At 47.1% G+C, this 57,671-nt stretch carries 57 protein-coding genes and 1 riboswitch (2 of these 58 only partly in view); of the genes, 39 read left to right on the top strand and 18 right to left on the bottom strand.

The genetic code is table 11. The annotated features are described in order from the left end of the window. Nucleotides 1-270: the 3' end of an MDR family MFS transporter gene (locus LRL21_RS04655; protein WP_240414662.1), read on the top strand. The gene continues 1,293 nt to the left of window position 1, outside the view; only the last 270 of its 1,563 coding nucleotides appear in the window; its start codon lies off the left edge, out of view; the stop codon is at nt 268-270. A 40-nt stretch (nt 271-310) separates the two neighbouring features. Continuing rightward, nucleotides 311-877, top strand: coding sequence for a PadR family transcriptional regulator (locus tag LRL21_RS04650; protein ID WP_240414590.1), 567 nt, complete (start codon nt 311-313; stop codon nt 875-877). Between the two features lie 128 nt (nt 878-1,005). Here LRL21_RS04650 and LRL21_RS04645 read toward each other — a convergent pair whose 3' ends face one another. Both LRL21_RS04645 and LRL21_RS04640 read right to left on the bottom strand, forming a co-directional pair. Then, complete coding sequence (locus LRL21_RS04645) at nt 1,006-1,638, bottom strand: histidine phosphatase family protein (protein WP_240414589.1); 633 nt, start codon at nt 1,636-1,638, stop codon at nt 1,006-1,008. Nucleotides 1,639-1,642: 4 nt separating this feature from the next. Next, entirely contained in the window at nt 1,643-2,440 is a 798-nt protein-coding gene (locus LRL21_RS04640) for an HAD-IIA family hydrolase (RefSeq protein WP_240414588.1), read from the bottom strand. Nucleotides 2,441-2,606: 166 nt separating this feature from the next. On the opposite strand from LRL21_RS04640, the gene LRL21_RS04635 reads away from it, so the two are divergent. Together LRL21_RS04635 and LRL21_RS04630 are read left to right on the top strand one after the other, a co-directional pair. Then, the gene (locus LRL21_RS04635) at nt 2,607-3,419 is read left to right on the top strand and encodes a Cof-type HAD-IIB family hydrolase (protein WP_240414587.1); all 813 of its coding nucleotides are present in this window, start codon (nt 2,607-2,609) and stop codon (nt 3,417-3,419) included. 252 nt (nt 3,420-3,671) lie between these two features. After that, nucleotides 3,672-4,133, top strand: a complete 462-nt coding sequence (locus LRL21_RS04630) for a zinc ribbon domain-containing protein (RefSeq protein WP_240414586.1) — start codon at nt 3,672-3,674, stop codon at nt 4,131-4,133. Nucleotides 4,134-4,166: 33 nt separating this feature from the next. Here the strand turns inward: LRL21_RS04630 and LRL21_RS04625 are convergent, their stop codons facing one another. Continuing rightward, complete coding sequence (locus LRL21_RS04625; RefSeq protein WP_240414585.1) at nt 4,167-4,886, bottom strand: hypothetical protein; 720 nt, start codon at nt 4,884-4,886, stop codon at nt 4,167-4,169. A gap of 268 nt (nt 4,887-5,154) precedes the next feature. Here LRL21_RS04625 and LRL21_RS04620 point away from each other — a divergent pair, with 268 nt between their 5' ends. The 8 genes from LRL21_RS04620 to rpmG all read left to right on the top strand — a co-directional run bounded on the left by LRL21_RS04620 (nt 5,155) and on the right by rpmG (nt 12,743). After that, entirely contained in the window at nt 5,155-6,282 is a 1,128-nt protein-coding gene (locus tag LRL21_RS04620) for an NAD(P)/FAD-dependent oxidoreductase (RefSeq protein WP_240414584.1), read from the top strand. Continuing rightward, on the top strand, nt 6,276-7,925 hold the full coding sequence (locus LRL21_RS04615; RefSeq protein WP_240414583.1) for a nucleoside recognition domain-containing protein: 1,650 nt from the start codon (nt 6,276-6,278) through the stop codon (nt 7,923-7,925). Before LRL21_RS04620 ends, LRL21_RS04615 begins: the two co-directional genes overlap by 7 nt. 242 nt (nt 7,926-8,167) lie before the next feature. Further along, entirely contained in the window at nt 8,168-8,629 is a 462-nt protein-coding gene (locus LRL21_RS04610; RefSeq protein ID WP_338044575.1) for a Fur family transcriptional regulator, read from the top strand. 16 nt (nt 8,630-8,645) lie between these two features. After that, complete coding sequence (locus tag LRL21_RS04605) at nt 8,646-9,362, top strand: metal ABC transporter ATP-binding protein (protein ID WP_240414660.1); 717 nt, start codon at nt 8,646-8,648, stop codon at nt 9,360-9,362. Next, nucleotides 9,299-10,225 carry a metal ABC transporter permease gene (locus LRL21_RS04600; protein ID WP_240414582.1) on the top strand — a complete coding sequence of 309 codons (927 nt, stop codon included), beginning with the start codon at nt 9,299-9,301 and terminating at the stop codon, nt 10,223-10,225. Before LRL21_RS04605 ends, LRL21_RS04600 begins: the two co-directional genes overlap by 64 nt. Then, nucleotides 10,209-11,183, top strand: coding sequence for a metal ABC transporter substrate-binding protein (locus tag LRL21_RS04595; RefSeq protein ID WP_240414581.1), 975 nt, complete (start codon nt 10,209-10,211; stop codon nt 11,181-11,183). Before LRL21_RS04600 ends, LRL21_RS04595 begins: the two co-directional genes overlap by 17 nt. Nucleotides 11,184-11,329: 146 nt before the next feature. Beyond that, nucleotides 11,330-12,544: a GTP-binding protein gene (locus LRL21_RS04590; protein WP_240414580.1), complete on the top strand. Its 1,215-nt coding sequence runs from the start codon at nt 11,330-11,332 to the stop codon at nt 12,542-12,544. 49 nt (nt 12,545-12,593) lie between these two features. After that, nucleotides 12,594-12,743 (top strand): 50S ribosomal protein L33, encoded by a 150-nt coding sequence (gene rpmG / locus LRL21_RS04585; RefSeq protein ID WP_076232161.1) that lies wholly within the window; start codon nt 12,594-12,596, stop codon nt 12,741-12,743. Between the two features lie 205 nt (nt 12,744-12,948). Here rpmG and LRL21_RS04580 read toward each other — a convergent pair whose 3' ends face one another. Together LRL21_RS04580 and LRL21_RS04575 are read right to left on the bottom strand one after the other, a co-directional pair. Continuing rightward, on the bottom strand, nt 12,949-13,338 hold the full coding sequence (locus LRL21_RS04580) for a hypothetical protein (protein WP_240414579.1): 390 nt from the start codon (nt 13,336-13,338) through the stop codon (nt 12,949-12,951). Between the two features lie 162 nt (nt 13,339-13,500). After that, nucleotides 13,501-13,731, bottom strand: a complete 231-nt coding sequence (locus tag LRL21_RS04575; RefSeq protein WP_240414578.1) for an eL33 family ribosomal protein — start codon at nt 13,729-13,731, stop codon at nt 13,501-13,503. A gap of 187 nt (nt 13,732-13,918) precedes the next feature. Here LRL21_RS04575 and LRL21_RS04570 point away from each other — a divergent pair, with 187 nt between their 5' ends. The 7 genes from LRL21_RS04570 (at nt 13,919) to LRL21_RS04540 (ending at nt 20,234) form a co-directional block, all read left to right on the top strand. Beyond that, nucleotides 13,919-14,485 carry a GNAT family N-acetyltransferase gene (locus tag LRL21_RS04570; RefSeq protein ID WP_240414577.1) on the top strand — a complete coding sequence of 189 codons (567 nt, stop codon included), beginning with the start codon at nt 13,919-13,921 and terminating at the stop codon, nt 14,483-14,485. Between the two features lie 242 nt (nt 14,486-14,727). Continuing rightward, entirely contained in the window at nt 14,728-15,720 is a 993-nt protein-coding gene (locus tag LRL21_RS04565) for an ABC transporter ATP-binding protein (RefSeq protein ID WP_240414576.1), read from the top strand. Nucleotides 15,721-15,735: 15 nt separating this feature from the next. Further along, on the top strand, nt 15,736-16,623 hold the full coding sequence (locus tag LRL21_RS04560) for an ABC transporter permease (protein WP_240414575.1): 888 nt from the start codon (nt 15,736-15,738) through the stop codon (nt 16,621-16,623). Nucleotides 16,624-16,667: 44 nt separating this feature from the next. Further along, entirely contained in the window at nt 16,668-17,498 is an 831-nt protein-coding gene (locus LRL21_RS04555) for an ABC transporter permease (RefSeq protein ID WP_240414659.1), read from the top strand. A 73-nt stretch (nt 17,499-17,571) separates the two neighbouring features. Beyond that, nucleotides 17,572-18,738 (top strand): PdaC/SigV domain-containing protein, encoded by a 1,167-nt coding sequence (locus LRL21_RS04550; RefSeq protein WP_240414574.1) that lies wholly within the window; start codon nt 17,572-17,574, stop codon nt 18,736-18,738. Between the two features lie 149 nt (nt 18,739-18,887). Then, on the top strand, nt 18,888-19,346 hold the full coding sequence (locus tag LRL21_RS04545) for a chemotaxis protein CheX (RefSeq protein ID WP_240414573.1): 459 nt from the start codon (nt 18,888-18,890) through the stop codon (nt 19,344-19,346). Between the two features lie 114 nt (nt 19,347-19,460). Continuing rightward, on the top strand, nt 19,461-20,234 hold the full coding sequence (locus LRL21_RS04540; RefSeq protein WP_240414572.1) for an SDR family NAD(P)-dependent oxidoreductase: 774 nt from the start codon (nt 19,461-19,463) through the stop codon (nt 20,232-20,234). A gap of 142 nt (nt 20,235-20,376) precedes the next feature. On the opposite strand, the gene LRL21_RS04535 is transcribed toward LRL21_RS04540, so the two are convergent. Next, nucleotides 20,377-20,643: a DUF2573 family protein gene (locus LRL21_RS04535; protein WP_240414571.1), complete on the bottom strand. Its 267-nt coding sequence runs from the start codon at nt 20,641-20,643 to the stop codon at nt 20,377-20,379. A gap of 88 nt (nt 20,644-20,731) precedes the next feature. On the opposite strand from LRL21_RS04535, the gene LRL21_RS04530 reads away from it, so the two are divergent. From LRL21_RS04530 to LRL21_RS04520, 3 genes are all read left to right on the top strand, one after another. Continuing rightward, complete coding sequence (locus LRL21_RS04530; protein ID WP_240414570.1) at nt 20,732-21,673, top strand: alpha/beta hydrolase family protein; 942 nt, start codon at nt 20,732-20,734, stop codon at nt 21,671-21,673. Between the two features lie 399 nt (nt 21,674-22,072). Continuing rightward, nucleotides 22,073-23,671, top strand: coding sequence for a DEAD/DEAH box helicase (locus LRL21_RS04525; protein WP_240414569.1), 1,599 nt, complete (start codon nt 22,073-22,075; stop codon nt 23,669-23,671). Nucleotides 23,672-23,715: 44 nt separating this feature from the next. Then, nucleotides 23,716-24,255, top strand: a complete 540-nt coding sequence (locus LRL21_RS04520; protein ID WP_240414568.1) for a hypothetical protein — start codon at nt 23,716-23,718, stop codon at nt 24,253-24,255. A 58-nt stretch (nt 24,256-24,313) separates the two neighbouring features. Here LRL21_RS04520 and rsgA read toward each other — a convergent pair whose 3' ends face one another. Beyond that, nucleotides 24,314-25,375, bottom strand: a complete 1,062-nt coding sequence (gene rsgA, locus LRL21_RS04515; RefSeq protein ID WP_240414567.1) for a ribosome small subunit-dependent GTPase A — start codon at nt 25,373-25,375, stop codon at nt 24,314-24,316. Nucleotides 25,376-25,802: 427 nt separating this feature from the next. Then, nucleotides 25,803-27,422 (bottom strand): FAD-dependent oxidoreductase, encoded by a 1,620-nt coding sequence (locus tag LRL21_RS04510; protein WP_240414566.1) that lies wholly within the window; start codon nt 27,420-27,422, stop codon nt 25,803-25,805. Nucleotides 27,423-27,658: 236 nt separating this feature from the next. Between LRL21_RS04510 and LRL21_RS04505 the strand changes: the two genes are divergently transcribed. The 6 genes from LRL21_RS04505 to LRL21_RS04480 all read left to right on the top strand — a co-directional run bounded on the left by LRL21_RS04505 (nt 27,659) and on the right by LRL21_RS04480 (nt 34,576). Then, entirely contained in the window at nt 27,659-29,383 is a 1,725-nt protein-coding gene (locus LRL21_RS04505; RefSeq protein ID WP_240414565.1) for an S-layer homology domain-containing protein, read from the top strand. Between the two features lie 198 nt (nt 29,384-29,581). Further along, nucleotides 29,582-29,962, top strand: coding sequence for a hypothetical protein (locus LRL21_RS04500; RefSeq protein ID WP_240414564.1), 381 nt, complete (start codon nt 29,582-29,584; stop codon nt 29,960-29,962). A gap of 137 nt (nt 29,963-30,099) precedes the next feature. Continuing rightward, nucleotides 30,100-31,353, top strand: a complete 1,254-nt coding sequence (gene ilvA, locus LRL21_RS04495; RefSeq protein WP_240414563.1) for a threonine ammonia-lyase IlvA — start codon at nt 30,100-30,102, stop codon at nt 31,351-31,353. Nucleotides 31,354-31,551: 198 nt separating this feature from the next. Continuing rightward, nucleotides 31,552-32,079 carry an NfeD family membrane protein gene (locus tag LRL21_RS04490; RefSeq protein WP_240414562.1) on the top strand — a complete coding sequence of 176 codons (528 nt, stop codon included), beginning with the start codon at nt 31,552-31,554 and terminating at the stop codon, nt 32,077-32,079. 31 nt (nt 32,080-32,110) lie between these two features. Continuing rightward, nucleotides 32,111-33,694, top strand: coding sequence for a flotillin family protein (locus LRL21_RS04485; protein WP_240414561.1), 1,584 nt, complete (start codon nt 32,111-32,113; stop codon nt 33,692-33,694). 303 nt (nt 33,695-33,997) lie between these two features. Further along, nucleotides 33,998-34,576: a hypothetical protein gene (locus tag LRL21_RS04480; RefSeq protein WP_240414560.1), complete on the top strand. Its 579-nt coding sequence runs from the start codon at nt 33,998-34,000 to the stop codon at nt 34,574-34,576. A gap of 89 nt (nt 34,577-34,665) precedes the next feature. Here LRL21_RS04480 and LRL21_RS04475 read toward each other — a convergent pair whose 3' ends face one another. From LRL21_RS04475 to LRL21_RS04440, 8 genes are all read right to left on the bottom strand, one after another. Next, nucleotides 34,666-35,439, bottom strand: a complete 774-nt coding sequence (locus LRL21_RS04475; protein WP_240414559.1) for a hypothetical protein — start codon at nt 35,437-35,439, stop codon at nt 34,666-34,668. Between the two features lie 132 nt (nt 35,440-35,571). After that, nucleotides 35,572-36,174, bottom strand: a complete 603-nt coding sequence (locus LRL21_RS04470; RefSeq protein ID WP_240414558.1) for a metalloprotease family protein — start codon at nt 36,172-36,174, stop codon at nt 35,572-35,574. 34 nt (nt 36,175-36,208) lie between these two features. Beyond that, complete coding sequence (locus LRL21_RS04465; protein WP_240414557.1) at nt 36,209-37,021, bottom strand: VanW family protein; 813 nt, start codon at nt 37,019-37,021, stop codon at nt 36,209-36,211. A gap of 201 nt (nt 37,022-37,222) precedes the next feature. Further along, on the bottom strand, nt 37,223-38,530 hold the full coding sequence (locus LRL21_RS04460) for an aminotransferase class I/II-fold pyridoxal phosphate-dependent enzyme (protein ID WP_240414556.1): 1,308 nt from the start codon (nt 38,528-38,530) through the stop codon (nt 37,223-37,225). A gap of 144 nt (nt 38,531-38,674) precedes the next feature. After that, nucleotides 38,675-40,048 (bottom strand): sulfatase family protein, encoded by a 1,374-nt coding sequence (locus LRL21_RS04455; protein WP_240414555.1) that lies wholly within the window; start codon nt 40,046-40,048, stop codon nt 38,675-38,677. Between the two features lie 53 nt (nt 40,049-40,101). Further along, the gene (locus tag LRL21_RS04450; RefSeq protein ID WP_076232106.1) at nt 40,102-40,935 is read right to left on the bottom strand and encodes a carbohydrate ABC transporter permease; all 834 of its coding nucleotides are present in this window, start codon (nt 40,933-40,935) and stop codon (nt 40,102-40,104) included. Then, nucleotides 40,932-41,822, bottom strand: a complete 891-nt coding sequence (locus tag LRL21_RS04445) for a carbohydrate ABC transporter permease (RefSeq protein ID WP_083689365.1) — start codon at nt 41,820-41,822, stop codon at nt 40,932-40,934. The genes LRL21_RS04450 and LRL21_RS04445 overlap by 4 nt, the downstream gene beginning before the upstream one ends. A gap of 120 nt (nt 41,823-41,942) precedes the next feature. After that, nucleotides 41,943-43,256: an ABC transporter substrate-binding protein gene (locus tag LRL21_RS04440; RefSeq protein WP_240414554.1), complete on the bottom strand. Its 1,314-nt coding sequence runs from the start codon at nt 43,254-43,256 to the stop codon at nt 41,943-41,945. 178 nt (nt 43,257-43,434) lie between these two features. Here LRL21_RS04440 and LRL21_RS04435 point away from each other — a divergent pair, with 178 nt between their 5' ends. The 3 genes from LRL21_RS04435 to kduI all read left to right on the top strand — a co-directional run bounded on the left by LRL21_RS04435 (nt 43,435) and on the right by kduI (nt 46,996). Continuing rightward, nucleotides 43,435-44,190, top strand: coding sequence for a response regulator transcription factor (locus LRL21_RS04435; RefSeq protein WP_240414553.1), 756 nt, complete (start codon nt 43,435-43,437; stop codon nt 44,188-44,190). A gap of 2 nt (nt 44,191-44,192) precedes the next feature. After that, nucleotides 44,193-45,956: a cache domain-containing sensor histidine kinase gene (locus tag LRL21_RS04430; RefSeq protein ID WP_240414552.1), complete on the top strand. Its 1,764-nt coding sequence runs from the start codon at nt 44,193-44,195 to the stop codon at nt 45,954-45,956. Between the two features lie 206 nt (nt 45,957-46,162). Beyond that, nucleotides 46,163-46,996: a 5-dehydro-4-deoxy-D-glucuronate isomerase gene (kduI, locus tag LRL21_RS04425; protein ID WP_240414551.1), complete on the top strand. Its 834-nt coding sequence runs from the start codon at nt 46,163-46,165 to the stop codon at nt 46,994-46,996. Nucleotides 46,997-47,101: 105 nt separating this feature from the next. Here the strand turns inward: kduI and LRL21_RS04420 are convergent, their stop codons facing one another. Beyond that, a complete protein-coding gene (locus LRL21_RS04420) occupies nt 47,102-47,725 on the bottom strand; it encodes a pyridoxamine 5'-phosphate oxidase family protein (protein ID WP_240414550.1) in 624 nt (207 codons plus the stop codon). Between the two features lie 320 nt (nt 47,726-48,045). Between LRL21_RS04420 and pdxR the strand changes: the two genes are divergently transcribed. After that, nucleotides 48,046-49,542 carry a MocR-like pyridoxine biosynthesis transcription factor PdxR gene (gene pdxR, locus LRL21_RS04415; protein WP_240414549.1) on the top strand — a complete coding sequence of 499 codons (1,497 nt, stop codon included), beginning with the start codon at nt 48,046-48,048 and terminating at the stop codon, nt 49,540-49,542. A gap of 51 nt (nt 49,543-49,593) precedes the next feature. On the opposite strand, the gene asd is transcribed toward pdxR, so the two are convergent. Then, nucleotides 49,594-50,385, bottom strand: a complete 792-nt coding sequence (gene asd / locus LRL21_RS04410; RefSeq protein ID WP_240414548.1) for an archaetidylserine decarboxylase — start codon at nt 50,383-50,385, stop codon at nt 49,594-49,596. 108 nt (nt 50,386-50,493) lie between these two features. Between asd and LRL21_RS04405 the strand changes: the two genes are divergently transcribed. The 7 genes from LRL21_RS04405 to LRL21_RS04375 form a co-directional block, all read left to right on the top strand. Continuing rightward, entirely contained in the window at nt 50,494-51,558 is a 1,065-nt protein-coding gene (locus LRL21_RS04405; RefSeq protein WP_240414547.1) for an acetylxylan esterase, read from the top strand. A 195-nt stretch (nt 51,559-51,753) separates the two neighbouring features. After that, nucleotides 51,754-52,512 (top strand): hypothetical protein, encoded by a 759-nt coding sequence (locus LRL21_RS04400; protein WP_240414546.1) that lies wholly within the window; start codon nt 51,754-51,756, stop codon nt 52,510-52,512. 120 nt (nt 52,513-52,632) lie between these two features. Further along, nucleotides 52,633-52,738: riboswitch (TPP riboswitch) on the top strand. Between the two features lie 107 nt (nt 52,739-52,845). Continuing rightward, nucleotides 52,846-53,433 carry an ECF transporter S component gene (locus LRL21_RS04395; RefSeq protein ID WP_240414545.1) on the top strand — a complete coding sequence of 196 codons (588 nt, stop codon included), beginning with the start codon at nt 52,846-52,848 and terminating at the stop codon, nt 53,431-53,433. After that, on the top strand, nt 53,433-54,983 hold the full coding sequence (locus LRL21_RS04390) for an ABC transporter ATP-binding protein (protein WP_240414658.1): 1,551 nt from the start codon (nt 53,433-53,435) through the stop codon (nt 54,981-54,983). The genes LRL21_RS04395 and LRL21_RS04390 overlap by 1 nt, the downstream gene beginning before the upstream one ends. Before the next feature lie 58 nt (nt 54,984-55,041). After that, entirely contained in the window at nt 55,042-55,851 is an 810-nt protein-coding gene (locus LRL21_RS04385) for an energy-coupling factor transporter transmembrane component T family protein (protein ID WP_240414544.1), read from the top strand. 43 nt (nt 55,852-55,894) lie between these two features. Then, nucleotides 55,895-56,566, top strand: a complete 672-nt coding sequence (tenA, locus tag LRL21_RS04380) for a thiaminase II (protein WP_240414543.1) — start codon at nt 55,895-55,897, stop codon at nt 56,564-56,566. Nucleotides 56,567-56,779: 213 nt separating this feature from the next. Then, nucleotides 56,780-57,671 carry the 5' portion of a spore germination protein gene (locus LRL21_RS04375; protein WP_240414542.1) on the top strand. The gene runs 710 nt beyond the window's last position, so the window shows 892 of its 1,602 coding nt (coding positions 1-892); its start codon is at nt 56,780-56,782; its stop codon lies off the right edge, out of view.

Raw genomic sequence — 57,671 nt, 5'->3', positions numbered from 1 at the left:
AGTGTGCAGACGGGTGCACTGACCTCGCGGCTGACAGAGCTGCTTCCAGGCTCCAATATGGCACAAATCGATCCACGTGCGCTATTGCAGCCTGATGTGAGAGCCAAGATTCCACCGCAAGTATTGGAAAAGCTGACGATTGGGCTGGCAGATTCGATTGCTATTGTTTTTCAGTGTACACTGATTATGGCGGTCGCCGCCTTGATCTGCATTTTGCTGATGGGTAAGGCGAGGATGGAAATCCCGTCGCATACGAAGCAAAAGGCGTAATGTCAGTACTCGAAATCCTCAGAAATAAGGTGAGTGCTCCATGTCCATGAAGCTGGTTATTCTCGGGCTTTTAATGGAAAAAGAAAGCCATCCCTATGAAATCAAGCAGACGATGATGGAACGTGATATGCATCATTATATCAAAATGCGTGACGGTTCCTTGTACTATGCGATCGAGCAGTTGAAAAAAAATGACTATATCGAGACCGTTGAAACCGTCAAGGACAGCAGCAGGCCGGATCGGACCATATACCGGATTTCACCATCCGGCAAGCTGTTGTTTCAAGAGCTGCTGCTGCAGCAATTTCAGGAAAAATCCCCTGTCTATTATCCGATGGTAACAGCATTAATGTTCTCGGGTTATGGGGATCAAGAGAAGATTTATGAGATTATTGTAAAGAAAATCGAAGAGCAGAAGCTGAAAAATCGCAAAATGAAGGATTTATATGAGGAGCATATTCCGATCGTGCCTCGCGGTGTGCTGCATATGATGTACTGCTCCTATGAGCATGGCCTCACCCAGCTTCGCTGGCTGGAGCGTCTGGCGAAGGATACCAAGGAAGGGCGCCTGAGCGAGGAAGGCCTTCCACTGGATGAGCAGGCGTAGTCTCCATATTTGAAAAAGAAGGAAGCCTCCGGATCGCTGCAAAGCGGGAATGGAGGCTTCCTTCTTCATATATTCATATGCCTGGCATCGAACCCGTCTGTCTAGGAATCCAGCTGGCACGAGGTACATCAAGCTCCTGATACAACACTGTGAGGCTCAAGATGGGCGTGGTCGTTAAATTGCAGCAGCGACCACTGCTGGTCTTCGAGCTTAAAGCGGCTGATGGACGTATTTGCTGCCTGGAATGACTGCATATGATGGGCTGGAAGTCCAACTGCGTGACGCAGAAAAGCGCGAATTGGACCTCCATGTGTAACAATGACAATATGCATCCCGCGATGGAGCAGGGCGATGCGTTCAACCTCTGCAACAACCCGCTTATGCAGGTCTACGAAGGATTCACCGCCCGGAGAGCGGAATTCCGGATTGACCCGACTTGCCTGCCATCCCGCAGGATCGGCGGCAGCACAAGCCTTGTAGCTCATCCCTGTCCAGTCGCCGCGATTAATTTCCCGCAGCTGGGAGGAGGTGCGAATTTCCTTGTCGTGTGGCCTCCCGATAATAGCGGCTGTTTGCACGGCACGCAGCAGGTCGGAGCTGTATAACACATCAAATCTCTGAAATGACAGCCGCGCAGCCAGCAGCTGGGCTTGACGGGTTCCTTCAAGCGCTAACGGATTGTTCATTTGTCCTTGAAAGATAGGCTCGCGGTTGACGTCTGTTTCTCCATGGCGTATAAGACTAACAATTGTAGGGTTCATCTGATCAACCCTCTTTTTCTTGGCTTAGCGCTTCAGCCAGCATCATCAAATGGTCACACACAAGCTCTGCCCGAATACCGGTTCGCTGCTCATGTGCTTCCAGCGTACTTGACTTCACGAGGCCGGTAAGCACAAGTGCGGTTCGGCAGCCAGCGGCTAATCCGCCTTGAATGTCCGTTTGCAGATTATCACCGACAACCCATATTTGATTCAAAGGCAGGCCCAGTCTGGCAATAGCATAGTTCATAATGATTGGAGACGGCTTGCCAATAATCGTTGGTTCTACTTGACTGGCCCGCTCTATGCTGGCCGCAATGGAGCCTGCACCAGGATGCAGCTCATGGTTCATCGGCAGCAGATGGTCGGGATTCGTCAATATAAAGGCTGCTCCGCTGCGAATATATCGAACTGCCGTTGACAGCTTGGCATAGCTAAATTCCCGGTCGATCCCTTGCACAACAAAGGCGGGCTGAGCACCATGCTCAACCGTCTGGAAGCCTGCATCCTGCAATGCTTGCTGAAGTCCCGTTTCTCCAATCGCATATACCTGTTTATTACTGGACCGTTCCTGCATATAAAGTGCGGCTGCCTGGGATGAGGTAAGCACCTCTTCCGGCAAAGCCTCGATACCGGTTGTACGGAGATGCGCAGCGACCTGCTCCGGCGTACGCGACGAGTTGTTCGTTACGTATAAATAGGGATAATGATGACGGCGCAGCCATTCGATAAATGACGGCGCATAGGGAATAGGCGCATCCCCATCATATAAAGTCCCATCCAAATCGAGTATAAAACCTTTCACTGTTGGCTCTCCCTTTCGTTGACACGCTGATTCTGAACTATGGTGTGCACGTAGTATTGTAACAAAAAAACAAGCAGAGCCGCCACAATCGATTTCATTAATCCTATTGATTTACAAAGCGGAGTCTCTGTGATATCATAGTGAAAATTTTCTGCTGGAGGTCCCGATGGATGTAATAAAGGCTGTTGTCATGGATTTGGATGGAACGCTCTTGAATAGCCGCCGCGAAGTATCAGCACGCAGTCTTCAAGCCCTCATATCGTGTTATCAGGCTGGCATTCATATGATCATTGCTACAGCAAGGCCTGCGCGGTCTTTAAAGATGCTTTTACCCCCTGAGATGCTGGAAATGGGCTGTATAATCTACTATAATGGTGCCCATACTGTTGATTCCGCTTACGATACAGAGGATCATCTATGGATGGATCAGCAGACGATGGTTGAGCTCTATGAGGCGATTATGAGGCGGAATTCGGGACAAATTGTATCTTTTGAAGTAAGGGGTACGATGCTTTGCAATCGCAGTTTGACCCCGGAGCATGCAAGCCTTCTTGGTTTTCCAGATGGCACCCCGTTTCCGGATGTATGCACAAGAGAGGAGCTGAATCAATTTCTGCTTTCCAAAATGCTGTTGTCCAATGACGATGATATATACTCTGAGCTGAACCGTGAATTTGGCCATCGCGTCAAAATTATGTTGACGGATAAAGGCCGACTGATACAAATTATGAATGCGGATGTATCCAAAGCAGCTGCCCTGTTTCCTGTGTTAAAACGCAGAGGTTTACATCCTGATCATGTGATGGTTTTTGGAGATGATTATAACGATCTGGAGCTGTTTGATGTGTGCGGGTACCCTGTGGCGATGGGGAATGCCATTGACGAGCTGAAAAGAAAGGCAAAGCTGACAACAGTGACCAACGATCAGGATGGAGTAGCTGTTGTATTGGAATCCCTGTTACAGACCCATAGTGAATAACTGATAACAAGCGCGGAATAAGGGAAGTGGATGAACGAATGAATAAGTTCGACAAGCAGGAAAAAAGGCTGCTGCTCATATGCGTCATTGTCATCGTATTGTTGGGTGTTTCCCTGCTGCGCCGTTTTTTTTAGCACAAATCGGTACGGCAATAAACAAAATCCGTTAATTTATGAATAATCGGCATGAGTACCTGTCTGTGCTTCATAGCTTTGTAGTAGGAAATACTACGAGGTGAAGGAGAGAGGTCTCATGTCTTTTTTTGACAGGATGAAGCAAGGTGCATCGGGCGCAGCCAAAAAAGCGCAGCAGACAGTCGAAACGACTAAACTGCGCGCTCAAATTACAGCTAAGGAAAAAGAGCAGGAGAAGACAAGCAAGCTGATTGGGGAAGCGGTATTCAAAGCGTATTCGGCAGGCAATTGGAAACAGGCGGACAAGGAAGTGACCGCCCATTGTCAGTATATTAGCTCCTTGCGACAGGAAATCCAGTCCATTGAACAGAAAATCAAACAAGCCCGCCATATGAAGGAATGCCGCTGCGGCAAGGTGGTTGCCAGTGAGGTTAAATTTTGTCCGGCTTGCGGATATTCGTTTACAAGCTCATATGAAGAGAAAGCATCAGCGTCTGAAATCCGTCTAATCTGTCAGGGGTGCCGAACCGCCAATGATGCGGATACGAAGTTTTGCTCGCACTGTGGGTTGACTATGTAAAGAGCCTTGGCTGCTTGGCGGAGTTGATATCTCCTAATGCAAAGGCCCTGATTGTTGATTTTGTCTGGATATGAGGTCTGTGGTCCAATCGATCATCCCGTTCATCATCGCAAGAACTAGATTAATCACATCTTCTTCTTTGAGTGATTTGCCCGAGGTTTGATTGGATATATAGCTTTGCATTTTGAATTCCAACTGACTTGTTAAGTCCTTGAGCTTGGAAAAGTCCTGGGCAATAGCTTGAAAATCACTATCACGTCCGCTGCCATCTGCTTGCTCTGAATCACCACCGCCACTGTTGTCGGCCTGCCTAGAGCTGCCGCTGGAAGAATCACTGCCGCCGCTGTCGGCCTGCTTGGAGCTGCCGCCGGACGAATCACTGCCGCCGCTGTCGGCCTGCTTGGAGCTGCCGCTGGAAGAATCACTGCCGCCACTGTCGGCCTGCCCGGAGCTGCCACCGGACGAATCACTACCGCCACTGTCGGCCTGCCTGAAGCCGCCACTGGAAGAATCACTGCCGCCGCTGTCGGCCTGTCTGTTGGTCTGCTTGGAGTTATCACCAGAGGAATCATTGCCGCCGCCGCGGGTTTGTTTGGCATTATCACCAGATGAATTTGAACCGCTATTAGACTGCCCGCTGTTGTTGACCTGGCTTTGGAGCATTTCTTTAATCGATTGCAATTCCTGTGTTAAACACTGATTTTGTTCATTTAATTGCTCGATTTCATTTTTCAGCTCACGATTACTAATCATGGTGGTCGCTCCTTCAAATGGCATTAAGATGACCATAGTATGACTCATTCGCTGCAACTTCATCCATAAATTGACGTTTGGTATAAGCTGATTGAGGCAAGCATTCTTGGGAGAGCTGTGCTGCAGAGAGAAATGAGTTAAGACTCTCGCGGGTACGGTTCTATTTTTGTGTAAACAATGCTTGCCTATTGAAAATAAATATGTTTTAATACATTTAAATTGTAATTATTACTATTAAAATAAATATAAATCAGGAGCTGATTTCGTAATGGATCGATTTGATTGTATTATCGTTGGAGCCGGACCGGCAGGAATAGGCGTCGGTGTTGCTTTGCAGGATATGGGTTTGACCCACTTCGTTATTTTGGAAAGAAGTGAGGTAGGGGCTTCATTTTTGTTGTGGCCGGAGGAAATGCGTTTTATCACCCCTTCCTTTACTAGTAATGCTTATGGCTTGCTGGATTTGAACGCGATTGCACTAAGTACCTCGCCGGCCTACACACTTGGAACGGAGCATCCTTCCGGGGCGGATTATGCCGACTATTTGCAGGCTGTTGCTGATTATAAGAAGCTGCCTATCCAGACGGGTATCGATGTAGAAGCTGTACGGACAGAGGACGGTGGTTTTGTTGTGGATACTTCGGATGGCCCTCTGCATAGTCGTTTCGTCATATGGGCGGCAGGTGAATTTCAATATCCGCGTCTGGATGGGTTTCCTGGAGCCGAGCATTGCATACACAACAGTCTTGTAGACGAGTGGAAGCAGATTGATGGCGAAGAAATCGTGATCATCGGGGGCTATGAAAGCGGGATTGATGCGGCCATTCACCTGAGCAGGCTGAATAAGAGGGTCAAAGTAATTGATCGCAGCAATCGTTGGGAAAGAAAGGGCAGCAGCGATCCCAGTGTGGAATTAACGCCTTATACGAAGGATCGATTAAAGGAGGCAAATGCTGGCGGACTTATCGAGTTTATGAGCGGTTATGAGGTCCATTGGGTAGAGCCGACCGAGGAAGGCGGATTTATCGTTTATTGCGAAAATGAAGCAGGAGAGCATCAGTTCGTCACAACGGAGCATCCGCCATTATTGGCCACAGGCTTTAACGGAAGTTTGAGCTTGATCGGACCCTTATTTGAGCGAGGCGAACAGGGTGAAGTCAGGCTGAATGCAAATGATGAGTCAACGCTGACGCCAGGGCTATTTGTTGTTGGTCCGGGTGTTGTACATGATAATTTGCTGCTGTGCTTTATTTATAAATTCAGGCAGCGCTTTGCGATTGTGGCCCAGGCTATCGCGGCTACCTTAGGACTTGATGCTTCGATTATTGAGAAATACCGTAAACAAGGGATGCTGCTTGAGGATTTATCGTGCTGCGGGGAGGATTGTCAGTGCTGAGTCAAGTGAAAGCCAGCTCGAGCAGTGTCGTTCTGATCGGTTTTGAATCGTCCGGTAAATCGTCATTGTTTCGGGGACTTACAGGAGATGCAGCAGGAGAGGAAGCGAACTTTCGCGGTTCCACTGTCATGAGCCGTAAAGCAAGATTGTCTGCTGAGCTGGAATTAACCGATCTGCCGGGCATCCGCTTGAAGGATGACAGTACAACGACCAGACTGGCTCTGGAGCAGCTGTCTGAGGCAGACACGGTTGTGCTTGTGGTGCGCGGAACCCACGTACAAGTCGAGCTTCCGATGCTGCTGGATGCTGTGGACTTGCGTGGCAAAAAAGCAATACTGCTGATAACCTTCGAAGATAAGTCATCGGCCAAGCTGCACGAAATGTTGGACTATTATCGCGAATGGCTTGGTATTCCCGTTGCATCCGTCGATTCACGCAGATTGCAAATTCATCAGCAGCAATGCCTGATTCAAGACATAGCTGCAGCGAAGCCCATGCGGTCCAGCGCAATTCCGCTGCTGGCACCAAAGATTCCCGTGGTCCGTCCCCAGACGACCTGGTTCGAGCATCGCGTATGGGGAAGTTGGTTATCGCTGCTGGTGACCGTTCTGGTTTTTGCCGTTCCCGTTTACGCGGCGTACCTTTTCTCCGCATGGATGCAGCCCATAGCGGATCAGGCAGTCATCCGTCCCTTGAAAGCTCTATTTAGCGAATTTCCGGCTATCCTTCAAGCGGTCATGGCAGGGAATTATGGGATATTGACCTTAGGGTGGTATTCCTTTTTGTGGGCTTTTCCGGTTGTGCTATTGGTCGGGATTAGCGTCGGGCTTGTGGAAGAAAGCGGCTTGAAGGATCGGATTACCGATGCATTGGACGGTTGGCTGCGGTATATTGGACTGAATGGACGGGATTTGATTCCGGTATTAAGCGGATTCGGTTGTAATGTGGTTGCTGTATTTCAGAGCCGTACCTGCAGCGCCTGCACACGCAAATCGTGTGTATCGATGATTACCTATGGCTCCGCCTGCAGCTATCAGATCGGTGCATCCTTGTCTATCTTCGGATCGGCAGGCCATCCTTGGCTATTTATACCTTATTTACTCGTTTTGTTTGTAGTCGGAGCGCTCCATACCCGACTATGGAATGTCAGATCGGCTGCTGATGCGCTGCCAGCTTACGCTCATACAACCTTTTTACAAAAGCCGACACTTCGCGGGGTTAGTTGGAGAGTACGCGCGGTCATTAAACAATTTATTTTTCAGGCGATGCCCATCTTTGTAATCATTTGTTTGGTAGCAGCCTTGCTGGAGCAGGTTGGGGGGCTGATATGGTTAGCTGGCAGTGTAGGTCCGCTATTGGCGATCTTTCATCTACCGAGTGAAGCGGCCCCCGGGATACTTTTCTCCATATTGCGTAAAGACGGATTGCTGATACTTAACGAGGGTAATGGCAGCTTGCTGACTATGCTAAGTGCTGGTCAGACGTTCCTGCTGGTTTACCTGGCATCCACACTGACAGCGTGTCTGGTCACAATGTGGACCATCGGTCAGGAACTCGGTATTCGCTTCGCCGCAGCACTGGCAAGTAAACAAGTGCTCACATCTGTAGGAAGCACGCTTCTGCTTGCATGGCTGTTCATCTAAACCTCTTGTTCATGGCAAAGTTCCCATTTTGGAATAATTACGATTAAATCATTGACGAAAGCCAAGGCAGCTGATAGAATGAAAAAAGTAATAATTACTATTAATCGTTTGTAGTTATGAAAATGTGAGATTGTGGGTAAGGCATACGAAGGTTCTCATCGAATTGGCTTCCCAATGCGGCAGCTTTTCTTTTCATAACCATATCGTAATAATTACTTATTAGTTGGGAGGCGGAATGTACTGTGATCGATCGGGGCGTGGAGCGTACGATTCAGGTGATGTCCAATCATGGACTGCGAATTACCGGACAGCGTAGAACGCTTGCGCGATTATTTGCAGAGACATCCGGCTTTTTGTCAGCCAAGGAAGTATATCAGAGTCTGGAGCTGAAGCACCACGGACTTAGCTTTGATACCGTCTATCGCAATCTTAGATTATTACAGGAATTGGGTGTGCTGGAGCAGTTCAATTTTGAGGATGGAATGAAATTTCGTCTGGGCTGCTATGTACATAAGCATCATCACCATCATCTGATATGTCTGTCCTGTGATCAGATCTATCCACTCGACTATTGCCCCATGGAGCATCTGACAAATTTACCAGTGCATTTTCAGGTCGTGAAGCATCAATTTGAAATATACGGATACTGCGAGGAATGCCGACATCCTGAAAGCAAGCCTGTGCAGGATATAGTATCCGCTTGAAAGGAACATGAATATTATGCTGCTTGCTTCTATGAATAAAGTGGTGTTTGGCTATCACGACATTCCGAGTCTGGATGGTGTTAACATCGAACTATTTTCCGGTGAGTTCGTGGCCATAGTGGGACCCAATGGCGCCTCTAAAACGACTCTGCTCAAGCTGGTGCTTGGTCTGCTGCAGCCATGGAGCGGGGAGGTTCGGCTGTCCACTTACAATAAGGATGGGAACAAGCTGGCAGTTGGTTACGTCCCCCAGCAGGTCGCTTCATTTAACAGTGGATTTCCGAGCAAGATTCTCGAATTTGTGCTTTCCGGCAGGTATACCAGTGGATCATGGCTGCGCAGGCTGCGTCCTGAGGATCACGAAATCACAGAACGCTCCCTACGTCAGGTTGGCATGTGGGAACAGCGGCATCGAAAGATCGGCGAGCTGTCTGGCGGTCAAAAGCAGCGGCTGTGTATAGCCAGAGCACTGGCACAGCAGCCGGATTTGCTCATACTTGATGAGCCAACAACCGGTATGGATGAGGAAAGCCGATACGGGTTTTATGAACTGATGCACCATCAGGTGAAGGCACATGGACGTACAGTTGTCATGGTCACTCATGGGCTGTCAGAGGTTAGCCGCTATCTGGATCGCATCATTGAGCTGGAAAGAAAGGAGCACGGAGGATGGAAATGCTGCACTACGACTTCATGCAGCGGGCATTTTGCGCCGGTGGAATCATTGCAGTAATCGCTTCGGTGCTGGGTGTGTACTTAATGCTTAGACGGCAGGCGCTTATGGCCGATATGCTATCGCACGTTTCACTGGCCGGGGTGGCAGCTGGTGCAGTCCTAAAAGTCAATCCGGCACTAATGGGATTTGCTGTAGCTGTGCTTGGCGCGATTGCAGTTGAATATGTACGGCGATCGTACAAAACCTACAGTGAAATTTCAGTTGCGATCATCATGATCGGCGGATTGTCTACCGCTGTTGTTCTGATGAGCTTGAACCAGAGCATTAATAAAGGCTTTTCTGCTTATTTGTTTGGCTCGGTGGTAGCGGTCAATGAAACCGAGCTTTATATGATGCTGGGCGTTGCTGTGATCGGAGGAATTTTCTTTTATACGCTGAGAAGACCTTTATACCAAATTACGTTTGATGAGGAAACAGCCCGAACTAGCGGCCTTCCAGTCAAGCAGATTTCACTTGCCTTCAGTATTCTTACGGGAATGATTGTAGCTGCGGCTATGCCGATTGTTGGTGTGCTGCTGGTCTCTTCCTTGATCATTCTGCCTGCCGCACTCGCAATACGGATAGCTCCGAGCTTTGCAGCTGCGCTCCTGTTATCTATGGTTATCGGCTTGGTCGGCGTATTCAGCGGACTGACGGCTTCTTATACCTGGAGTACTCCTCCTGGCGGCACGATTGCACTTGTGCTTTTGATTTTCCTAGTGATCGGAATTGTGGTTAAAAAATGTATCGTCAAGCTGGGCAAAAATCGCAACACGAGTATGGAATTACAGAAAAGAGAGCTTCAAAGCGAGGCTCGCAGTTTTATGAAAGAACCATCTATTCAGGAAGCAGGGGGAAACAATCATGAACGCGTGGTTTAAAACAACAGCTATATTGGCAATCTCATCAAGCTTATTGCTTGCAGCGTGTGGGAATTCGGATTCGCAGGCGTCCTTTAGCGGTAAGAAATTGAAGGTCGCGGCATCCTTTTATCCGATGGTTGAATTCACCAAGCAGGTGGCAGGTGAGCATGCCGAGGTGATCGGCTTGATTCCTTCAGGCGTTGAGCCGCATGATTGGGAGCCGTCAGCCAAGGAGATGAAGCTGATCAAGGAAGCTGATGTTTTCGTCTATAACGGGATTGTGGAGGGCTGGGTCGAGGCTTCACTGAAGAGTGCGGCTAATGATAAAAGGATTGTGGTGGAGGCCAGCAAGGGAATCGATTTGCTGGAGGGCTTGCCGGAGGAAGAGGAAGCTGATCAGAAGGCACCTGCCAAGGACGGAGCCAAGCAGGAAGAGCACCATCACGACGATGATCACGATCCGCATGTATGGCTGAACCCGGTTCTGGCGCAAAAGGAAGTAGCATCGATTCAGGCTGCATTGGAGAAAGCCGATCCCGCCCATAAAGACGATTACAAGAAAAATGCTGATGCTTACATAGCGAAGCTGAAGGATTTGGATCAAGCCTTCAAGACGGATCTGAAAAATCCAAAACGTAAAGAATTCGTAACCCAGCATGCTGCATTCGCCTATCTGGCCAAGGAGTATGGATTGATTCAGGTGCCTATCGCAGGACTGTCGCCCGAACAAGAGCCATCCCCTGACAAAATGGTTGGCATTGTGAAGTTCGCTAAGGAAAAGCAGGTGAAAACGATCTTTTTCGAAACACTGGTTGATCCTAAAGTGGCGGCTACCGTTGCCAAAGAAATAGGTGCCAAAACCGATGTGCTCAATCCGTTGGAAGGCTTGACGGATGAGGACAAGAAGAACAAGCTGGATTATATCGGCGTGATGAAAAACAATTTGGCAGCTTTGAAAAAAGCATTGAATGAATAACTCTTTATAGAATCTATTCAAAAAGGACGGTTACTGCTGAAGGGGCATGCTTAAGAGCTGTGGCTAACGCTGCCAGCATACCCTTTCTCTCCGGCCTTCCTTCTGGATTTATAATAGTAATAATTACATTTAAAAGGAGCTTGGCCATGCAACCATTCCAAATACCCGTAACCGTGCTGAGCGGCTATCTCGGTTCTGGTAAAACGACACTGCTGAATCATGTACTGAATAATCGTAATGGATTGAGAGTAGCTGTCATTGTTAACGATCTGAGCGAGGTTAATATTGATGCTGACCTTATAAAAAACGGCGGCGGCTTATCACGTACGAATGAGACGCTGGTGGAGATGTCCAACGGATGTATATGCTGTACATTGCGGGAGGATTTGCTTCGGGAGGTTGAAAGACTTGCCAAGGAAAACCGTTTCGATTATATCCTGATCGAATCCACTGGTGTTGGTGAACCGGTTCCCGTAGCGCAAACCTTTACGTATATGGATGAGGAGCATGGGATCGATCTGACCCGATTTTGCCGTCTGGATTGTATGGTTACGGTTGTTGACGCCTATCGCTTCTGGCATGACTTCTCTTCCGGTGAAACACTGCTGGAGCGCAGCCAGGCTGTAGGGGAAGACGATACACGTGAGGTCGTGGATCTGCTTATCGATCAAATCGAGTTTTGCGATGTGCTCGTACTGAATAAGTGCGATAGCGTAGAGGAGGACGAACTGCTGGAGCTTGAACAAATTCTCCGTAAGCTGCAGCCTCGTGCCAAGCTGCTTCGTTCCGTTCAGGGACAGGTGGACCCGGCAGAAATACTGAATACCGGTTTATTCAATTTTGATGAGGCAAGCGTATCCGCAGGCTGGATCAAAGAAATGGAAAAGCCATCACATACCCCTGAAACTGAGGAATACGGCATTACTTCTTTTGTATATGAACGGACAAAACCTTTTCAACCGGAACGATTAATGGAATGGATGGCGCAGTGGCCAGCTGAGATTGTTCGTGCCAAAGGGATGATGTGGCTCGCAACGCGTAATGATTACGCACAAAATATAAGCCAAGCTGGTCCTTCCGTTCAATTTGGTCCTGCCGGATACTGGATTGCCGCGCTTCCTGAAGAGGAGCAAGCAGCACTTCAGCTGGAGGATCCCGAATTGAATGAGACTTGGGATGTGGTCCATGGTGACCGTATGAATAAGGTTGTATTTATCGGTATTGAGATGGACAAGGCACAAATCGTCTCCTCCCTGGACGCCTGTTTACTGACAGAAGAGGAGATGCATCAGGATTGGACCCTGTTCGGTGACGAGCTCCCCAATATGCAGGAATCCGAATTGGAGACTGTCCAGCAGTGACTGGAGGTAGTATCAGCTGTAAAGGCGGAACTGGAAGGAGGTGAATAGCTTGCGAGTAATCATCACATTGGCTTGCACGGAAACGGGAGATCGTAATTACACGACGACCAAGAACAAAAGAAATCAACCCGGACGTATGGAATTGCGTAAATACAGCCCAAGATTGAAAAAATATACGATTCACCGCGAAACCAGATAATAGCATGAATGTGGGACCGGGCTGCAATGTCCGGTTTTTTATGTGTGGTTGGGACAAAAAAAAGAGCCGTCAGATTCGGAAGCACGCTATGGCTTCTGAGTTTTTGGCTCCCTGCTTCGGTCATTTAGCTTTGCTTCTGCACTTTGCAATCGCTGTTGTGGTGCCATGGACTGACCCTGTTTCTCTGGCACTCTTATCGTTGTGTTCAAAAGAACCACAAAAACTTCCGTCTGGGTGCGACTTGACGTTCAGAACGAGGAATCAGTTTGTATTTGACTGCTTCATGATTCATCGCTGCTCCTGTCTCTGCCAGCATTTCCTTACTTGTCGAGGTCTCCATCACGGTCTCTGAAGCCGCGAGTGATTCATTGTCAGGGGTCAGGGATTTCGTCCACATAAGCCGTTCCGTCGTAACCGCGACTTCTCCGATTAGCAGTTGCTGCTCTGTCAACTGCCGCTCCATAGACTCGACTCGCTGCTTAAGCGCAGCATGCTCCCGCTCCTGTATCTTGACCCGCTCATAAAGCATCTTCATCGTGAGCTTGGGATGTGTCTGCTGCTTCAACTCATCTTCATTGGATACAATAGGGCTCACCTTACCTACTCCTTCTGCTTCATAGATTTTATCCCGAATTCAAGCTTTACAACCTTGATGCAGGCTCGGCTGCCGCTCGTATTCGCTGATAGCTCTATCGTACAGCAAGTCCATTAAGGATGCTGTCACAACCTGCTGTCAAAATCAGGGCATAATCGACGATTAAAATAACAATACGATAGCAAGCAGATCAAACAGGACTAACGGAATAATAAACGGGAAAAATGAGGTATGGACTTTCTTGCCATCATTGACGGAAGTAACCTTAAGATGTACCCTTTTACCATCGACTTTGACAATCTTTCCTACATAGGTATTTCCATTTCTGGATTTGATGCGGACACGCCGATTTAAATATTTGACACATTTATTGTAATTGGAAATAACGGACATAAGGATAACCCCCTTTTCGTGTGATACTGTATGATATGGTACTGGCAAGCAATAAGTGTGGACGGTCCGTGAGTTGACAGCCTGCAGGCTGGACCCCGGTTGTTAAGGTGATGATCCGGTATGAGTTTGCAAACGGATCTTGGTTGTGGTTCACTATGGTGTAAGTCGAGCTTCAGGAGGGATTTTCATGATACGGCAGGCAACTAAAGAAGATGCGGAAGCTGTTATCAGTTTAATGTATACAGCGATAGGCAATATTGTGCACACACTGGCAGGAACCGATGATGTCGAGGATGCGCTGCAGGTGCTGGGGCAGTTTTTTCGGGAAAAAGGGAACCGGATCAGCTTCGAAAATGTGCTGGTATTGGAAGAGGATCAGCGAGTGATCGCCTTTATGCTTGCTTACCATGGCAGCCAAGCAGCCGAATTGGATCGTCCATTTCTTGAACGTTTGGCCGCGATCGGCAGCACAACGCAAACGATTGAACGCGAAGCGCGTGAGGATGAGTACTATTTGGATTCCATCGCAGTTCATTCGGACTATCAGGGCAGGGGCCTCGGGACCGAGCTGCTGCGCTTGTTCCAACAGCAGGCTACAGAGCTTGGACATCATAAAATTATGCTGCTTGTAGATCAGGAAAATGCGTCTGCCAAGCAGCTATATGTTAAGCAGGGATATAGCGAGGATGGTGTTGTTCAGGTCAGCGGACATCTTTTTTATCGGATGATTAAACGATTAGATCAGGCTCACTGAACATGCTAAATTTATATTTTTATTGTAATTATTTACATTCGATGTTAGTATATTAAAAATTATGTGGAAGGACTTCTAGGGATCCGAGGGCTGGTAACGGCCTGCTCGAACCAAGCGAAGTCGAACGTAGCGGGCTGCTGCGTTACACCGTAGGGATAAAAGACCTCGAGTAAGTTCCGCCTGTCCAAGGCGAAGCGGCTCAAGGTCTTTTCTGCGTTAGTGGGATAAAGGGGGATGAAACGATGAATGCGATCCGGGTAGCAGGGTTGACCAAATCTTTTGCCGTGAAGCGTAAAGCAACGGGTTTATTGGGGAGCATGCAGTCGCTGTTCAAGCCTCAATACACAGAAAAGCTGGCGGTGCGCAGTGTGGATTTGCAGGTAGAGCAGGGTGAGATGCTCGCCTTTCTGGGACCCAATGGTGCCGGTAAATCAACGACGATCAAAATGCTCACGGGAATTTTGCATCCGTCCGGGGGTGAAGCGCAGGTTCTGGGGTATTGTCCCTGGAAGGAAAGAAGTCGTCTAGCCTATCATATCGGTTCCGTATTCGGTCAGAAGTCCCAGCTGTGGTATCACCTTCCGCCGTTGGATTCCTTTGAGCTGATGAGTCGAATCTACGAATTGAAGCGTTCCGATTTCTACAGCCGTCGCGATGATCTGGTTCGCCGTTTTGAGCTGGGACCTTATTTGCACACTCCGGTGCGCAAGCTGTCTCTGGGTGAGCGGATGCGCTGTGAAATTGCTGCCGCGATGCTGCACCGGCCCAAAATTGTGTTTCTTGATGAGCCGACCATCGGTCTGGACGTAATCGTCAAACAAAAAATTCGCGAGCTGATTCTGGACATGAATCGTGAGGAGGGCATGACGGTTTTTTTGACCTCGCATGATGCGGGAGACGTGGAGCAGTTATGCAAGCGTGTCGTCGTAATTAACCACGGTGAGGTTATTCTGGATGATGGTGTTGAACGAATGAAGCGCGAGCTGTTGACGGTAAAGACGATTCATCTGCAGCTTCAGGAGGCAGGTGCGAGCTTCAGCTTTCCTGGTGTGGAAGTGCTGCAGCAGGACGGACTCACACTAAAGCTGTCTATCGAGACGACAGCTGTCAGTATGGAGCAGGTGCTGGCACATATCGTAAGCCAGTACAGGGTTATCGATGTTACGATTGAAGATCCGCCGATGGATCAGATCATTAGCCATATTTATGCCAGAGAATCCGGATTCGTCCAGTAGGAGGGGAGCGCGCGTATGATGCAAGCGTTGAACAAAAATTCAGGCGCAGACGGCTCATATCCCGATGCTGCTCATATTGACAAACCGCTGGGCCCCCGTATATCGTTCGTCGGCAAGCTGTTTAAGTACGGAGCAATCGGCAGGGTAACGCTGCGTAATCATTTTGCTTATGTGTACGATTTCCTTATCCGCTCGATATTTCTTATTCTCATTATGTATATTTTCATTCAGCTGTGGAGTGTTACCTACCAGGGTGAAGGAACCTCGCTTATCGAAGGATACAGCTATGCACAGATGATTTGGTATATTTTGTTTGCTGAGGCGCTGACGACAGCATTTCCGAGTCTTGCGACACGGGTGGAGGAAGAGGTTAAGAACGGAGACGTTGGCTACAAGCTGACGCGGCCCTTGAACTACATTGCATTTCATTATGTGGGTTATGTTAGCGAGGTAACGGTGCGACTGCTTGTTAATCTGAGCATAGGCGGGCTGCTTGGCATTGCGATCTTCGGATGGCCTGATTTTGGCTGGGGCTGGATAGGCTTCCTGTTGATGTCGCTTGGTGCGATAACGATTAACTTTTTGCTTAATATGGCTCTTGCTCTTTGTGCGTTCTGGGTGGAAGAAACGAGAGGACTGGAATTTGTGTACCATAAGCTGCTGTTCACGGTTGGCGGAATGCTGATGCCCCTTGAGCTGTTTCCCAAGCTGCTGCAGGAGGTATGCCGCTGGCTGCCCTTCCAAACGGTCTTGTATTTCCCGGCAAAAACGGCTGTAAAATGGGCCGATGTTTCTCTCGCTCCCATGCTGCTCACGCAAATGTGCTGGATCCTGCTGTTGGGTGCCGGGGTATGGATGATTTATAGCCGGGGTGTTCGCAAGCTGAATGTGAACGGCGGGTAAAAGTATGTCGATGTTGATGTCGAGGTCAGGTGGGACCTAAGGTGATGATCTGTGAAGTCAGAGAGGGGGACAAACAAGTGGTCAAGCAGGCGGCAGGACTTGTGGCATTCGTATGGGGCTGCTGGAAATTGAATTTGGCCGGAGCAATGGAATTCAGGGTCAGCTTTATGCTAACTGCTGGCATGATGGTAGTGAACAATTTAGTGTGGATTGTGTTCTGGGGATTGTATTTCCAGAGATTCCAGGTTGTGAACGGCTGGTCGCTGCAAGACGTTATGATGATGTGGGCGGTCAGTGCAGGAGGGTTTGGCTTGTCGGCTGTATTGTTCGGCAATGCTTATCGGTTGGCATCGTTGATTGCGTCAGGTCAATTGGATGTATTCCTGTCCCAGCCGAAGCCGGTGCTGCTTCATATTCTGATTAGCCGAATGTCGGTTTCAGCCATTGGCGACGTTTTGTTTGCCCTGCTTGTATATGGGTTATTTGGGGATACGTCATTGGTGGGGATATTTAAATTCATGCTGGCCCTGCTTATTGCGCTGTTGATTTTTATATTTTTCGTCGTTATTGTACAATCGCTTGCCTTTTTTATCGGGAATGCCGAGGGTATCGGGCAGCAGGTGTTTAATGGGCTACTGGCTTTTTCAACGTATCCTACGGGCATATTTAGCGGTTGGGGGAAGCTGATATTGTTTACAGTTATTCCTGCCGGCTTTATCAGCTATTTGCCAATAGGTCTGCTTCGTTCGATGGAACCGGTATTTGTGTGGCAGGCGATTGGAGTAGCTGCAGGTTTGACGATCCTGGGGACGGCTTTTTTTTATTACGGTCTGAAAAAATACAGCTCTGGTAACTCGATGGGGGTGCGGATGTGATGCATACGCTTCTGATTTGACAAAGATGGGTAATTTACTGGGAAGCTGACATAATCGGAAAGGATGAAAAAGGATGAGCTCTAAATATGTGAAACAACAGTCATTACTAAGCGGATATAAGGAAAAATCAAAGAGGGAATTGGGAAGACGCGGTAGAAAAGGGCTGTTAGCGCTTGTCATGGCAGTCGCTGTAGGCGGTGGATCGTCTCTTATTTTGCAAGCCCCGTCCGAAGCCTACGCAGCAGCAGTGGGAGGAGAACGGATGACGGTTTCCTCCCATCCCCTACTTATTGATGGGGTGCGCAAGATGGTTCCAACCGCCAATGTTAAGGGTGACACGTACATCGGTTTACGTTCTCTGAACGATGAGCTGGGATTGAAAACAGGCTACGACGAAGCTAATCAAACCGTTACCGTGAGCGGGAGGGGACGGTCATTGAAGATTGAGATCAAGCCGTATAGTAGTGCCTATTCGCTAAATGACCAGATAATTTATGGCTTGCCGCCTATTGTGCAGGATGATACGGCTTATGTGCCGCTGCGATTTTTGCTGGAAAATGTCGGTTATGGGATTTCCTATGACGCAGCGTCGGGTATCGTAGGCATTGCTACCATTCAGGAAAATCAGCTTACGTACCATACGGAGAAAATCACCGAATCCAGTAAAGAATCATCACTTAAAGTCAATTATCCGCAAATCAGCGGCTTTGCTGATGACGGTATTCAGCAAAAGCTGAATACTTTTCTAAAGAAGGAGGTTGAGGCTCACGTCTCGGCGAGCAAGGTATTGATGGACAAAGCAGCAGCTGACAATAAACAGGCGGTAGCAGATAATCCGAATTTCAAGATTCCTCCTGTAAGCCTCGATGGTGTGTATAAGATCACCTATAATGAACAAAAGCGGTTGAGCCTCTATATCGACTATTATATCTATTTGGGTGGAGCGCATGGGATGACTGAACGTGTACCTTATACATTTGATCTCACTACGGGAAATCTGCTAACGCTTCAAGAGGTAGCAGGTGGCAATGCGAATTATGTGTCGATTATCAATAATGAAATTATTAGACAGTATACGGACACGGGATTAGATCTATTAGCGCCGTTCAAGACGATAGAGCCTGACCGTCCTTACTTTTTGAAGCACAACGGCGTGGTGATCTATTTTAACCCATATGAGTACACAGCCTATGCTTTTGGTATGCCTGAATTTGAAATACCCTTTGCGGCATTTCGTTAATCCATTCTGTCACGAACCTGCATAAACATTGATATTCCAGCATTTCAAGACAAAAGTTATATACTTTTGCGTCAAAAGTAGGTATAATGAGGGAGAAATTAGACCTATGTAGGACTCGTGATATTGTCGCAAAGGAGCCAGATCATTTTATGAAGGCGGAATACATCAATCCATTTTTGGAATCTGCTAGAATTGTCATAGAGCAAGTCGCCAATATTCGTCCTTCTACCGGACAGCTGGGAATCAAGGATGTCAAATTCGTAGAGAACTTTATCTGGATACAGATTGGCATGACAGGTGAGATGCAGGGAGATGTCGTATTCGGTCTGCATGAAGAGGTTGCGTTGAAAATGGTTTCCGCCATGATGGGTGGCTATGTGGTCACTGAGATGGATGATATGAGCAAGAGTGCCATATCAGAGCTTGGCAACATGATTAGTGGTAACGCCAGTACCATGTTGTATAATCAGGGTGTGCGTGTTGATATAACGCCTCCGAAATTGCTTCATTCCGCCAATGCTGCTGGATTTATTCCCAAGAAAGCATTGACGATTCCTTTAATTATGGATGGAATTGGTGAGTTGGATATACAGGTTTTGATCGTTTGATTCTAATCGGGTACAGAGAAGTGGTAGCTTCCGGCTTGACGGACAGCTGCCGCTTTTTTTTGAAAAGTGCTTCCAAAATCGGCGGTGCCGTCTATCCTTGTGGGGGTGTGTCTAATGTTTAGCGGAAAAATCGTTGTCATAACGGGAGCTTCCAGTGGAATCGGGGCCCTCATGGCGGAAGAGTTGTCGAAGCGTGGAGCTATCCCTGTGCTGATGGCACGCTCGGTTGACAAGCTGGCGATAGTTGCTGCCAAGCTGCAAGGTGAGCATCATATATATGAGCTGGACGTTACTTCTACTGAACAAGTAGTCTCGACAATGGAGCAGGTCATAGAGCAATACGGCCGTATTGATATTCTGATCAATAATGCAGGCTACGGCCTATTTGAGAAGCTGCTGGAGTGTTCCATCGAAGACATGGCCGACATGATGGATGTGAATTATTTGGGAACCGTTCGTTGTACCAAAGCCGTGCTGCCTGTTATGATGAAGGCGGGTAAAGGTCATATCATTAACATCGCTTCAATAGCGGGCAAAGTTGGGTCAGCCAAATCCTCAGGGTATTCGGCGACGAAGCATGCCGTGCTGGGTTTTACGAACAGTCTCCGACAGGAGCTGGTTGGTACAGGAATCAAGATGACCGCGATTAATCCGGGACCGATTGATACGCCTTTTTTTGACAAGGCAGATCCTTCCGGCCATTATGTGACGAATATTAAATGGTTTATGCTCAAACCAGAGCACGTGGTCGGTAAAATCATGCGTGCGATCGAGAAGGGGACTCCTGAGGTGAATATGCCTTTTGTGGCAGGCTTTGGGGCCAAGCTGTTCCAGCTGTTTCCGCGGACCTTTGAAAGGTTCACCTACAAGATGATGAATAAGAAATAAACGTCTACTAACTAAACAAACCATTTATGATATGCAAAAATGCAAATGAGCGCCTTGGACCATATGGTAGTGGTTCAAGGCGCTTGCTTGGTGTCAGGGTGCGGATGCGTTAATCTTTGTAATACTTCTCCAGAAGATGGAACTACTTTTCAGGATTTGTGTTTTTGTTCTTTTCTTTCAGCTCGAGATGCATGGCGCGCACTTCCTCGAAGAGACCTCGAATGACAGCTCTACTTTCTGGATGATCCTGATTCCAGTGGCTGGCCAGGGCGGGCATTGTTTTGTGAATATGATTATATATGGACCAAACTTTGATTTTTTCCACCATTTCCGGCGATCTGCTGCCTGTCACCATTTCTGCAAAGGTTTCAACCAAAGCGTTGAATTCAGTTTCAAACTCTGTATTCATAGAAAAGCCTCCTTGTCTTCATATTAATAAGGTAACGCTAGTCTAGCGTATTTGTGTGAGTTCTGTAAAGCAGGAGATCAGAAGTCTGATGAATAATGAGAGAAGTTGGCCAAATGATCGTGGAGAAGCGTTAACGATCCAAGAAATATATGGCCTGCAGCTGGAATATTCAAGGGACTTCTATGGAAAGGAAAGAATCCCATTGACGAACATCGACGAAACCGGTGAACCATCAGGAACGTTATTACAAAGAGAGCTGCTGCAAAGTCACAGACCGGATGTACGTCTATATTTAGTAACCTATTCAAGTGAAGGATTGAGGGTCAAAGGGTATCTGGCGGTGCCTGACTTTAATTCGCCTTGCCCGGCATTGATCTTCTGCCGCGGTGGTATTCGTAAAGTAGGTATGCCTCGCAAACGCAGGGTGATGAGTATGGCAGAACGGGGATATGTAGTGTTTGCTCCTTTTTACCGGGGAAATGAAGGTGGTGAGGGACGGGATGAGTTTGGCGGGGAAGACCGACTGGATGTCATTCATGCGATTACAATGATGAAATCTCTCCCTGAGGTGAAGCCAGGACTTGTTCCGCTAATCGGATTTTCCCGTGGATCGATCATGGCTCTGTCAGCCGCCCAAGCGTGTCAAGGTGTAGGACCTGTTGTCGTATGGGGTGGCGTTAGCGATTTATTCGATACTTATGAAGAGCGTGTCGATTTGAGACGTATGCTCAAGCGTGTTGTGGGCCATCCCCGCAAGCAAATTGATGCTTATCAAAGCCGATCCCCCGTATATTGGGCGGATGCTTTGAAGGTGCCCATTATGATCGTTCATGGCACTTCAGATGTTTTGGTTCCAGTGAGGCATGCCTGGAAGCTTGCTGAAAGCTTAAAGCGATCAGGCAAGGATTTTGCGATGGAGCTGCATGAGGGCTTCGGCCACCGTTTTCCAAGGGAACAGGATGACAAGGCATTGGACGCGGTATTCGAGTGGTTGTCACAGAAGCTTCAGCAGATGGAGATCTCCTATTGATGTTACCAACTTCGATTGGTATGATGCTTTTATAGGCTTGTTTGGTGAAAGGTAAGGCAAAACCCAGAAGTTCGGTGAATCATGAGCGGAGTGGGCAAATGATCCTGGAGAAGCGCAGCGTTCGCCTTTGTTTCCGTACTTTTACAGCTAAATATCTTATAAATCAAAAAATACGGAAACAACAGCTTAGAGTTTGCTTGCAAACTGGCTTCGTAAGCATCTTCTCGGAAGGATATTTGCCCGCGCAGCGGTACTTATTCACCGGACTTCTTGCAGATGCTTACGAAGTAAGTTTTCTACGAAAACAAAGAATATGCTTACGAAGAAGGTTTTGCCAAGGCAAAACCTAGTAGATGCTTACGAAGTAAGTTTTCTACGAAAACTTTTAGGAGGAATTAGATGAACAGTTTTTCAAGTTTGCAAATTGATGAGGTTTATATAAATAAACTGCAGGAAAAAGATATTGTGGTCCCATCGCAGATTCAGGCGGAGTCGATCCCGGTTATTTTATCCGGCAAGGATGTGGTAGCGCAATCCCAAACGGGCTCAGGTAAAACCTTGGCCTACGTACTGCCATTATTACAGCAGGTTGACAAGAACTCGAGAGAGGTTCAAGGTATCGTGATTGTGCCTACTCGCGAGCTTGGCTTTCAAATACTGGAAACCCTGCAGCTGCTAGCCGATGAAGCGGGTATCCGTGTTCAGGGACTAATTGGCGGTGCTGCCTTAACCCGGCAAATCGACAAGCTCAAGCTTCGGCCGCAGCTGATTGTCGGCACACCGGGCAGAGTGATGGAGCTGTTAAAGCTGCGCAAGCTGAGCGTTCACCATGTGAAGACGGTTGTCGTCGATGAAGTCGATCAAGTATTTGATCTGGGCTCCATGCGCGAGGTAGAAGTCATCTTTAAAGGTACGCAGCGCAACAGACAAATGCTATTTTTCTCGGCTACAATGCCTGAGCCTATCCAGGCTGTCATCAGCCGCTGGATGCAGGACCCGGTGTATGTGCAAATCTCGCCTGAGCAGCGGACCTCGGAAACACTGAAGCATTTGTATTTCGTCTGCGAGGACCGTGACAAGATTGATACGCTTCGCCGTATCGTTCGTTTGTACAATATGCCTGCGGCGATTGTATTCATTAATGAAATCGATAATGTCGCTGAAATTGTGGAAAAGCTGAAATTTGCCGGATTATCCATCGAGGCGTTGTATGGCGACGCAGGCAAGCAGGAGCGGGCCAAGGTGATGCAGGCATTTCGGGCAGGCAAATTCCAATTGCTGCTGGCAACGGATATCGCGGCGCGCGGCTTGGATATTCCTCATGTCACACATGTCATCAACTTCGAGCTGCCGATTGATGCCGACCATTATGTACATCGGGTTGGACGGACTGGACGGATGGGGAAAAAGGGCACGGCAATTTCCATCCTGACGAACAAACAGCGGTTTATTATCGATAAATTTGCTAAAAAGCTGGGCTGTAAAATAGAAGAACAAGAAATGGCTTACGGCAAGATTTATCAATCAGGATCACGCGGAGCAGCTAGATCAACGGGCCCTTCCAAAGGCAAGGAGACACACGTGAGTCAGGCAAACAAGAAGGAGCATGGTTCAAATGGGGCTGAGGCTGTACCTACCAGTTCTCCTAATCTGTCGCCTGTCCGCAGTGCAGCTGTGGGTAAACCAAACCCTGCCAAAGCCTCTTCGGCAGCGGGTAGAGCACCGAGCAGGTCTGCATCAGGCAAGCCGGTCAACCCACCTTCCAATAAGCCAGCTAGTAATGCTTCTTCCAGATCTGAGATCAGATCAGAGAGCAAGCTTGTGACAGCTTCGGATATTCGCAAGTCAGGTGCCTCGAATGCTGCAGCTGCAACCAAGCCTGAAGCCAAAAAAGGCGCCAAGCCAGTTCAGCAAAAATCCGAGCGTGAGCTTAAGCGGGAACGTAAAAATAAAGGGGCTCCGCGCTGGTTGAAAGAAAAACAAAACAAGCCGACATAAGTTCATTGCAACTTGTTTATCGATAGTCAGGAGGAACTGCGGAAATGGGGAAGCTATTGCGTTTTGTAGGAATGCTGCTTATCCTTTGTATCCTGCTGTTGGGTGTTTCCTATGCATACGCGCAGCCGGATCGATTGCTGGACCTGAATTATTCGGAAATTTCGGTTCGGGATAAGTTAACGGATATGCTGGCAAACCGAAGGCTGGAGGTTGTGTTAACCGAAAGCGAAGTGAATGATTTGCTGAAAAAGACACTTTCATCACGTGCGCAGCTGAATGAGGATTGGAAGCTGTCGGGGGCACAATTCAATCTGAAGGGAAACCAGTGGACAGCTGATGTAACCTTGATGTATAAAGATAAGTGGCCGATTGGAGCCCAGTTGTTTTTTACCGTCAAATGGGAGGATCCTTTTCTGACAGCTACTCATACAGGAACCCAAATCAAGCAATTAACTGTACCGATGGATTGGTTTCAATTGCAGCCGCTGCAAATTCCGTTGAACGACTACCTGCCCAAGCCTGCAGGCATACGCGCTGTGACGTTCCAGGACAATGTGGTGAGGCTCGCGCTTCGGAGACGATAACAAAGACCAAGAGCCTCAGCCCATTCATATGACGGGTTGAGGCTCTTGGTATACCATTCTAGCGATTACCGCTGCCACGCAGCTGCTTGTGTATCTTTTTCCAACGTTCCTTCTCCGCACGTGCCGCGCCTGCGTCGGCTTTACGCTCTGTGTAGGCCAGCTCTTTTTGCAGCTTCAAAAAGCTATTCCAGCGAGCATCGTCCAGAGTCCCTGCTTTGAGAGCTTGCTGAATGGCACACCCAGGCTCCCCGTGGTGCCCGCAGTCGCCAAAGCGACAGCTTGCAGCCAGCTCGTCAATATCCTGAAAAGCGGTGTGCATCGATTCGCTGCTGTCCCAGAGCTGAAGCTCGCGCATTCCTGGCGTATCGATCATGAGTGCGCCGCAAGGCAGCACGATCAGCTCACGGTGTGTGGTCGTATGTTTGCCACGGTCATCACCATCGCGTGCGGCACCTGTTTTCTGCTTTTGCTCACCATACAGGCTGTTGAGCAGCGTTGATTTACCTGCCCCGGAGGAGCCAAGCAGCGCAATGGTTTCTCCGGGCTTCAACGTGCCGAGAATCGATTCGATCCCATCATCTTCCAGACTGTTGACGGTATAGATGGGTACACCTGGGGCTATAGCCTCTACCTCCATATATTTGGCTGCTATATCGTCGCATAAATCCTTTTTGGTCAGTACGATTTCTGGTGCGGCTCCGCTTTCATAGGCAAGCAGCAGGTAGCGCTCGAGCCGTCTTACATTAAAATCGAGGTTTAAGGCCATAACCAGAAACACACGGTCTATATTGGTGGCTACGATCTGCTCCTCGACGGTTGAACCGGCAGCTCTGCGTGAAAATTTGCTTTTTCGCTTCATAATGTCATGAATAATCATGCGCTGCTCGCCTGGCAATGGGGTCATCCAGACCCAATCGCCAACTGCCGGATAATCCTCTCGCCGAGCAGCTTCATAGCGGCTTTTGCCGGAGAGTTCACCTAACCATTCCCCGTTCTCGCCCAGGATCCGGTACAGATGCTTATGCTCCAGAATGACACGTCCAACCTCATAGCCATTATGTTGTATGGCCTGTTGTGCAAAAAACGGCTGATAGCCGTAAGTTTCCAATGGTGTTTTCATGAATATCTGCTCCCTTGTTCGCTTCGATTATGCAGGGAGGACAATCCGATCACACATGTATGTTTTACCGGGTCCAATCCCTGTTAATTTGGTTCCAATTGTCCTGCATTTCGGTCATTCTAGCGCTATGAGTTACAATTCTCTTCATATACTTCACTCCCAGTTATCAGATCTATGTACAGTATAGACAATAGCGCGAGTTTTCAATAGGGTAAAAATGATTATATAAGAAAAGCCTCTGATCGAAGCTTATTCGGTGAAGATACATTCGCGTCCAATAGGTTGCTTTTCTTGCAATATCAGAATATTCAGCTCTGCTGAAAACTTAGAAATTCTGATATTATAAAAAAAGCAGCCCCCATCATGTCCTGTTAGGAGCATTTTGGAGGCTTGTTTATTTACGATCTGATGTGGTGCAGGAGTCGGCCTATTTTTTTCGTGTGTTCACATAGGCAGGGTATACGATTTTACCTATATCCAGCTGGGCGATTTCATCAGCCGTCCAGCCTTTGATTTTGTTATTGCCAACAACGCCTGTCAGCTTGATCTTGTATTTGGTCTCAAGGTAGCTGTGAAGCGCAGGCATATCGGCTTCCTTCAGCTCCCGCAGTTTTTTCTTACCCTGGATTTGACCGAGCAGAATACCGATAGTTTCAGCGGCAAGGCTCGTATTCGGCTGGATGCGTGCGCTGCCGTATGCAATTGCGGATGAGCCGACATTTTTACCGGCTACAAGCACATTATCATAATTCTTCAGCAAAAAGCTGCGCAGTGGCATTCCGTACTTGTCCGGTCTTCCCATTTCGATGCCCCATTTGCTGGTGCTGATCCCCTGGAGATCAAGTGGATAACCGGCGATGCTGACATTATCCCAGAACATATTCGCCCCAAGCATATCCGATGGCTTCAGCACATAATCCGTTTCATAATGATTATATTCGCGGATATACAAGTAGTTAGGGGCACCGTTCAGCTCGGCCTTCTCCCAGCCAATTATGTTTTTGCGGAAATGGTTAAGGATCAGCGGCAGCTCATTTTTTCCAAGCTCCATCGCTTCCGCTACCGATTTCTCATCCGAAGGATCAACAGTGTATATCAGAAAAGCATTGATTAACACTTCGCCATCTCGCTGGTTCACGGCATTCAATCCGCGTAAAAAGACTCTTTCATTACTCGGCTTGTACGCGCTCGTCATTCCGCTAAGACCGATCGCATAGCTTTCACTTACGGAACCGCCGCCATATTTGGTTTTGCGCTCCTGTGCTGTCATATTGTTAAAGCTGGAGCTGAATTTGGCCCAATCGACATTTTTGAATTTAAGCATAAATCCGGAACTCATATATTCGATTTTGGTCTCTCCATAAAATTGCTCCAAACCGGGCATCCGGTTTACCTTCAACTGACTTAACAGTGCAGCAAAATCGCTGTTATCCACCCAATAGGATGCCTTGATGTTCTTCTTGGCGCCGTCTTTGCCTGCATACGTTACAGATTCAACGGCATTTGGTCCGAATTGTCCTGCTGTTTGCTTAATATCGACGATCTTGATACCTGATTCTATTGGGATGTCTTTTTTGAGCTTGTCAAAGTATTGCGTAAACTCTGTAAGCTTGCGGATTTTGCCATTGCGGAAGCCATCGAACAGCTCCTTGGCACGTCCCTGCACCATCAGGTTGTACTTGTCATCCCGTGTCTCATCGAGAAACAGCATTTCACCCTGCAGCACCTGTCCGCCAAATCCTTCTCTCGGATCCAGTACTTTCACTTTAAGACCTTCATCGGCTGCAGCTCGTGCCAGATAGAGGCCTTCCAGTTCACTGCCGAATATTGCGATATCGACCTGCTCTGTTGGAATAGGCGGCTCCGGTGGTGGCGTTGGTGCAGCCGTTTGCGGCTTGGCAGCCGGTGGTGTTTTGCTAATGTCGGCAGCTGACTCCGTACTGGTCTTGTCCTCCTTGGCAAAGGTCATCCATGAATAAAAAACACCCACAGCGACTAACGCAAATAAGGCCAGCGCGACAGAAAGCTTTTTTGCATTCCATTTCATGCTTATAAATCCTCCCTCAACTCATACCTCTTCGTGATCTATCCATAGTCGGAATCATCGCCCTGAAGACATTGTCGTCCTAAGTTTACCATTTATATCCCGATTGATCAAAATGACCCCCATAAACGTTTGAGCAGCGGCGAAACTTTTAGTAATTCCAAAGAACTCTTCGCGAAGGTTCGGATTCATTTTAATTAACCAACAACAACTAAATTTATGTTATGAGGAAGAGGAGAATGATGATGAATCATTTATTTAAGAAGGTATTAGTGACAGGTTTGACATTGGCTATGGTAGTAGGCGGTTCTACAGCTGCTTTTGCCGATAATAACAAAGGTAAAGGCAACGATAAAGACAATGACCGAGATAAAGGGCGCGATAAGGCTCAAACCGTTCAAGCTGTAAAGACGAATTACAATGATAAAAACAACAAGCTTGAAATCAAGCTGACCTTTGCTGATGTCAAAGGCTCCGATGTTGAGTGGGCCATGCGTTATATAGCAAGTCTTGCATCCAAGCGAGTGTTCGAGGGTTATGAGGATGGTACGTTCCAGCCACGTAAAACGATTACTCGTATTGAAGCGATTACAGCTGCGGTTCGGTTAATGGGATTGCGGGATCAAGCGGAATCGGCAGAGGCCATGCAGGCAAACCTGAACTTCAGCGATGCTGATAAAATCAAATCCAAATATGCTTGGGCAACCGGCTATGTATCCGTAGCGCTGCAAAACGATTTATTCGAGGAATCGGAAAATGCTGTACAGCCGGAAAAGGAAGCAGATCGCTTGTGGGCGACAACGTTATTGGTAAAAGCACTGAAGCTGCAAAACGAAGCTAAAGCCAAAATGAATACGAAGCTCACTTTCAAGGATGCCAATAAAGTTCCAGCTGGTTCTGTCGGTTATGTAGCTTTGGCAATTGAGAAAAAACTGGTTGACGGCTACGAGGATAATACCTTTCGTCCAAACAATCCGGTGACACGTGCCGAATTGGCGGCGCTGTTGGACCGCACAGGCAGTCAATTGCCTGATAACACCTCGGTTCGCGGTACGGTGAATGCTGCAGTAAGCAACAATGTGCTGACTTTGAACGTTAACGGTCAAGCTTACAGTGTGGAATTGGATGCAGGAGCTTTTATTTACCGCAACGGGGCTAGAGTTGCTGCAAGCGAGCTGAGAATAGGCGACGATGTGGTAGTTCGTACTTATGGCGGCAAAGCGATTTTCGTAGAAGTAAAGACGTTGGGGAACGGCAATCAGCTGCCCGATAACACTACTTTCACAGCTTCGGTTAGCACAACAGTGAGCAATAATACTTTGACGCTGACCAAGGATGGTCAGACCTACAGCGCTCAGCTTGATGCTAATGTGTCTATTATCCGTAACGGCGTGTCCGTTGCAGCCTCCGAGCTAAGAGCAGGCGATGTAGTATCAGTGAGTACGTCCGGAGGAAAAGTTATTGTTGTATCCGTGACAACACCGGTGAATGGCAATCAGCTGCCTGATAACACTACTTTCACAGCTTCGATTAACACAACAGTGAGCAATAATACCTTGACGCTGACCAAGGATGGTCAGACCTACAGCGCTCAGCTTGATGCCAATGTGTCTATTATCCGTAACGGCGTGTCCGCTGCAGCTTCCGAGCTGAGAGTCGGTGATTCGGTGCTGGTAAGAACCTATGGTGGCAAGGTGATCTTCGTTCAAGTAGTGACTCCGGCACAGGATCAGCAGATTGACTTTACAGTGATAGGTTCATTGAATTCATACACGCTGAACACAAGCGGACAAATTGCTACAATTTCCATCAATCAGACATTGAGCAGTGGTTCCGTGCAAACTGCCGTCTACAATGCAGCAAGCAACCTGTCGATCCAAGGGGATATGTCCTTGCTGACCACTAATCGCTCCATTGAACTCAGAGGCAAAAACCAGGTCGTTCATACGATCGTGATTCGATAATAGGATCCTTAGAGATCTATAGAGATTGACACATGAGAGATGAAAAAGGTTGATTACCCAGGAACAGCTCTTTCGTTCAGGCCCTTGGCGCCGGACGGAAGGGCTCATCTATTATTGTATGGGATCAGATGAGTTTCATAGGGGACGGAATCGGGTAAAAACACATAACCAAATGACGAATAGGTGGAGGGGAACGCAATGATGATACGACATGAAGAAAAACCACTGACTGCTTTGTCGGAGGAGAAAATAGTTGAATTTTTGATGGATATTCGCGATCGTGTCGATGCGGTAGAATTACTTAAATCTCAACACGAGGATACGCATGAGGTCAGCTTTTATAAAGGTCAGCTTGCCGAGCTGAACCGGATTATCGAGAACAGCAAGCTGTTTTTTAATATGGATGTGTTTGATCTCAACTATGCCCATAAGATGCTCGATTCGTATGAGCTCAGCCTTCAGGACGCATCGGGTAAAGGCTTTCAGGCTAAGGTTAAAGCATTTGATGTGGAGCATGCGCAGCATAAGGCAGCGCTCGACTACCCGGATTACAGCTTTGTGGAGGCTAGAAAAATATAGTCATATTACGGAACCACTGCTACGAAAGCTTCATGGCAGTGGTTTTTTTGCGTGTAAAGCTGTTGCAAAAAGAAAACTATGGACAACCTGTCCCCGGGGTGTATAATTAGAAAAATGTATATTCGGTGGAGGTTACTATGGACAATCAGACAATCAAGCTGGAAGATATCATCATGGCGAGTCATTTGCTGAAGGATGTGGTGTCTCATACACCTCTGCAAAGAAACTCCATTCTATCTAATAAATATAATTGCAATGTGTTCCTGAAGCGTGAGGATCTGCAAGTCGTCCGTTCCTTCAAAATACGTGGTGCCTATAACTTGATGCGCAGTCTTCCTGAAGAAAAGCTGCTTAGGGGCGTAGTATGCGCCAGTGCAGGCAATCACGCACAAGGCTTGGCTTACTCCTGCAAAGCGCTTGAGGTGCAAGGCAAAATTTTTATGCCAACCACCACACCACGGCAAAAAATATCTCAGGTCAAGCTGTTCGGGGCTGCCTTTGTAGAAGTGATTCTGATCGGGGACACCTTCGACGATTCCTTAAGGGAAGCGATGCTGTACAGTGAGCGGGAAGGGATGCAGTTCGTCCATCCTTTCGATCATCTTAAGGTAATGGCGGGTCAAGGAACCGTAGGACTTGAGCTGATGAATGATATGAAGGACCCTGTGGATTATGTATTCGCCGGTATTGGCGGCGGCGGCTTGGCGGCTGGCGTGGGTACCTATATTAAGGCGATCAGTCCATCCACTCAGGTGATTGGTGTTGAAGCTGCAGGTGCACCTTCTATGCGTCAATCTATGGATGAAGGTCAAATTGTCACCTTAGCGGAGATTGACAAGTTTGTTGATGGCACAGCGGTCAGGCGTGTAGGGGAATTAACCTACGAGGTTTGTCAAAGAGTCGTGGACGATGTGCTGGTCGTTCCCGAGGGCAAGGTGTGTACGACGATTCTGGAGCTGTATAATGAGAATGCGATTGTTGCCGAGCCGGCAGGTGCGTTGACGATTACAGCGCTGGAGTTTTATCGTGAACAGATTGCCGGGAAAAATGTCGTTTGTATCATTAGCGGCGGCAATAATGATATCGACAGGATGCAGGAGATTAAGGAAAGATCGTTGATTTATGAGGGGCTGAAGCATTATTTTACCGTTCAGTTTCCACAGCGGGCAGGAGCCCTGCGCGAATTTCTTGATGAAGTATTGGGACCCAACGACGATATTACACGTTTCGAGTATACGAAGAAAACAAGTAAGGAAAACGGCCCTGCGCTAGTTGGCATTGAGCTGAAAAATCAAGAGGATTATGCTCCACTCATTGATCGTATGGAAAGCAGAGGCATTAAATATGTGGAGATTAATAAAAATCCTACCTTGTTTAATTTGCTGATTTGAGAATTATATACACGTATGCTTGCGAGCCTTCCAGAGTAGCACTTTGGAGGGCTTTTCTTTATGCTGACCGCTCTTGAATTTGAGAATCCGTGATCTATAACGTTTTAAACCTGACATGAAGGGTAGTTTTCATGTATAATAGAAGATAAGCACAGAATCATTCCTGGAGAGCTAATACGGATAGGAGAGGATGTCGCCATGCTAATTGTATATTGGAATTGTTTATTATTTGGTATTGCCTTTGCCGTAATAACGCTTGTGATCGGAGAAGTGATTGGTCACTGGCTGGATAGTGCTGCGGCTGCGCTGCATTTGGATCATTTTGACTTTATGCAGCCGATTGTAATCGTTGGAGGCATCACTACATTTGGCGCGGCAGGTGTTATTTTTCACAAATACACATTGCTTGATGTCACACTTATAGCTGTTTTGGCGGTTCTTATTGCGCTTGTGCTGTCGGCTGCAATTTACATTTTCTTCGTGCGCAATATGAGCAAGGCCGAGCATTCTATCGGACATTCGGTCGGTGATTTGGTCGGCAAGGCAGCCGAGGTTTCGGTTACGATTCCGACGCTCGGCTATGGAGAAATCATTATTCATACGAACTCCGGCACATCCAATTATCCGGCAGTCAGCTTTGAGGGCTTGCAAATTATGCAGGGCCAGAAGGTAGTGATCGTTGAGTTAAGAGGCCGCGATTTTGCGGTAAGCGAGCTGAATATCTAAAAGAATACAAAACGGAAAAGGTGGGATTTTATTGTTAGAATACTTAACGATTCCTGTATTATTGATTGCTGTTCTGGTTATACTCGGGTTGGCCTTTTGGTCACGGTATAAAACGGTCAGTCCAGATAAAGCGATGATCATCACCGGTTCTTTTTTAGGCTCCAAAAATGTAATGAATGATGAAACAGACCGCAAATTAAAAATCATTCGTGGCGGGGGCGCATTTATTCTCCCCGTATTCCAGCAGGCACAGTTCATTTCGCTTTTGTCCCACAAGCTGGATATCGCGACTCCTGAGGTGTATACGGAGCAGGGAGTACCTGTACTCGCTAATGGTGTTGCCATTATCAAGGTTGGCGGATCGATCGAGGATGTTGCAACGGCTACCGAGCAATTTCTCGGCAAAAGTGATGAGGAGCTGCGCGGTGAAGCGCAAGAGGTGCTCGAGGGCCATCTGCGGGCGATTCTGGGCAGTATGACGGTTGAGGATATTTACAAAAACCGAGATATATTTGCGCAAAAGGTTCAGGAGGTTTCGGCGATCGATCTTCGTAAAATGGGCTTGCAAATCGTCTCCTTTACGATCAAGGATTTGCGCGACAACAACGGATATCTGGACGCATTGGGTAAACCTCGAATTGCTGCTGTGAAGCGTGATGCGGATATTGCCCAGGCCCAGGCATCACGTGATGCGCGAATTCAAAAAGCTAATGCCGAGGAGCAAAGTATAAAGGCCGAGCTTGCGCGCGACACGAATATTGCTGAATCCGAGAAGGATAAGCAGCTTAAGGTAGCTTCCTTTAAGAAGGAGCAGGATGTAGCGAAGGCCGAGGCCGATCAGGCTTATGGCATACAGGAAGCCAAATCCAAGCAAGTTATTGTTGAAGAGCAGATGAAGGTTGAGCTTGTTCGAAAAGAACGGGAAATCGATCTGGAAACGAAAGAAATTTTGCGTCGTGAGAAGCAATATGATTCTGAAGTCAAGAAAAAAGCAGATGCCGATCGTTATGCCATTGAGCAGGCAGCAGAAGCGGATAAATCCCGCCGTATGCGTGAAGCGGATGCGAGACAATACCAGATTGAGGCCGAAGCCAAAGCTAATGCCGAGCAGGTACGTATTTCAGGGATTGCCGTCGCAGAAGCCAATCTGGCCAAAGGTAATTCAGAGGCTAACGTAGAACGTGCCAAAGGTACTGCGCATGCGGAGGTCATTCGTCTTCAAGGGTTTGCGGAAGCAGAAGCCAAGGAAAAGCTTGCTGAAGCCTACGCCAAATTTGGCGAAGCGGCAGTACTGGACATCATTGTCAAGATGCTGCCTGAGCTGGCGGCCAAAATCGCTGAGCCGATGTCTCATATCGATAAGCTGACCATTGTAGATACCGGAGGCAACGGCGGCGGCGCTACAAAGGTTAGCAAATATGTAACCGAGTTGATGGCTACAGCACCAGATATGCTGAAAAGCGTATCGGGCATCGATTTGGAGGAGCTCGTCAAAGGGCTGACAAATCGGCTGGGAGGCGTGGGCGCAACCGACAAACAGATCAAGTCCACTCCTGCAGAGCCTCACAAAGTCATTCCTCTGGAACAGGTCGTCGTGCCGACAGAGGGGAAATAACAAATTCAGACAGCAGCCTTCCGGTCGTTTTAGACGTTCGGAGGGCTTTTTTGCGGTTATACGGAAAAGTGTCGACTGGCTGATCGAATCCAGGAGGAGAGGAAGCTACACGCTTGTTTTAATCACGGAAGGCGCGGCTCCCTGCAGATACTGAAGAGGAGCTGCTCACATTAGTAGAATAGCAATGTTTCTCTTCCGACCGTTCTGTTTTAAATTACCGTCAGGAGCTATATAATGAGGGAATCAAGAGTCATTCCCGTTTGAATTTGCCGGTATGACTCTTTCCAAGGAGGAGAAGCTACGTTGCTATCAGATCAAGTCGAACAATTTTTGAATTTATCATCCCGGCTGCGCCCCGCTTATATTCCGAGTCTGGGAAGCCATCAAGAGGCAGCCATCAGCATTGGGGATATCCTCCCGGAGGTACCCGCACTGTTAATGGCATTGTACAGTAAAGTGGCCGGCACCCGCAGAGAGATAGAAGACCAAACTCTGATGGATTTTATACCCGGCTATCGGCTAATTCATCTTGAAGAATACGAGCAGGAAATGCAGCAGCTATCCGAATTATTGCTCAACAGGCATAAGGAGCCAGGCGAGATTATACTGCCTTTGTTAACGAACTATGCAAGTGACTACATTTGCTACCATAGATCTGCTGAGGGTGTTGAACAAATATGTGATTTGTTATTGGCTGATCATGACGATCTGGAAGTACTTCATGCTTCACCCGAGAAGTTCATGGAAACCCTGTGCGCCTTTTATGAGCAGCAGGTGTACTATTTGGATGATGGGGGATATCTCGATTATGATTTGGTAAGGGAAGGCGAGGTAGGAGAGGCCTTGAATCCTGGTGTGGCGTATTGGACACATGAGGAATAGGATCAAGGGTCGATTAAGATGCTGTACATGGTATTAGGCTAGAAAAATGGATAGAGTATTCAGGAAACCCTGATATCTATCCATTTTGGTTATTGTTTATTTCCCAGCTCAGTACTCTCGTCCATTGAACCGTTAACAGAGGTTTCTTCTGTGACGTTGTCGTCTGAAGACTTATTCACTTCTTTCAGCTTCTCTGTTGTTGACTGTGTCATTTCGCCGATTCGCTTTTCAATATCAGAAATCCCCTTGTTCAAATTCGATAATTTCTCGCGCTTGCCTGTTGCTGGAAGATTAGATAAAGATCGTGCCTCATCTGCTTTAATTTCATTTTTCAGAATCCGTGTTTCGCCTTGCATACTGTTTTTCTGCACAGACATTCTTTCAATTTGATCCAGATTTCCAGCCAGGCTCGCAATGTTATGCAGTTGTTCAGCCTGTACTTCATTATCCGTTTTCGTTTCAGCAGCGACTGCCTTTGTAGGTTTCTTGCTCTCTTCATCCAGTCCTAATGCCTTTTGTTGATCGTCTATTTGTTGTTGACTAATTTGTTGATCCAATAAACGGAGCTGCTGATCGAGTTCCTTGATCTGGTCCTTGATTGTATCTAATTGACCGCCGTCTTTCAAGGTTTTTTCCACTAATTTATTTTTGTTTTCCAGCAGGTTTTCCTTTTGTTTCATTAACGCTTCAATCATTGCATTTTTTTTGAATGTATCGTTTTTGGCAAACATGTTACGTGCCCCTTCACTAATAGACACGGAGTCTGCTTGGTCAGCCTTCTTAATAGACATACTGCTGTCTATTGCTTTTATCCCGGCGTAAGGGCTCTGGGTTATAGCTCGTGATGAAAAAGAAACTTGCATGTATTCACTCCTTTCTCCTAATATAGGTAAATGATGGGCATTAAAATTTCACCTAAATGATATATCGGTTAGAAATCAAAATTTTGTATATATGGCTCTTCATAGGTCGGATTGTTTGATTGTGAATCACATTTATTTCCAAAATGTACTCATTCCATGATTTCTTATTTGCGCTTTTTTCGGTACTTGAGATAAAACCAGCACCACATTTAACAAATCAACGGACGAGCCCAGAGCGTTAAGAATAATGAGGAAAATCAATAATGGATTCAAATAGCCCAAGGCTCCTAAAAGCAGAGGAAGTATGATAGAAATGATCACAAATGGCGCCAAGGATACGATCAAAAAACGCAGGCGCGACATGACCTCCTCAGAAAATACAAATCCACCGAAAATGTGAATGCCGATTCCCGTATGCTTGGATGTAGTAAAATTCGGAATCAGGCTGAGATGGATCAGCTCATGAATCAGCAGGAGCACGAAAATAGAAAGGATATACAGAATATTAATATTAAAGCTTATCCCACCACCCCCAAAGCCATAATCCTCTAGGCTAACCGGTACAAACATCCTCGTTATCATCAGCGTTACGAAGCCTCCTACAAGCATAAAAGGAACCGATAATAAAATCGCAGTGGGCAGGGATTTGGGCTCTTTTAACTGTACCCAATGCTCGGAAATGAGTCGAGCTTGTTTGTCCGGGTCAGCTTTGGGTAATTGAAAAGTGATCTTCACGGTTGCTAACCCCCTGTTATGGTGAATACATGAATTAAATGCCTTCCTGCAGCATCGGTTCGTACATCATAATGGCATGATTCTCAGTAATCATTTCATCATCAATAAGTTCATGATCCATATTGTACACTTTCCTGTGTATACGGTTATGTCTGACATAACCACCCCAGTACTCATGGGTTATCCAATGTTCCTTTTCATAAATATCATAGGTATGGGTTGGTGGCGTATCTGCTTTCCATTCCCCAACCAAATGGGTATCCGTCAAGTAAATAACCAATTGATAAATATGGTTGGTTTCATTCTTGATCTGCAGATCAAGGTAGTTATAAGCACAAGTGGCTCCACTTCCGAAGGGTTGGCTTCTATTGGAATCGGGGAATACATCATAGCTATGGCGATATCGCTCCGTGATGGTTAATGGTGAATGTAAGGTCATCCAGTATATGAGATTGGATAATTGACATAAGCCTCCTCCTACGCCTGTCGTAACCTTTCCATAAAACAAAATCATGCCATCCACATAACCTTTTCTGCGGGTAGTATTTCCAATTAAACGCCAATATGATAAGGTCTCGCCCGGCTTTATAAGCAGTTTATTGAGTGTTTGTGAAGCAATGATAAGGTTCTTTATTTTATTATGCTGCAGCCACATATCCACATCTTTTAATTCACGAAGTAAGGGAGTCTGATGTTTGAAAATTGTATATGGCAAAAGTGTATTTTGTTTGGCTGCAGCGTATTTTTTTCTACCGACATACCATTCCAGATAACGCTTGCAGCGATAATATTTTTTACCTAGGTAAATTCTTAAGGGACTTCTTGTTATTGGCTTCAAAGATTTCATCCTTTTTAACCTCCTTACACCCGGGAATACTGCACAGTAGAAGCTCGAACAAGTCTGAACATAAAAAAGATGAGCAGCGCAAAAAGGGTAGGTCCCACTTTACGTTACTCATCAAGTTGACTTTCGGGAGCTTTCAAAAAACGCGCCTGCCTTAAGAGGGAGGCTAAACCTATATTACTTGTTCGATCTACGTGAACATGTTTACTTGGCAGCTGCTTTTTCTAAATCCTGTACGCCGCGGAAGATGGAGTCAAACAGCTCTTCCAGGTTAACTTCCTCGATGCACGAGAAAGCAACACGCAGGTCGGTTTCACCCAGAGCAATCGTGCCAATCCCGTATTCGTTCAGCAGGTGAACACGAAGCGTTTCGGCATCGACGGTTTTCAGCTTAAGGCACATAAAGTAGCCGGAGTTGAACGGGTAATAGTCCCAGCTCTCATCATATTTGCCTGTGTCGAGAATGCTTTTCACCTTGTTAGCGCGGCCTTTCATGATGGCGGCTTTTTCCTGCTTTTGTTCTTTAAATTCAGGAGCATTCAAAGCATGCAGAACGAAGGTTTGGGATGGATGCGGTCCGCTGGAAATTGTAGCACGGATGATCCCGAGTGTTTTTTGCTCCAACGCAGCCAGCATAGGATCGCTCAGTCCGGCATAGGTGATGAACCCTACACGGAAGCCCCAGACGAATTCTTCCTTGGTCGCACCATCAATCTTGATCGATAGTACACGAGGATGCAGACCAGCCAGTTGACCAGCCAACGATTCCTGCATTGAATCTTCAAAGAATAGACCGAAGTAAGCATCATCCGTAACAGCTACAACATTGATCCCGGCTTCCGCAGCTTCCTTGATGACAGCGACGATTTGCTTGCCTTCCTCGGCACCTGGCGTATAGCCTGTTGGGTTGTTCGGGAAGTTCAATAGCACGACCGCTTTGCCTTTATCCTTTTGGGAAAGTAAAGCTTCACGCAAGCCCTCTGCATTAAAGCGGCGCTCACTGTTGTATAATGGGTAGTTCAAGATTTGGGCACCACGGCGAATGCCGAAGGTCAGCTCGTAGTTCTCCCAATTTTTATCGGGAATGATGACCGTATCGCCAGCCTCGGTAAACAAATCAGCGACAATGCTTAAACCATGAGTCAGTGCATTGGTAACGACCGGGTTGCCCAGGCCTTTATCGGATAAGGAAGGGTTCTCTTCAAGCATTTTTTTACGCCATGCGGTACGCAGCTCTGGCTTACCAGCTGGAGGTGCGTACTCATAAAGATCCTTCGGATTGTATGCGGATAATGTATCCTGAATAACCTTGAGATGCATCGGCTTCCCGTTTTCAAGAGCGGTTCCGATTGTGGCATTAAAGGTTGTAGCTTTTACCTTGGCTTCAGCAGATTGGCTCAAAATGCCTACCTTTGGAAAATAGATTTCTTTTCCGAGATTCGAAAGCATTTCATACACATGCGTATTTTCATTCGCAATCGTATTGTTGAGCTGTTGAGCAAGAGGGTTCATTGAAATTTCATCCTTCCGTCTTCCATATGGAGTTGCCTGATTAGTTCGGCAACATTATACCATTTTAAGGACGATGAGTCACGGTTTGATTTGAAGGCTTGAGTTTGAATCTATACACTTGCAGGTTCAAAAGAACTGCAGTTCTTACTCGAATATTTCATATTCACGTACTTTTCGCTGCCCATACGCTGCAGCAGGAGCAGCATCAATTTGCGGTGCCGATTCTCCGGCTTCGACCATACGGCGGATCAACGTTTCACGAAGCTGATCAGCAACCTTGCGATGGGATTCCATTCCGGCCAGATTGGTCAGCTCGTACGGGTCCGCGTAGAGGTCATACAGAAACTCCTCGACATACCGGTCAGAGGAAGCGGTAAGGACCGGATCGCTTTTGATTGCGGAAGTGACGCTGTACTTCCAGCGCTGTGTACGGATCGCCCGCGCTGTTTGCGACTCGCTGATTTGCACGAATACTTCAGAGGGCCATTCGGCGTGACGATCATTCAGCAGCGGAACGACGGATCTTCCTTGCATATGGCCGGGAACCTCGATACCTGCTGCATCCAGCAGCGTAGGTACGAAATCGACAAGACTGACAAGCTCTCTTACGCTGCCACCGCCTGTGAATTGTGAGCCGTACAAGGCACTGGGAACACGGATGGAGCTCTCATGGCAGGAACGCTTGTACTCGGCATTACGCGTCTTGAAATGCGAGCCGTGGTCGGACGTGAACAAAATGATCGTATCTTCGGTCAGATGTAAGCTGCGCAGCGCATCCCTCACCCTGCCAAGCGCCTCATCAAGCCGTTTGACCATTCCATAGTAGCCGCCCAGATGCTGATGGGCGGTTCCGCCGAGCGCAGCCAGATCGGGCGGTACCCACCGTGAAGTATACATATCCCTGTACACATCAGGTGCCGGATAGTCGTCGCGGTGATTCTGATGATGCGGCTCCAGGTACGAGAGAAACAGGAAGAAGGGCTTGTCCTTGCGGTCGTCGATATAGCGGATGGCTGCATCGGTTAATGCATCGACGCGATAGCCTGGCAGCTTGACGGGCTGGCAATCATTGTCGTAGAGCAAGGTTTCATAAGCATCTGAGGTGTGCTCCAGGGCATCGGCAGCAAGCCAATATTGATAACCGCCGCGCAGATGCTCAGGCACCGGCTGGTCACGGGTTACGGCGAGATGCCATTTGCCGATGTAGCCAGTGTCGTAACCGGCTTCGTTAAAATAGCCAGCAAGCGTAGGCAGTTCCTGCGGGAGCGGGATGCCGTTCCGGTAGCAGCCCGTTTCGGTGGCGTACAAGCCGGTTTGCAGGCATGAACGCGCCGGTCCGCAGACCGGCTGGCAGGTGAAGGCATGCTCCAGATGGGTTCCCTGACGGGCCATCTGATCGAAATTCGGGGTCAGTCCGAGCGGATTTCCATGAACACCGGTCGTATCCCAGCGCTGCTGGTCGGTAAAAAACACGATGACATTGGGCTGCTTGCGCTGTGGCTTTGCGGAATTGCGCATCATCAATCACTCCTTATCAGTTCATATCTAATATCCATGTTAAGCTCAAAACGTTAACCTTTCAATCCGGTTGTGGAAATTCCATCGACAAAATGCTTTTGAGCGATAAAGAAGACGATCACGCAGGGAAGAATCGTAACGACGGACATCGCCATAACCTGATTCCAGTGGACGGCCCCTTCGTTATCCAGCACCATCCGCAGTCCGAGTGCGACCGTAAACTTGGACACACTGTTGATATAAATCAGGGCATTAAAGAACTCATTCCAGGTCCAGATAAATTGGAAAATGCATACTGAGAACAGCGCGGGCTTCGCTAACGGCACGAGCACCCGTGTCAAAATTCGGAAGGAGCCACAGCCATCAATGAAGGCGGCTTCATCGAGATCGCGGGGAATCCCACGGAAAAACTGGATCAGTAGGTAGACGAAAAACGCGTGAACGGCCAGCAGGGCAGGTACATAAAAGGGCAAATACGTATTCAGCCAGCCGAAATTTTTGAATAAAATATAACGCGGTATCATAATAACGGCATCAGGCAGCATCAGCGTGGACATCATCAGCCCGAACAGCAGCTTTTTGAGTGGAAATTTAAAGCGGGCAAACCCGTAGGCGACGATGGTGCTGGATACCGCGGTGAGGATCACGACTGGAACGACCATAATGAACGTATTGGTGAAAAATGTGCTGAAGCTGTTTTTGCCAATTCCGGTCCAGCCCTTGCTGTAGGAATCCCAGACAAATGTCGAGGGAAGCAGCCCAACCGTGGAGAATACCTCCTGATTCGGTTTGAATGAAGCGAATACGAGCCACAGCAGTGGGTAAATAAAAAGCAGTCCAAATAACGACAGGAGAATTATGGTCCAGAGGTTGTTTTGACGTGTCATTTATCATCGCCCCCGTCTTCATAATGCGTCCAGCGGTTGGACGTTTTCAGCAAAATAAACGTGAATGTCATAATAATAATGAACAAGATCCAGGACAGGGCGGAGGCATAACCCATTTTAAAATAGTGAAATGCGTTATCGTACAGCATCAGTCCATACAAATAAGTCGATTTTACCGGACCTCCGCCTGTAATGACGAAAGCCGCCGTAAACTGCTGGAAGGCTCCAATCGTCTGCATAATCAGATTGAATAATATGATCGGTGTCAGCAGCGGCAGTGTCACGCTGAAGAAGGTACGAGCTTTGGAGGCTCCATCGACCTTGGCAGCTTCATATAATTCCTTTGGAACCTGCTTCAGGCCTGCCAGGAACAATACCATCGAGGAACCAAATTCCCAGACTGGAAGCAGCGTTATGGTGAACAAAGCCAGCTTGGGGTCACCCAGCCAGTCGATGGGAGGTATCGATAAGTACGACATCAGCTGATTGACCAGCCCTTCGCGCATAAACAGAAATTTCCACAGGACGGATACAGCAATACTGCCGCCAAGAATAGAGGGAAGGTAATAGACGGTACGGAATATGCCGATACCTTTCATCGATCTGTTCAAAATAATCGCAACCAGCAGTGCGAAGGCCAGCTTGGCGGGAACAGCCATCAGGACGTAGAGAAAGGTGACCCATAACGATTTATAGAAATCACGGTCGTTCGTAAAAATGTCAATATAGTTAGTGAAGCCGACGAAGCTTGGCGGTCGGATCATGTTATAGTCCGTGAAAGAGTAATACAATGATGCGAAGAAGGGGTAAAGCGTCAGGATGATAAACCCTATAAGCCAGGGGCTGATATATAACAAGCCGACATACTTTTTGCTCAGTGTTCCCATAAGTCCACTCCTGTCTGTATTCGACATAAGACGACAAACGGGAGGTGCAGCCTGCCGCTCCTCCCGTTGTTTCGAGGCTACCCCGAAGTCATCCCATTCGATTTGATCTGTCCAAGCCTGTTATTTAATCGCTTTTAATTTATCGTTCAGCCTTTTGATGATTTCCTGAGCTGCAGCATCCGGGGGTGTACGTCCGAACGCGACCTGCTGCATATAATCCTCCACGAGCTTGATCAGCTCCTGATTGCTGCTGATTCCGTTGAGCGGTTCGCCCGGCTTTTCAAGCGCGATCTTGACCGCTTTGGCTACAGTTGGATCAACCAGCTGCTTCTCGACGAGCGCCTGCGAATTTTTCTCGACAGCCGGAATACTGTAGGTATCACGAAGAATCAGTGCTGCTTCCGGGTCGGTCAACAGCCAGCCAGCGAACTTGGCGGCTTCTTCCGGGAATTTGCTGCTTTTGTTAATCGCCAGTGGATTACTCGGGTTAACTAACACACCTGAATCCTTGGCATTTTGCGGAACTGGATACATACTGACGTCGATTTGCGGGATAAACGATTTCAGCTTCGTAATGGTCGAAGACAGGCCGAATGCAATCCCGATGTTGCCTTTTTGCCACGTAATATTTTGTGTGATTTCCGGGTACAGGCTGCTTTCTGCCACAGGCTGCAAAACACCGTCATCCAACAGCTTCTTGTAGTACGTCAGCGCTTCCGCCAGAGCAGCCTGGTCAAAGCCGAGTGTTTTATCCGTATTGATCCACTGCTTCCCGGTTTTTTGCTTCACATAAGGCTGCAGGAACCCGCGGACGTCCAGCATCGAGAGCAGGTAAGCATTAGCATCCTGCTGATGCACCTTTTTACCGTATTCATGAAGCTTATCCCAATCCCACTTGGTATCCTCGGGAATATTGAATTTTTTGAAAAATTCCTTGTTGTACGCCGTAACCATGCCGTTGATCCCCATCGGAAGTCCGACCATTTTGTTATTAAACACGACATATTTGTTAAGGAAATCGCTGTTGAAGGCACTGAGATTCAGATTGTCCTTCTGCGTATTCAAATCCAGTACCAGATCGCCTTTAACGGCAATTTCATCGATCCAGTCAAACGACAGCGGTGTTAGATCGGGTGCGGTACCGCCGGCGAACTGTGTGACCAGCTTTTGATAATAACCGTCAAAGCCGCCATACTCGGCTTCAATCGTCACATTCGGATTTTTGCTCATATACAAGCTGATTGCTTCCAGTATCGCTTTATGTCGGCCCTCGGAGCCCCACCATGCAAAGCGAAGCGATACCTTGCCTGCCGGCTTTACGCCTCCTTCTGCCTGTGAAGCGGTTCCTCCGCCACCTGAGCTGCAGCCTGTAAATACGACAAACAGCAAGGAGCAAATGCATACCATTTGAATCCATTTCATCGTGTGTTTCAAAATTAATCCCCCTTGATTATCATTTAATAGTATAAAATATAAAGCCAATGCACTAGAATGAAAAGGCATACAGATTTGTTTTAGGTATCATTATTCACATATTTGGACGAAAAGGTATCATTATTTGCGCTTATCATTTTTAAGGCGTATTTTTGTTAAAACAGGGGGTTTTCAACCGATGTACAAGCTGGTATTGGTCGATGACGAGGTGGAGATCAGGAACGGGCTAACGCAATATTTTCCATGGAATGAGATTGGCTTTGATGTCGTAGGCGTCTTTGACAATGGAAAAAAAGCTTTAACTTATATAGATGCCCACGCCGTTGATATGCTGCTGTGTGATATCCGCATGCCGGTCATGACCGGACTTGAATTAGCGCAGGAGCTGCACAGCCGTCAAAGTAAAATCAAAATTACGCTGTTAAGCGGCTACAAGGATTTTGAATATGCCAAGCAGGCGTTATCCTATGATATCAAGGGCTATATCGTTAAGCCGACCAAATATAATGAGCTGTATGAGCATTTTTCGAAGCTGAAGCAGGAGCTCGACAAGGCGGACGAGGAGCAGCATGGCAGACATGGCCATGATGACAACAGCACGTTTAACGAAAAAGTTATCGCAGCGATCCGCACCTATGTAGAGCAGAACTACAAGCATGCAACACTGGAGGAGGCCGCGTCGCTCGTCAGAATGAATTCTTATTATGTCAGCCGTTATTTCAAGGAAAAAACCGGGCAAAACTTTTCCGATTATGTGGCAGAGGTAAAGATGAGCAAGGCTGCCGAGCTGTTGAAGGATATTCGTTACAAGACGTATGAAATCAGCGAAATGGTCGGTTACAGCCACGCCAAAAACTTTACCCGCACCTTTAAAAAGCACTTTGGCATGAATCCGCGTGAATTCAGAAACAGCCGTGAAGATGAAAGAGGCTAGCAATGAGAAAAAAGTTTTTTTTGAAAAACTTGCTGCTGTTTCTTGTCCCGCTGCTGATTCCGATTCTGATCCTGGGTACGCTTTCTATTGTTATTACCGAGCGGTATATTCAAGGGGAAACCAACAAAAATAATCTGAATTTGTTCAACCAGATCGACCGCAACATTGAACTGATTTTTAATGAAATCGATTCGCTCAGCATCAGTCTTGGCAATCCGGAGGTTCTGTACAGGCTGGAGGACATTCTGCAGACACAAACCTTGACGCTTGAAAATCTGAGGCTGATGAAAATATCGCAAAATTATATTAATGCTCCGGTTACGGCCAAGCCTTTTATAGAATCAATCTATGTGTACGTGAATAATGATCACAATCAATTCCTTGCCAACGGCGTAGGCTTGACCAATTTCAGCGAATTTCATGACGTATCGTGGAAGGACAGCTTTAATAATAATCAGAACAAAACCGACGTCTGGACGGAGCCGAGGGAAATTCAGCGTTATTCGTTTGAAGCGCCGATTCCGGTGACAACCGTTTATAAAAACCTGTTTTCTACCGTACAAAATGAGCCCAACGGCGTCATTGTATTGAATATTTATACCAATTATATCGAGAAATTACTGGAAAATATTGTAACATATCCAGATCAGCACATTTTGGTGGTGGACGGGAATAACCGCGTTATATTTAAAAATCGCCGGCTTGATGAATTGAAGCCTTTTGATCTGAAAGAAATTCTGTTGTCGGATACCTCCTTTACCTTAAACACGAACGAGGGGGCGTATCTGATCTCGCAGCTGCACTCAAGCAAATACGGCTGGAGATATATCTCGATCACGCAGGGGCAAGGTCTGACGCCTATACCTTTTCAGCTCAGTACGCTTTCACTCTCTCTGGTACTGTTGTCTTTCATTCTGGGGCTGCTTTTAACCTACTTTTTGACTCGGCGCAATGTGAACCATATCCGCAATATTATTACGATTATCGATTACGCGGACCGTGGCATTCCACTACCCGCTACCTCGCCTGCGAGCGGAATTGATGAGTATGATTTTATCACGCAAAAAATTATTAAAAATTTCATTGAGCAAAATTACCTCCAGGTGCAGCTGTCCGAGAAAAAGTATAAGCTTCAGGCTGCCGAACTGCTCGCGCTGCAATCGCAGATCAACCCGCATTTTTTGTTCAACACGCTGGAGACGATTTATTGGAAGGTTATCGGGTTGACGGGAAAGCCGAATGAAGCGAATCAGATGCTTGAATATTTGTCCGATCTGCTGAAATATGCGCTGGATACGCCTAAAAGAATCGTGACGCTGGAAAAGGAAATTATTTATACAAAAAACTATATTTCGATTCAGAAAATTCGCTACCGTGACCAGTTTGATGTGATTTGGGAGTATGATGATGAGGATATTAGAAGGTACAGCACTGTCAAGCTGCTGCTGCAGCCGTTGATCGAGAACTCAATCTATCACGGAATTAAAGTGAAGGAGGGCTATAGCTGTATCAAAATAAAAATTAACCGATTTGAATCCTATATTCGCATCGCCGTTATAGATAATGGAATCGGGATGAGCCGGGAGCGCTTGCTGGAGGTCAATCAGATGTTGGGATTGGAGGAGCAGGCCATCGAGGAGGGCGAGCATATCGGACTTGTCAACACGAATAAACGGATTCAGCTAACGTACGGTATGAAGCAAGGGGTTCGCATTCAAAGCAAGCCAGGGGTTGGAACAGTTGTTTCCGTATGTATTCCTTGTTAGCGTAGATGCGACAAGGTCTCGAATTGCCCTTGCTGCAAGGACAGAGTTAAGCGCTTGTAGGGATGCTGTGGCGGGAGGAAGCAATTTATGATACCATAGACAGGTATGCGGCTAACTGTCCGTACAAGAAAATGAAACGTTTTAATATTGAGCTATCAATGAATGATCTCAATCCAGTACCTATTTTCGAGGAGGCAATTGTTACAATGGAAATTCGCTACGCAACGAATCCAACGGAAACAAAAACGTATGATACGGCAAGACTTAGAAGTGAGTTTTTGATCGAAGAGCTGTTTGCTCCAGGCAAGCTGAATATGGTATACAGCCACGTGGACCGTTTTATTACAGGTGGTGCTATTCCGGTATCCGAGTCCATTAAGCTCGAAGCGGACAAGCATGACATGGGTGCTGAGTATTTTCTGGAACGCCGTGAAATCGGTATCATCAATGTGGGTCCTAAAGGCTCGGTCGTTGTCGATGGTACAGAGTATGAATTGGACAACAAGGATGGCCTGTACATAGGTCTTGGCAACAAGGAAGTTATTTTTAAAAGCGCGGATCCCGCAAATCCGGCACGTTTCTACTTTAATTCAACGCCTGCCCATAAAAATTACCCAACCGAGAAAATCGAAATCACCAAAGCTGAGCCTGCGCACTTGGGTTCTATTACTTCCTCCAATGAGCGTACGATTTACAAGTACATTCATTTGAATGGTGTACAGAGCTGCCAATTGGTGATGGGGATGACGCTGTTGAAGCCGGGCAATATGTGGAATACTATGCCTTGTCACACGCATAACCGTCGCTCGGAAGTATATTTGTATTTTGATATGCCTGAAGATGGTCTCGTGTTCCATATGATGGGAGAGCCTACTGAAACTCGTCATCTGGTTGTTCGCAACGAGCAGGCGATTATTTCCCCAAGCTGGTCGATCCATTCCGGAGTCGGCACGAATAACTACACGTTTATTTGGGCGATGGCTGGTGAAAATCAAGAGTTCAGCGATATGGATATGGTAGCTCCACAGGATTTAAGATAAACTCTGTTCGAGGTTCCGAATCATAATCGTACATTCCAAAAAAGTCCGCAGGCATTATGCCTTGCGGACTTTTTAAGTTAAGCGGAAATCAAACATTGGGTTCGACTAAGACTGCTTCCGATGATGTGGGCAATATGCTTTCATAAGTGCTGCAGTTTCGGCATCAAGCTCCAGATTTCTTTCAACGAGTCCTTCGCTAATTCGTTCTAATCGGTCCTCCTGCATATTTTGCCCGAATTTAAACTTGGCTGACATCTCGGAAATTACAATACGTACAACAGAAGTCGCTTTAAGCTGAGGGATGTAATCGGAATCCAGCGGATCAATCTGCTCATAGCCACCTTCGCTTTGCAGCTTCTGCATAAATGCGCTAAGCGCTGCTGCCTTTTGCTGCAGATCACTGACTGGCTCCGCATGTCCCTTGATCAGTACAGATTTAAAAAACGCGGTTGCTGGACAAGCAAGCTTGGCGTCTGACCAGTAGGAAGGAATAATCGCATATTCCTTGGCAATGGAGAAGGTGACTCGGGTATCTGATTTGAGATTTTTCATTTTTTGACCAGCATGGCTGCCATGAAAATACAGACAGCCCTCGTGATAAACGAAGTTTAAAGGAGTCAGCTGCGGCCAGCCATCCTCACTATTCGAGCCTAACACGCCAAAGCTTACCTCCTGCAAAAATTGCAGTGTTTCCTCTTGATCCATCACTTCAAATTCTTTTCTTCTCATAGGGATGGCCTCCTTGATTGGTTTGATTATGAGTCTAACGTACTTATTGACAAATAATAAGCTCCAATTTAGAGTTAAATGACTGTACCAATATAGATATCCACTAGAAGTCCGGTTAATAAGTCTCGCTGCGCGGCCAAATATCCTTCCGATCGCTGTTGAAATCGTGAAAATGGATGAGATTAAGGGGTTTATTCACGATTTCAAAGGCGAACGCTTACGCTTCTCCAGGACAATTTGACCAACTTCGCTCGTTCTTCACCGGACTTCTAACTAACTGCATTATGGTTTCTCTAATTGAATCAAGAGGAGTCCTCGGCATGCATTTTCAAATTCCGTATCATCTATATCGTTCCAGATATCCTACCAAGCTGCTGACTTTATATCATTCATTAAGAGATTCAATCCTGGATGGGGTGCTGACTTACGAAACACGGCTTCCTTCCAGCCGAGAACTGGCAGCATTGTACGGATTGTCCCGAGGGACAGTCAACGTTGTTTACGATATGCTGAATGCAGAGGGGTATGTGCGAAGCGAAATAGGACGCGGGACCTTCGTGTCGATCCATTATGAGCCGAAATCCACTCCTGAGCGGCAGAGTCAAGTTTACGTACTGTCGGATTGGGGAAAACGGCTTATGCTGCAACCAACAGGGGATGTTTCGTATGATTTGCCAGGCGCTGTAAAGCAAATTGATTTTCATTGGTTTGCACCGGATATCGAATTATTTCCACAAGAAGAATGGAACCGGCATCTCCATGCTGCAGCCAAGGAGTTAACTGGACAAGGAGTTATTCCACGTGGTGAACTGCAGGGAGACTATGAATTACGGAACAGCATCGCACAATATCTCCGCAGAGCCCGGGGAATTGATAGTCATCCATCGCAAATTGTCATATTCAACGGTTCGATGCAGGCTATCGCGCTGACGGTTCAACTGTTGGTTAATCCCGGAGATCCTGTTATCGTAGAAAATCCGGGCTATGTGGGAATTCGGCGAGCTGTGCATACAGCAGGAGGTATTACCAAGCCGATCTCTATGGACGGGCAAGGGATTATTCCAGATGACTGGGAAGCCAAGCTGTTGTTTGTTACACCAAGCCGTCAGTTTCCTACAGGTGTTGTCTTAAGCATGGAACGGAGACAGCAGCTTCTAAAATGGGCCAATGAGCAGGATGCGATTATTATCGAGGATGATTACGACAGCGAATTCCGTCACCGCGGCAGGTCATTGGAGCCACTTAAGGTATTGGATCGGGAGGATCGTATCATCTACATCGGCAGCTTTAGTAAAACGCTCTTGAGCGGCATTCGAATCGGTTACGCAGTTATGCCTGCTTCCTTGGTGGAACCGATACGTAAAGCGAAGGCCTTGTTTGAACCGCGGCCTACCGGCTTGCTGGAGCAGCGGACTCTTGCAGCTTTTATGGGGAGCGGAAGCTACGAACGTCACCTGCGCAGAATGAAGCGTGCTTACAGTCGAAAGTTCGAATGCTTGCAAAAGTGGCTGTATAAGCTGCTGTCCGATCAATTTGCCTGGGTGGAGGGTGATGCAGGCCTTCATATTTTTGGATGGTGGCGCGGCAATGAACCGACCTATATCGAGTTTCGTGATCAATGTGCTCAAGCGGGTATCCGCTGGTCAGAGGTTGGTGTACCTGTTCAGTCGACAGAAACAGAGGTAGAGGCAGAGAAAGTCAGCTATGGAGCTTATTTTAATTTCCCTCATTTGTCGGAGGCAGACATCGAGTATGCGATCAAGAGGATGGAAGAGGTATGGAAGTCGATGCAAGCTGACAGCAGGATGAACAAATAGCCTGGAGTAAGGACAATCCCTAATACTCCAAGCCTGCGCAAGCTCGTCAGTTTATGATTTGCGTTTAACGAAGCCCAGTATTTGTCCCATCTTGACTTTACTGCCGACCTGCAGATCGGTGCGGCTTTCGAAGGTGTCGGTCTCCATCAGAAGCACGACGGTGGAACCAAATTGAAAATAGGCAAGCTCATCGCCACGCCCAGGTCGCTGCGGCAATGGAGAGACGTATTGAATGCTGCTGACATTCATCGCTCCAACCTTGACGACGGCAATTTCTCCGTCCTCATGCTGCATATACGTAATCAGTCTTTCATTGCGGCTTAATACTCGGCGCATTTGGCGAAGCCCGAACTCATTAACGGGATATACTTTGCCGGGAATGTGTTCTTTTTCAATAATATCACCCTCAATAGGGGTGTGAATTCTGTGGTAATCGGTTGGACTGAGATAAAGCACATAGTAAAAGCCGTTCTTATAGCTGACCGCACGCGGCGAGAAATTAAGCATTTCATCGATCGTGTAATCTTGTCCCTTGACATTAAGAATTAATCCTTCGCTGATCGGCCCCATACCGGTAATGGCCGCATCCACCGGGCTGACTACGATATGTGGAGACATATCAATCGGACGAAGGCCATTTTTTAATCTGCGTGTGAAAAAGTCATTTAAAGACACATACTCGTTCCAGGGCTTTTCTGCATCCTCCAACCGGATACCATAAATATCGGCGAAGCGCGGGATAAGCTTGCGACTTACTTTGGATTGAGCAAATGCTCCCGTTACCCGGGATATCGCTTTACGTGAATAGAGCTCAGTCAGTAAGCGAAAAAAAGATTTCATCATGAATGCATTTCACCTATTTCTTGTCGATTGGATACTAACGAATATCTTGACACATAACCTGCTGCAACGCAAGAAAAAAGAAGCTTTTTTTGAGTATGGCAGGAGACCGTGGTATGGAAAAAAATAGGTTGCGACCTGCCGAATAGTTGGTACAATAAGCAGGGGATCATTCATTCAACCGATTTTATTCATGAGGAGCTGTTCCATATGCCTAATGTAGATATGCCCTTATCCCAGCTTCAGGATTATAAGCCTGAGCTTACGATCGAGTCCGATTTTGACTTGTTTTGGGATAAAGCCAAAGCGCTTTCAAATCAAAAACCTCTACATGCACAAGTAAATCTTGTACAAGACTATCCATTGAAGTCGATATTGATTTATGATGTGGTTTTTGATGGAGCCGATGGTACACCGATTCATGGCTGGTATGTAACACCTAAGGGTGATCATCAACCGGGTTCACTGCCTGTCCTGGTCAAATATCATGGTTATTCGGGCAATCGCGGTTATCCGAATGAGCTGCTGCAATGGGCTTCGATGGGAATGGCGGCATTTGCGATTGACGTAAGAGGTCAGGGCGGTTTGACACCGGATAGGGCTGAGTATCCACAGGGTGGTATTCCGGGTTGGATGACCTTGGGCATTCTGGACCCGGTTTCTTACTATTATAAGCAGGTGTATCTGGATTGTATTCGTGCGCTTGATTTCGTATGTTCACGTGAAGAGGTCGATGCCAGCCGAATCGCGGTATATGGGGGCAGTCAAGGCGGTGGGTTGGCACTCGCCGCAGCAGGATTGGATTCGCGTCCGAAGCTGGCATTGCCTGTATTTCCATTCCTGTGCCACTTCCGCCGCTCCGTAGAAATTCATGCTTCCGGACCTTATGTGGAAATCAAAAACTGGTTCCGTCGATATGACCCTGAGCATCGACAGGAAGCTCAAGTGTATAGAACGCTCAGCTACTTCGATGGTATGAATATGGCAAGCCGGATTAAGGCCAGAACCTTGATGGCGATAACCCTGCAGGATATCACTTGCCCGCCTTCGACCTGCTTTGCTGCTTACAACCACCTGTCAGGCCCAAAGGAAGTTCGATTGTACCATGATTACGGACATGAGGGATTGCCTTTCCATGAAGAGGCGATGATGCGTTTTATTGAGACTTATTTGTAAGTGATATCAGTCAATTCTAGAGCCGTTCATGTCCATTTAGGAGGTGAGCGGTTTTTATATGCAATTTTGTCTAAAATTATACACATTTTCGACAAATTAATTCTAAAGTATTGTTTATATTTCATTTTTATTAAGAAAAGCAGCTTATAATATTGCAAAGTAGGTCTTAATACACAAAAAATAGGAGTGAAAGTGATGAAAAAAGTATTAAAGTTTCTAACGGTTTCTATTATGCTTTGGGCTTGTTTGCTTGGTTTGTCTTCAATGGCATTTGCTGATGCAGCCATGGATTTTGAAATCACGTCGGTAGCTTATGAGAACGGTGTCTTGACCGCTGTAGGTAAGTTTAAGAACACAGGGGACAAAAACATTGCGGATGTAACAAAAGTAGACGTTAAGATTATCCTTCACAACGATGCTGGTGATTCCAAAGAAGTAGCCAACCACTATTTTACAGACTTAAAGCTGAATATCAAACCAGGTGAAGCAGCAGAGTACACTTTGACTTTCGCTGATGTTCCTGAGTATACTGATGCAACTTCTTGGACTGCTGAAGAAGGCAATTGGGAATTTACATACTTCGAAGATGCTCCTGCACCAGCTGAAGCACCGGCAGCTCCTGCACCAGCAGCTGATACAGCACCGGCAGCGCTTGATTTTACCGTACTTTCAGTGTTCTATGAAGGTGGCAGCTTGAAAGCGTCTGGTGTTTTCACAAACACTGGCGGTAAAAATATTGATGTTGTACAAAAAGTAAGTGTGAAAATTATTCTTCATAATGACGCTGGTGATTCCAAAGAAGTAGCTAACCAATACTTCACAGATCTGCCTGTTCACTTGAAACCGATTGAAATGAAAGAATACACACTGATTTTCACAGACGTACCTGAGTACACGGATGCAACTTCATGGACTGCTGAAGAAGGCGAATGGGAATACACCTACTTTGAATAAGTTATTGTTATTATGAATTGGACTATTTGTATTCCATTTTATGTAAAATTAGACAAGCCTGAACATGGGCTTGTCTAATTTTTTTGTCGTTGACATTTTGATCAAACCTGCTAATATGAAGGTTATCACTAGGGGAGCCATTTGGGCTGAGACTGAATCGATAGATTCTAAACCCTCTGAACCTGATCTGGATGAAACCAGCGTAGGGAAGTGGAGAGCATTCGAAGCGTGTAATGGATTCATACATGCAGACCACTTCCGATATGGGAGTGGTCTTTTTGGCGCTCACTTATCGGTTCAAACAGCCCCCATAATCGAAGGAGTGGGTATTATATGTCCAAAGGTTTAAAATTGACCGATATTTTGGTCACGGTCGTCATCTCTGTTGTTTTTGCAATTATTTATCGGTTGTGGGGAGATGTGTCCAATGTGGTGAAGCTGGCAGGCTTCCAGCTGGATCAGTTGATGTACGGCGTATGGTTTATGGCGGCTGTTGTTGCCTTTCTGATCATACGTAAGCCGGGTGTGGCGCTGCTTGCAGAAATTGCTGCAGCTTCCGGTGAGCTGATCGCAGGCTCTCAGTATGGAGTTGAAGCGTTAACCTATGGGATCGCCCAAGGGCTTGGCGCGGAATTGATCTTTCTGCTGTTTGCTTATCGCCGTTTCTCGATTACAGCGGCTTGCTTGGCTGGTGTAGCTTCGGCCATAGCATCGCTTGTATTTGATGCTTTCAAAGGCTATTTACTTGACCTTGAATCCTGGAACTTGATTTTGTACTTTGTATTCCGGATTATCGGGTCTATCTTCTTTACTGGACTATGCTCGTATGGACTTGTTAAGGCACTGGAAGCAACGGGGGTTACCCAACTGGTTCGTCCAGCCAGCCAGGCTGACTTCGATGCGCTGGAGCGCAGGCAATGATGGATGTATGTGCTTTGGTCAAGGGCTTACGCTTAAAATTTGCAGGAAGCCCTTCCCTGCAGTTTGAGGAGCTATCTGTTGAATTGTATAGAGGGCAGAAGGTGCTGCTGCTGGGACCAAGCGGATGCGGCAAGTCCACCTTACTGCAGGTGCTTACGGGCTTAATTCCGCAGGCTATCGAGATTCCGATGAAATGTGATGCTATTGAGATTCCCGCCTCCTGGGGTTACGTGTTCCAAGATCCGGATACGCAGTTTTGCATGCCTTTTGTGGATGAAGAGATGGCTTTTGTCTTGGAGAACCTGGGCGTGCCGCAGGCAGAAATGCCGCAGCTTATCGAGAGAGGACTTCGCGAGGTTGGGCTGAATTTTGAACACAATCACGTAGCGATTGGCTCCATGTCGCAAGGGATGAAGCAGCGGTTGGCCATAGCGTCTGTGCTGGCATTAAAACCGGAGGCATTGTTTCTGGATGAGCCCACCTCACTGCTCGATCCGGAAGGAACCAGAGAAGTATGGGATACGATCAAAGCGGTTGGACAGGACAAAACGATCATCATTGTCGAGCATAAAATTGATGAGATCATCGATTTTGTGGATCGCGTCCTCTTGTTTAATAAGAATGGAGAGATATTGGCGGATGGCATTCCGACAGCGATTTTTGCCGATTATCGAGCGGAGCTTCAGGAATATGGCATATGGCATCCCGGCGTATGGGAGCACTATGCGGAGGAGCCCTTATATAAAGAAATAGCTGGAAGAAGAAGCGATGAGCTGAACAGTAGGAAGCTGTCCACGGCAATGGCTGATACAGAGACGCTAGCCCTGCATGACTTCAATGGTTATCAGGGTCGTCGGGTGGCCAAGATTGCAGTCACTGAGCTAAGCCTGACAGCCGGGGAATGGATTGCCGTTGTTGGTCACAATGGTGCAGGCAAAAGCACACTGATGCAGGCGATGATGCAGTTGATTCCGACAAGCGGCAGTTACTTACTGCTGGGTCAGCAGGTACGAGGCTTTAAAGATGTAGTTGAAACAGCGGCTTATGTATTCCAAAACCCGGAAATGCAATTCGTGACCCATTCGGTGATCGATGAAGCGTCTTTTGGTTTCAAGCTTGATGGAAAAGCTGATTTCACTAGCAGAGCTGAAGCATTGCTAGCTGAGTTTGATCTCTATGATCAGAGAGCCCTGCATCCTTATCAGCTCTCACTTGGTCAAAAACGCAGGCTCAGCGTTGCCACTGCCATGTTCAAGGACCAACAGCTGCTGCTGCTGGATGAACCGACCTTTGGACAGGATGCTGTCAATACCTTCGCTATCTTAGAGAAGCTGGAAGCATGGCGGCAAAAAGGAACGTCGATCGTTATGGTTACCCACGATTTGGATATTGTTCGTTATTTTGCGACGCGAGTGTGGGTCGTGGAGCATGGGAAGCTTACAGCAGATATTAGCCCTGCAGACTATTTGAACTCAATTGCTGATAGGGATAGCCACTTGTATAAAGGGGCTGGCGACAAGGTTGAGCTTGTCGGTGAGCGCAGTTTGTAAGTGAATGCTTACAAGGATTGCTGTGTACTAGTGAGGGTAAATAAGGAAGTGGAGCATTGTGCATCATACTTTGGATTTTAAGGAAACCTGGCTGCACCGAGTTAATCCCGGATTGAAGCTGTTGTTATCGATAGCCATGTTTTTTGTCGTGCTGCTGACTGACAATATTAATGTGCTGATTAATGTTACGGTCGTGCAATTCGTGCTGCTGTTCTGCTGCACAGGGCACCCGATACGCAGGCTGCTGCTGTTATGTCTCCCATTTGGTCTGCTGTTTGTCTCCTCATCGCTGTCAATGATGATGTTCGGCAAAGGAGATGCAGTGTGGCTGCAATGGGGACTTGTACGTGTGACTGAGGAAAGCTTTTTTCGTGGGGTGCATATCGGTTTGAAAACCGTCAATATGGCGCTGAGCGGATTACTGTTTGCGTTGACGACACGCCCTGTTGCTTTGTTTTATTCGCTGATGCAGCAGTGCAAGCTGCCGGCCAAATATGCTTATAGCTTTATGGCGGCGCTGCGCCTCCTGCCGATGATGATCGGTGAGTTTCAAACGCTGCAGATGGCTATGAAGGTTCGTGGCGTGAAGCGGCGCATGGGCTTGCGAGGTATATACGATACACTAAGAGTGTATGCGATTCCTATGCTGGCACAAAGTATTCGCCGTGCACAGCGGATTGCAGTAGCGATGGAGGCAAAGCGCTTCTCGACTGTACATCAGCGTACTTATTATTACCGTATCGGCTTCTCCGTAGCGGACTTAGGTTTGGTTCTCTATTTGGCGGTGATGGTGGGAGCTGCTTGGTATACCGGTCAGCACGCTCCTTATTTTCATATCGGTGATGTCAGATATCAAGTGAACGGATAAAAGTCTTCGGTGACTAAAAAAACAATACAAGGGGGCAATATCCATGAAGTTTAGTGATCAATTGCGTCAAGCTGTCGATGCAAGCTGGAAAGCCAGCTTTGAGCATCCTTTTGTACAAGGCATAGCTAATGGCACACTGCCATTGTCAAGCTTTCGTTATTACTTATTGAATGATGCGTATTATTTATCGCAATTCGCTCGGGCTCAGGCGCTTGGTGCGGCCAAGGCGGACAGCTTGTATGATTCCAACAGGATGGCTGCCCACGTGCAGAGCACGTATAATGCCGAATTGTCGCTGCATGAGGATTTTGCCAAGCAGCTAGGTATTTCTGACGAGGAAAGAGCAGCCTTCGAGCCTTCACCAACGGCTTATGCATATACTTCACATATGCTGCGTGCGGCTTATACCGGGCATTTAGGCGATATTGTAGCGGCGATCCTGCCTTGTTACTGGCTGTATCATGAAATTGGCGTGCGTCTGCAGGCATATAAGCCTGAGGAGCCGATCTATTCGCAGTGGATCAAAACCTATGGAGGCGAGGCTTTTGCGGAGCTGGTTCAGGAGCAAATTGATCGGTTAGACGCAATTGCCGAGCAGGTAACTGCTGCAGATCGTGAGCGTATGAAACGGCATTTTGTAATTAGCAGCCATTATGAATATCATTTCTGGGAGATGGCTTATACACAAGAAACCTGGCCTACCTATGGCGCGTAATCATAAGCTATTTACGTAAAATTAGCTATCATCAATAAGCACAATAACAAGCTGTGAATGAAGCAGGGAAACCTGTGCCATTTACAGCTTTTTTCATGCCTATGCCGATACATGTCATTTTATAATAAGCAGGTCATATAGCGGGGATACTAAATTGTAGATGATCTGTTTGATTATGGCAGGATTACAGCAATGACGAGAGGATATCCCATCATGTCGTTATTTAAATGGCTTATCAACAAGCAGCTTAAAAGAAGCATGAAGCAGCATAAGGAAACTCCCCCTAATAATCAGGGTCTAACTAACTCTGACATTTCCCTAATTCACGCTGGACAGCTAAAGATTCGGCTGGACTGGATCCGCCAGCAATTAACCAACTGTTCCGATGTGGTTTATCATACATTCGTTGCGGGTCCTGATCAAGAGTGCGCATTGATTTATTTGCGAGGCATGATTGACAGGAAAACGATACAAGAGGAACTCCTGACACGTATCTTATCCCTCTCTGCTCAAGATGCCAACCAATTCCGTAATCAAATTTTCAATCTGAAGCAGCTGTCGGTCACCGACTTTACAGAGCTGAAAACTGTACAGGAGGGAGTGACGGCTGTTCTAAAAGGACATGCGCTGCTGCTTATTGAGGGTGAGCCGAGATTACTCGATATCCCATTCTCCTCTTTTCAGACACGTTCCATTGTGGAAGCGCCTAATGAGGCCGTTTTAAGGGGACCACGGGAAGCTTTTATAGAAGACTTGGAAATCAACCTGACCTTGATCCGCAGAAGACTGAAGACACCTGATTTTAAGACGGAAATGCTGCTGATCGGTACTAAGACACAAACCAAGGTGATTATCGCTTATGTTCAGGGAGTTTGCAAACAAGAGCTCATTGATGAAGTGAACAGACGAGTATCAGAAATTGATATCGATGGCATTCTGGCCGACAGCTATTTGGAGGATTTTATTGAAGATTCTCCGTTTTCGCCTTTTCCGCAATTACAGTATTCCGAGCGTCCCGATACCGTTACCGCTTCTTTACTGGAAGGAAGGGTGGCGATTATGGTGGATGGCTCACCTATTGTTCTTCTGGCACCTACCACATTGT

It is taken from the genome of Paenibacillus periandrae, assembly GCF_022458865.1.
In the GTDB taxonomy this organism is placed as follows: Bacteria; Bacillota; Bacilli; order Paenibacillales; family NBRC-103111; genus Paenibacillus_S; species Paenibacillus_S periandrae.
Note: the sequence above shows the minus strand (reverse complement) of the source record. Positions and strands in the feature narration are given on the sequence as shown.

Excerpts from the sequence above, each read along its gene's own strand:
- LRL21_RS04650 (WP_240414590.1), top strand. The coding sequence starts at position 311 with ATGTCCATGAAGCTGGTTATTCTCGGGCTTTTAATGGAAAAAGAAAGC.
- LRL21_RS04645 (WP_240414589.1), bottom strand. The coding sequence starts at position 1,638 with ATGAACCCTACAATTGTTAGTCTTATACGCCATGGAGAAACAGACGTC.
- LRL21_RS04635 (WP_240414587.1), top strand. The coding sequence starts at position 2,607 with ATGGATGTAATAAAGGCTGTTGTCATGGATTTGGATGGAACGCTCTTG.
- LRL21_RS04630 (WP_240414586.1), top strand. The coding sequence starts at position 3,672 with ATGTCTTTTTTTGACAGGATGAAGCAAGGTGCATCGGGCGCAGCCAAA.
- LRL21_RS04625 (WP_240414585.1), bottom strand. The coding sequence starts at position 4,886 with ATGATTAGTAATCGTGAGCTGAAAAATGAAATCGAGCAATTAAATGAA.
- LRL21_RS04620 (WP_240414584.1), top strand. The coding sequence starts at position 5,155 with ATGGATCGATTTGATTGTATTATCGTTGGAGCCGGACCGGCAGGAATA.
- LRL21_RS04605 (WP_240414660.1), top strand. The coding sequence starts at position 8,646 with ATGCTGCTTGCTTCTATGAATAAAGTGGTGTTTGGCTATCACGACATT.
- LRL21_RS04600 (WP_240414582.1), top strand. The coding sequence starts at position 9,299 with ATGGAAATGCTGCACTACGACTTCATGCAGCGGGCATTTTGCGCCGGT.
- LRL21_RS04595 (WP_240414581.1), top strand. The coding sequence starts at position 10,209 with ATGAACGCGTGGTTTAAAACAACAGCTATATTGGCAATCTCATCAAGC.
- LRL21_RS04590 (WP_240414580.1), top strand. The coding sequence starts at position 11,330 with ATGCAACCATTCCAAATACCCGTAACCGTGCTGAGCGGCTATCTCGGT.
- LRL21_RS04575 (WP_240414578.1), bottom strand. The coding sequence starts at position 13,731 with ATGTCCGTTATTTCCAATTACAATAAATGTGTCAAATATTTAAATCGG.
- LRL21_RS04570 (WP_240414577.1), top strand. The coding sequence starts at position 13,919 with ATGATACGGCAGGCAACTAAAGAAGATGCGGAAGCTGTTATCAGTTTA.
- LRL21_RS04565 (WP_240414576.1), top strand. The coding sequence starts at position 14,728 with ATGAATGCGATCCGGGTAGCAGGGTTGACCAAATCTTTTGCCGTGAAG.
- LRL21_RS04560 (WP_240414575.1), top strand. The coding sequence starts at position 15,736 with ATGATGCAAGCGTTGAACAAAAATTCAGGCGCAGACGGCTCATATCCC.
- LRL21_RS04555 (WP_240414659.1), top strand. The coding sequence starts at position 16,668 with ATGATCTGTGAAGTCAGAGAGGGGGACAAACAAGTGGTCAAGCAGGCG.
- LRL21_RS04550 (WP_240414574.1), top strand. The coding sequence starts at position 17,572 with ATGAGCTCTAAATATGTGAAACAACAGTCATTACTAAGCGGATATAAG.
- LRL21_RS04545 (WP_240414573.1), top strand. The coding sequence starts at position 18,888 with ATGAAGGCGGAATACATCAATCCATTTTTGGAATCTGCTAGAATTGTC.
- LRL21_RS04540 (WP_240414572.1), top strand. The coding sequence starts at position 19,461 with ATGTTTAGCGGAAAAATCGTTGTCATAACGGGAGCTTCCAGTGGAATC.
- LRL21_RS04535 (WP_240414571.1), bottom strand. The coding sequence starts at position 20,643 with ATGAATACAGAGTTTGAAACTGAATTCAACGCTTTGGTTGAAACCTTT.
- LRL21_RS04530 (WP_240414570.1), top strand. The coding sequence starts at position 20,732 with ATGAATAATGAGAGAAGTTGGCCAAATGATCGTGGAGAAGCGTTAACG.
- LRL21_RS04525 (WP_240414569.1), top strand. The coding sequence starts at position 22,073 with ATGAACAGTTTTTCAAGTTTGCAAATTGATGAGGTTTATATAAATAAA.
- LRL21_RS04520 (WP_240414568.1), top strand. The coding sequence starts at position 23,716 with ATGGGGAAGCTATTGCGTTTTGTAGGAATGCTGCTTATCCTTTGTATC.
- rsgA (WP_240414567.1), bottom strand. The coding sequence starts at position 25,375 with ATGAAAACACCATTGGAAACTTACGGCTATCAGCCGTTTTTTGCACAA.
- LRL21_RS04510 (WP_240414566.1), bottom strand. The coding sequence starts at position 27,422 with ATGAAATGGAATGCAAAAAAGCTTTCTGTCGCGCTGGCCTTATTTGCG.
- LRL21_RS04505 (WP_240414565.1), top strand. The coding sequence starts at position 27,659 with ATGATGATGAATCATTTATTTAAGAAGGTATTAGTGACAGGTTTGACA.
- LRL21_RS04500 (WP_240414564.1), top strand. The coding sequence starts at position 29,582 with ATGATGATACGACATGAAGAAAAACCACTGACTGCTTTGTCGGAGGAG.
- ilvA (WP_240414563.1), top strand. The coding sequence starts at position 30,100 with ATGGACAATCAGACAATCAAGCTGGAAGATATCATCATGGCGAGTCAT.
- LRL21_RS04490 (WP_240414562.1), top strand. The coding sequence starts at position 31,552 with ATGCTAATTGTATATTGGAATTGTTTATTATTTGGTATTGCCTTTGCC.
- LRL21_RS04475 (WP_240414559.1), bottom strand. The coding sequence starts at position 35,439 with ATGCAAGTTTCTTTTTCATCACGAGCTATAACCCAGAGCCCTTACGCC.
- LRL21_RS04465 (WP_240414557.1), bottom strand. The coding sequence starts at position 37,021 with ATGAAATCTTTGAAGCCAATAACAAGAAGTCCCTTAAGAATTTACCTA.
- LRL21_RS04460 (WP_240414556.1), bottom strand. The coding sequence starts at position 38,530 with ATGAACCCTCTTGCTCAACAGCTCAACAATACGATTGCGAATGAAAAT.
- LRL21_RS04455 (WP_240414555.1), bottom strand. The coding sequence starts at position 40,048 with ATGCGCAATTCCGCAAAGCCACAGCGCAAGCAGCCCAATGTCATCGTG.
- LRL21_RS04450 (WP_076232106.1), bottom strand. The coding sequence starts at position 40,935 with ATGACACGTCAAAACAACCTCTGGACCATAATTCTCCTGTCGTTATTT.
- LRL21_RS04445 (WP_083689365.1), bottom strand. The coding sequence starts at position 41,822 with ATGGGAACACTGAGCAAAAAGTATGTCGGCTTGTTATATATCAGCCCC.
- LRL21_RS04435 (WP_240414553.1), top strand. The coding sequence starts at position 43,435 with ATGTACAAGCTGGTATTGGTCGATGACGAGGTGGAGATCAGGAACGGG.
- LRL21_RS04430 (WP_240414552.1), top strand. The coding sequence starts at position 44,193 with ATGAGAAAAAAGTTTTTTTTGAAAAACTTGCTGCTGTTTCTTGTCCCG.
- kduI (WP_240414551.1), top strand. The coding sequence starts at position 46,163 with ATGGAAATTCGCTACGCAACGAATCCAACGGAAACAAAAACGTATGAT.
- LRL21_RS04420 (WP_240414550.1), bottom strand. The coding sequence starts at position 47,725 with ATGAGAAGAAAAGAATTTGAAGTGATGGATCAAGAGGAAACACTGCAA.
- pdxR (WP_240414549.1), top strand. The coding sequence starts at position 48,046 with ATGCATTTTCAAATTCCGTATCATCTATATCGTTCCAGATATCCTACC.
- asd (WP_240414548.1), bottom strand. The coding sequence starts at position 50,385 with ATGATGAAATCTTTTTTTCGCTTACTGACTGAGCTCTATTCACGTAAA.
- LRL21_RS04400 (WP_240414546.1), top strand. The coding sequence starts at position 51,754 with ATGAAAAAAGTATTAAAGTTTCTAACGGTTTCTATTATGCTTTGGGCT.
- LRL21_RS04395 (WP_240414545.1), top strand. The coding sequence starts at position 52,846 with ATGTCCAAAGGTTTAAAATTGACCGATATTTTGGTCACGGTCGTCATC.
- LRL21_RS04390 (WP_240414658.1), top strand. The coding sequence starts at position 53,433 with ATGGATGTATGTGCTTTGGTCAAGGGCTTACGCTTAAAATTTGCAGGA.
- tenA (WP_240414543.1), top strand. The coding sequence starts at position 55,895 with ATGAAGTTTAGTGATCAATTGCGTCAAGCTGTCGATGCAAGCTGGAAA.